The organism is Clostridium tepidiprofundi DSM 19306 (assembly GCF_001594005.1).
GTDB classification, from domain to species: Bacteria; Bacillota; Clostridia; order Clostridiales; family Clostridiaceae; genus Clostridium_AC; species Clostridium_AC tepidiprofundi.
Genome location: NZ_LTBA01000021.1, coordinates 1 through 45775 on the forward strand (window position 1 = coordinate 1; position 45775 = coordinate 45775).

Sequence of the window (45775 nt, forward strand, 5' to 3'; positions counted from 1 at the left end):
GCTTTAATTCCTTCTTTAAAATTATTAATTTTAGCCATAATAAAATTCCTCCGTCAATACTTAATGATGCAATATTGATTATAAAGGAATTTTATTTAAAATCTTATTTTCTGAATATTTATTATTTAATTTTCCATTTTATTCAATCTTAAGTTTATGACATTGGCTTGAGGGGATTTACATAAAAGGAGATCCAAAACTTAATAAAACCATTATTATTGTTCATGGAATAACGGTTGGAATACCTACATCTATTAAATATATGAGAATGTTTTTAGACAGAGGATGGAATGTTCTAATGTATAACCAAAGAAGACATGGGGCAAGTGAAGGTAAATATTCAACATATGGATATTATGAAAAATATGATTTGGATTTGTGGGTTAATTGGGTCGTTAATAGAAATGGAGAGGATGGCATTATTGGACTGCATGGGGAGTCAATGGGAGCAGCTACTGTACTTCAATATGCTGATATAAATAAATATGTGGATTTTATTATTGCAGATTGTGCATATTCAGATATGAATGAACTTATGAAATTTAGGATTAAGGAAGATATTAAATTACCAGCTTTTCCTATGTTAAAATTTGTAGAATTAAAATCAAAAAGAAGAGCAAGATTTAGCTTTAAAGATGTGAGTCCTATTAATTCAATAAAGTATAATGAAATACCTGTATTATTTATTCATGGTAAAAACGATAAATTTGTGCCTACTTACATGAGTGAAAAAATGTATGAAGTAAAAAAAGGAATGAAAAGAATTTATTTAGCAGATGGTGCTGCACATGCTTGTTCAATCGAAGTGGACAAGCAAAAATATGAAGAAGTTGTTTTTGAATTTATAAATGAGGTAGAAGCTAATTTGGGTAAATCTGTTTAGAGTTAGGTTATAATTAGTCAGTATGTTAGTATAATTTGAAGTATTATTTTCTTCAACTGTTTAACAAGTTTTTAAAATGTATGAGAAAGCTTAATATTGTGCAGAATAATCGTGTGTTGTATTTAATGTGAAGTTTCCAACCTTATATATGGAAAAATTTTATAATGGAGAATATAAAGTTCACAATTAGATGAGCATAGCTTATTATACATTGATAAAAATGGGGTAGATTGTATGAATAAATTAGTATTATTGAGGCATGGTGAAAGTGAATGGAATAAACAAAATAGATTTACAGGATGGACTGATGTCGATTTAACAGAGGAAGGTATAAGAGAAGCAAGACATGCAGGTGAAATATTGAATAAATATGGGTACACATTTGATGTGGCTTTTACTTCACTTTTAAAGAGAGCTATAAGAACATTGTGGATAACACTACATGAAATGAATTTAGATTGGATACCTGTTTATAAAACATGGAGATTAAATGAAAGGCATTATGGTGCACTTCAAGGGTTGAACAAGGAAAAGACTGCTGAAAAGTATGGAAAAGAACAGGTTTATAAGTGGAGAAGGTATGTAAAGGTAAGACCTCCAGCATTAAATAGAGATGATAAAAGGTATCCAGGATTTGAACCGAAATACAAAAATTTAGATGTATCAGATATTCCTCTTACAGAAAATCTCGATGATACTGAAAAAAGGGTTTTAGAATTTTGGTATAAATCTATTGCACCCACTATAAAATCAGGTAAGAAAGTTATTATATCTGCACACGGAAATACACTGAGGGCTCTTGTAAAATATCTAGATGATATTCCTGATAATGGAATTGTGAATCTGAATATTCCAACAGGGATACCCATAGTATATGAGCTAGATGATAATCTTAAGGCAATTAAGCATTATTTTTTAGGGGAAGAGGATATATTAACGCATAATGATATTCCACTAAACATCACTAAAGGCGAGCAAGTGAGATGAGTTTATAACTTGTAATCAGCTTTGTTATATGTAATAATTAATGTATAGTGATTAAAGAAAAATGTACAGTTATCGTCATAGTTTTTCTTGAACCGGTAATTGTTGGTTGTGGTGTGATTTAGCAGCTATAATGAAGATTGAGATAGCTTCATAATTGATAATTGGCGATTGAAGAGTAAATATTGGTAGGGTTGGGGGAATAGTATGAGGTATAACAGTAATAAATTAAATATAAATATGCTGGTATGTTCATTATTTACTGTATTGGCATTAATACTTATGCCAAAATGTGTTTTTGCTGATGGAACAGACTATAAATTGTTTTCTACCATCAAGAATGTGAATTACAATAAAGTTTGGACAATAAAAATGAGCAGTAAGCTGGATGGTTCTACTGTAAATAATGATAATGTTTTAGTTAGAGATTCTCTTAAACGTAAAATTAATGTTAATGTTCATTTAGGAAGCAAAGATAGTGAAATAATAGTGGAGCCACCTAAAGATGGATATGACATTGGAGGGACATATACTTTAGAAGTAACGAAAAATGTATTGTCTTCTAGAGGATATAGAATGCCAAATAATATTAGATTTGTTTTTACGATTGAAGATTTACCAGTAGTTGATTTTTGCAAAATAGATCATTTACCTATAATAGAAGGACATTCTTTTGGTGTATATATGAATGCCAAAACTAATAGGGATGTAAGATATAATGTATTTATTTATGATGTACAAAGGAACACATACAAAAGCATTACAGGGGGGTATTCGGTTCCTATAAATGGAAAGATGCCTTTTTATGTAAAATATAAAGATGGATTAAAACCAGGAGTATATAAATTAAAGGCATATATAAAGAGAGCTGATGTAAAAGGAAATAAGTATGATTCTAAAACAAAAGTTTATTATGATAATCTGTATGATTTAGAATTTAGATGCAATAAGGCTAGCAAGAATTTGATTTCTATTGATGGAGGAGTTAAGTTATTAGGGAATAATTACAAGAGTATAGAGGATGGATATTCCATTAGAATAGGGGATACGATTACTATTAGAGGTATGGACAATATTAGTGGAATGAGTGGTAATTATAAATACAAACTCCAAGCATATAACTTATCTAACATTAAAGATATAAGAGGTTTAACAAATTATATGGACAAACCTTCATGGACGCCACAGGAAGCTGGTGAATATATTCTTGAGGTTTGGATTAAATCATATAAAGAAACTGAAAATGATACAGATACAAAAGAAAATAAAACGTCTGAGGTTACGTCTGCACGTTATGATGCTAAGGTGTTTGTGCATATTAAAGTGCGTAATGAAGAAATTCGTTATGTTAAATATGATATGACATTAAATGAGTTCATTGAAAAGCAGGGACAAAGAGGCTGGGGTGAGCAATGGGTTAATGGAGGATTTAGAAAAGCTAATAGAACATTAGTTGAGTATTATATTAATCCTAAAAATTTTATAAATGATGAATATGGTAAATATCAATTTCTTAAATTGAATTATGTTGCAGGGCTTACAGTAGATGATTTGAATATGTTTTTAGAAGGACAAGGTGTACTTGAAGGAAAAGGAGCAGCGTTTTTAGAGGCAGCTAAAAAGAATAATGTTAATCCTGCATATTTAATAGCACATGCTATTTTGGAAACAGGTGGTGGAAAATCGAAATTAGCAAAAGGAGTTTTGGTATCATCTGTAGATGGCAAACCTGTAAAACCTAGAGTTACATACAATATGTATGGTATTAAGGCATATGATAGCAATCCAATAAAATATGCTTCAGAATATGCATACAAACAAGGTTGGTTTACTCCAGAAAAGGCAATCATAGGTGGACAAACCTATATTGCAAAGAATTATATTAATAATAAAAAATTAAAACAAGATACTTTATATAAAATAAGATGGAGTCCTAATGATATTACTCATGAGTATGCGACAGATGTTAGATGGGCTTATAAACAAATAAAGTATTTAAAGGAATTGTTGGATAAATCTAAAAGGGCATTTTTAATTTTTGAAATTCCAGTGTTTAAAAAAGATAATTGAATATTATATACAAATAATGGTAGTGGATAAATGATGGATTATATTTCACCACTACCATTATTATTTATTAAAACAGTATAGTTAAGCTTATTTGCATATTTTTTAAAAGCAGATAAATCTAAGTTATAATTATCGTAATTATTGCTTATATAAAGAATGATTTTCTTATTGCTTTTAATAAATTTATCATTCAGATAATTTAGTTTTATGCATTTATCAAAGAGGGATATCAATCCATCATTTATAAGCTTATGCTTTAGCTTTAAATCTGCAATAACTTTTTTACCCTTTGAATTAATGCCTTCAACACCAATGATTTTATTTTTATAATTTATTTTTAATGTGACAACCACATTCATTTTGCATACAACGGTAAGCTTTGGAGAATAATAGGTGTAGAGAGCATATGATGTTATAATAGATGCAATGCAGATAAGAACAAATAAGAATTTTACAATTCTATTGATGGTAGTTTTAGATTCTTGGTAAATTTCACTTGAATATATTTCATTTTTTTTAGGCGTGTTTTCATTGCGTTTTAAAATTATAAATTCATTATTTTCAGTTACAACGTATACCTTATTTTCATCAAAATTCAACACTTTTCCACGTACAATCATTTTAATCACCTAGCAAATTTGAATTTAGTTATTTTTTAAATACATAATTATATTATAGCATAGAAATTAATATTAAGGCATTTGAAAGAAAATATTTGAAGGAGAATAATAAATCAAATGCATGTTGCATATTTGACTTGTTATTTTTTCGAAGATGCCTAATTTCTTTTAAATGATTGCATTAATATATTTTTAGTCATTTCATGAATCTTACTATCTTCAAAAGCGAAACCAATTACAGGTTCTTTTAATTCAAAAATGTAATCATTGTATTGAAAAAAATACGAGTTATAGCTAAGAGATGATGCAGCATAAAAATAATTTTCTCCATATAAATTTTTGCTTCTTTTAAGTACAGTAAATTTATTGATTTTAAGATAACTCTTGAAATTGTCTTTTTTTAGTATGTTTATATAGCAACAGGTATATTTACTATTCAGTATTCCTGGAGAAGCAATAGGAATTATGAATTGTTTAATTATATAATTGTTGAATAATGAATTTTTGGCTATAGGATAACTTTTTTGGTGGATAATATTAAAATTGAATTCTTTATCGCAGTAGCATGTCCAGTTACTTTTATCGATTGCACATGCTGATTTGTACAATTTAAATAAAATTACACATGAAAAGGTTATAATAACGAATGTCAGTATTAGTAATATAAATTTACGAATAATAATCCTCATAATTTCACTCCATAATATTGTATTTATCATATATTTTAACCAATTTGTATTTTTATATAATATATATATAAATAATTTTAGATTTTTTCTTGAAAATGGTGTATAATCTATATGTCAGTCTATATGTCAGTTTATATATTAGTCTATATTTAAGTAATTTAATTTAAGTTTAAGCTTAATATATACTAATTTGATTATAAGTATAAGTGTAAGGTGGTAATTCCATGAAATTCAATATCAAGAAAATATTTATGTTTCTTGGTGTGCTTTTAGGATTGGTTATTTCCATGAATTTATATTCTGTGGAAACTGCAGAGTGTAACGTAAGAATTGTTATGGGTGGAGTCGATCATTATCCCTTACTTAAAGGAGATAAGAGGGTTTTTTATATAAGTTCTAAGGGAGCCGATAGAGTCCAATATAGAGTTTTTTTATTGAATAATTTAGATCAAAAAATTAAAGAATTGACTAATGGATATACCAAATTTATGAATTCTTATGAACCTTATAAGATTGTATTAGATGGAAATTTTGATGTAGGTATCTATAAACTTAAAATATGGATAAGAAAAGAACATTCTACATCTGAGTATGATTACGAGCATATTTCTAATTTGAATTGTATTGAAAAAAATAATGCATTACCAAGTTTAGATGGTAATATGAATATTCAAAGAGACTCTTTTCAAGTTGGAGATGGAATTAAAATATTTGGTATTGAAGGGAGCAAAAATAAAAAAATTCAGTATAAATATAAACTTCATGTATATGATATTAAGGAGGATAAATGGATTGTAGATAGTAAAGAATACAGAAATAATATTGTATGGGTTCCTAAACATGAAGGGAAGTATATATTGGATTTGTGGGTGATTTCAGATACTTCGAATAATTGGGAAAAAGTTAATAAAAATCCTAATGCTAAAGTATATGACGGATGGAAAGTAAAGGAAATAACAGTAAAAAGAAAACCCGAAATAAATTTTGTGGGGTTTGAACACTATCCTATTTTTACGAGTGGAAATAACAAATTTTATATAACATCAAAATATGCTGAGAAGGTTCAGTACAGGGCTTGGCTGAAAGATGATAATCATGCATTTGATATTACTAATGGATATAGCTACCTTGTTGATTCTGATGAACCATTTCAGGTTGATATGCCAAGAAACTTAAAAGAAGGAACATATAAGCTTTGGATTTTAGTCAGAAAAGAAAAATCATATAATGTATATGATAATTATTATGTGTGCAATGTTAATGTGGTGAAATCTACAAAACATAATAAATTAATAAATATTGAGAATGGTATGAACATTAAAAAGCATACCTATTCTGTTGGAGAAAAGATAATAATTAATGGTATAGAAGGATTATCGGATGATAAAGAAACAAATTATAAATACAAATTGCATATTTACGATATTAAATCAAGGAAGTGGTATGTAGATAAGGGAGAGTATAAGAATGAAGTAGAATGGATACCTAAAAAAGCTGGAAATTATATGCTTGATTTATGGGTTATATCTACAAATTCACAGCATTGGTATGAAGTGAAGAATGATTCTAGTAGATTGTTGTATGATGCGTGGAAGTTACAACCAATAAAAGTTATAAACAATGATGATGAACATAGTAACGAAGATAAAGATATACATAATTCGGATGATAATACTACAAGTAGTGATAAAGACAAATCAGATGATACTAGTAGTGAATCTAAAGAAAATGCCCAAAATAACAAAGATAACACAAACAACGCAGGAAACAAAGATGATACAGGGAGCAAGGATAGTACAGGAAACAAAGACAACAAAGGTAATACTGATAACACAGAAAATGAAGATGACACAGATACCAAAGACAATATAGATAATAAAAATAACGAAGATAATAAAGATTCCAAGAAAGATGATGAAAAAACAGAATATTATACTATAGTGAATAATATTCAAGAGCTGTATATAGCTGTGGAGAAGGGCTATGAGCTTATAATAAATGATTCAAAATCAAAGGTGTTGTATGAAAAAGCACAGAGCATTGTTTCAGAAATCATTACGCCTGATATGTCAGATTTGGAAAAGGAAATAGCTATTCACAATTATATTATCAGAAATGTAAAGTATGATTATGAGAATTATTTGAAAGGAACTGTTACCAAAGATTCATATAATGCGTATGGAGCGTTAGTTGATGGTACAGCAGTTTGTCAAGGATATGCTGAATCTATGAAGTTTCTTCTGAATATGGTGGATATAGAATGCAAACTAGTATTTGGTAAAACGTATGAAGAACATGCTTGGTGTCTTGTAAAGATTGATGGCAACTATTATCATGTTGATATTACATGGGATGACTCTATTAATGATGAAGATAGTGTAAGTTATTCGTATTTTAATATGTCTGATGATGAACTTGTGAAAAATCATAGCTGGGATAGGGGTAAATATCCGGAAGCAATAAGCGATAAATATCAATATATGCATCATATGCGTTTTGCTATTATTGACGATGGGTGGTTTTATTATAGTGATGAGTTAGATGGTAAGAAGTTGTATAAGATAAAAATTGACGGAACTAACAAGGTGAAACTGACTAATGCTACTTCTTTGTATATAGATACGGATAATGATTATGTATATTATAGCAATTATTCTCATGGAGGATATTTATTCAAAGTTAGAAAAGACGGAATAGGGAATATAATGTTAAACGAGGAATGGTCAAAAAATCTTCAAGTTAATGGTGACTGGATCTATTATGTAAGAGGCGATGGAAATGAATGCTACAAGATAAGGAAAAATGGTGCTGAGCGACAATTAGTTGAAAAAGAAAAGAATTCAAAATAATATTTAGCTTAAAATGAATTGTTCTAGAATAGCTTTTTAGAGCAATTCATTTTAGTATCAAAGAGGAATAAAATTATGAGAATTTTTGATGGTTTTAGTTCTATCATTCAAACATTAAAAGTATATATTTCAAAATTTAAGAAGTGCTTAAAGATTTCAAAAAAATCACTTCTTTACATGTCTGTTTTTATATTTATGAGTACATTTCTGATATCATTATTAATTTTTGAAAATGAAGACTATAAGAGTGACAATTATGTTGTGAAATGTAATGCAGTGAAAAAAGCGACATATATTCCAAAACAAAGCGAATATGAGGAATATTATGAAGGATATATATCTGTTAATGTTAATATGAGAAAACATCCCTGGTTTCCAGAAAATTTCAATTACCATTATGTAAATGAGGAGAAACTATTAAAGTTTTTAGAAAAGAGAGATTCAAAATTAGCAGAAGAACCTTACTTTTCAACTATAATTTGTGTTTCAAAACAATTTAACATTAATCCTTTGCTTTTATTTGCTATTGCAGGTCAGGAACAAGGATTTGTACCAAAAAGCAATAAATTTGCAAATAAAATTGCAAACAATCCTTTTAATGTATTCAGTAGTTGGCAAGAATATAATACAAATATATACGATTCAACTATAATTGCAGCTAAAACGATAATTAATTTGTCTAAGGATAAACCTGATGATGTGGAGCTTTTGGAGTGGATTAATAAAAAATATGCTGAAGATAAGAATTGGAGCAAGGGTGTTAAAATGATATTTGATGAATTGAATAAATATGTTTCTGTAAAACATTTTAGAGGGGGAAGTATATGAAAAGAAATTTTAGAGAATTGGTTCAAGACAGTAGAGTATTTTTACAAGCAAAACAAAGTAGATTTTTGCCGAATGTTTTTGTTGCTATAATACTTTTTTTGGGAATAATGTTTGTAGGAGAAGCACTTTCGGTTTTTCCAGGATTAGTTGTTAGAAAATTTTTTATGTTTAGAGGGGCGAATGGAAGGGCTTTGGATTTTACTATAAGAATGTTATTGATACCCTGTGGATTTAGTATTTTAGCTTTTTTCGGATGGGTTAAATTTGTTGAGAGAAGACCAATATGCACAATGGGTTTTGAAAAGGACAATTTCATTAGAAAATATATAAGAGGTTTTGTTATAGGATTTTTAATGTTGAGCATATGTGCAGGTATATTTGGAATATTTAATTTAGTAACTATAGATAATTCAAATTCATCAGTAAAAGGATTAAATGCGCTAAGTGGTATATTCATTGTACTTATTGGTTGGATAGTGCAAGGTGCATCAGAAGAAGTTATGGTTAGAGGATGGCTTATGCCTGTAATAGGTGCAAGACATAATGCTATTTTTGGAATATTTGTATCTTCAATTATTTTTGGAGCATTACATTTAGCTAATAGCAATATAGGTGTTTTGCCAATGATAAATTTGATTTTATTTGGTATATTTGCAGCGTTTTATGTAGTTTGGGAAGGGGGACTTTGGGGAATATGTGCTGTTCATAGTGCTTGGAATTGGGCACAGGGAAATATATTTGGTTTTGAAGTAAGTGGCATTATTCCGGCAGGAGGAATATTGATTGACTTAGATCCGATTAAAGGTAATGATATTATTACCGGAGGACCATTTGGTGTAGAAGGAGGACTTGTATGTAGTATAGTATTATTAACAGGTATAGTTATTTTGATAATGTTAATAAATAAACGTAATTTCAGAAATTTAATTAAATAGAAATTGATTATTGATAAAAAATCAATATGGTGTTATATTATGTTTAAGGTGTATGTACGGAAGTATGTACACGCCTTTTCTTTTATCATGATTTGATGAATAGGGCAATTTTGTTACTTTTAAATATATATTTTAGAAAGAAGTGAAAAAATGAGTATAAACATAAAAGATGAGATATTAAAGCTAAAAGAAGAAAGAAATGCTATAATTTTGGCTCATTATTATGTTAATGATGAACTTCAAGAGATTGCTGATTATGTTGGAGATTCATACTTTTTGAGTAAAGTTGGAAGAGAGAGCAATGCTGATATAATAGTTTTTTGCGGTGTTAAATTTATGGCAGAGAGTGCCAAAATTCTTTCGCCAAATAAGAGAGTTTTTCTCCCTTCTGAAAAGGCATTATGTGGTATGGCATTAATGGCCAAAAAAGACAGTATAGAAAAGATAAAAGAGGAACATCCAAAGGCTAAAGTAGTATGTTATGTAAATTCTTCAAGTGAAGTTAAGGCGGTTTCGGATGTTTGCTGTACATCATCTAGTGCGTTGAATATAGTTAAGAATATTGAGAGTGATGAGATTATTTTTGTACCTGATAGGAATTTGGGTTCTTATGTTCAGGAACAGTTGCCTTATAAAAAGGTTATACTTTGGGATGGATGTTGCCATATTCATGATAGGGTTACTAAAGAACAGGTTTTAGCTGCTAAAGAAAAATACGGAAATGATGTAAAAGTATTAGTTCACCCTGAGTGCAGAAAAGAAGTTAGGGATTTAGCAGATTTTATAGGTAGCACAGGTGGAATGATAAAGTATGTGTCATCTCAAAAAACTGATAAATTTTTAGTAGTGACAGATATAGGTATATTATATAAACTTAAAGAGGAGAATCCTAATAAGAAATTTTTTACTTTAGATATGGCTTGTCCTAGCATGAAGATTATGACACTAGAAGATGTTTACGTATGTCTCAGGGATTTAAAAAATGAAATATTTGTTGATGAAGAAGTTCAAAAAGAAGCATATAAAGCACTAAATAACATGCATAGATTAAACAAATAATGACTTAAGTGGAGTAATTATTAATGGAGGGAGTTAATAACTTTGGAAATGGAAGCAGATGTTCTAATAGTAGGTACAGGAATAGCTGGAATGTATAGTGCTTTAAATCTAAGAGAAGATTTAAAAATAGTGATGATAACTAAGTCAAATGTCGAAGAATGTAATACATATTTAGCTCAAGGTGGTATATCAACGGCTAGAAATGAAGATGACTATGATATTTACATTGAAGATACTTTAAAGGCTGGTACTTATAAGAATGATATTGAGGCGGTTAAGGTTTTGGTGGAAGAATCCATAGAAAACATTAACAAGCTTGTTTCCTTGGGTGTCAAGTTTGATATGGACGGAGAAAATTTTGATTATACAAGAGAAGGGGCACACAGGGTTAATAGGATAGTTCATTGTTCAGACAAAACTGGTCAAAAGGTTTTTGAGGTTTTACTTGATAATGTAAAATCTAAGAAAAATATAAATATAATTGAAAATGCATGTTTGCTGGATTTGATTACATCGGATAACAAGTGTTGCGGAGGAATTGTCAGAATAGATAATGAAATTGTACAGATAAATTCTAAAATAACTATACTTGCAAGTGGAGGAATAGGCGGATTATTTAAAAATTCTACTAATCAAAGAACTTTGACTGGTGATGGAATTTCTATAGCAATTAAAAATGATGTTGAAGTTGTACATATGGATTATATCCAATTTCATCCTACTGCTTTGTACGAAGGAAATTCAAAGGATAAGAGATTTTTGATTACTGAATCTTTAAGAGGTGAGGGTGCTTATCTCTTAAATAATGAAGGAGATAGATTTGTAGATGAACTTCTTCCTAGAGATGTTGTAGCAAAAGCAATTCTAGAGGAAGAAAGAAGAACAAATTCAGAATATGTTTTTCTTGATATAACTCATAAGCCAAAAGATTTTATTATAAATAGGTTTCCACTTATATATAATGAGTGTAAGAAGAGAGGAATAGATATTACGAAGGATAAAATTCCAGTAACACCGGCACAACATTATTTTATGGGTGGAATAAAGGTTGATACTGATTCAAAGACTTCGATGAACAATTTGTTTGCATGTGGAGAAGTTAGCTGCACTGGGGTTCATGGAAGTAATAGGCTTGCAAGTAATTCGTTGCTAGAAGGACTTGTATTTTCTAACAGAGCAGCTGAGTGCATTAATAGGAGTATAGATGATATTGATTGTGCTAAAGGGAAAATAAATATAAAAATGGTGCAAGATTGTGATAAGTATAATAAGCACATTATAGTAGAAGAAATTATTAAAGCTAGAGGAGATATGAAAAATGAATTGGTTGGTTGTTGATGATATTCTGTTAAGAGGCCTTAAAGAAGATAACTTATATGGAGATATTACAACAGATACTATTATTAGTGATGACAGTATATGTTCAGTAGATATAATAGTAAAGGAAAATGGAGTTATTGCAGGACTTGAAGTTTTCAGAAGAGTTTTTATTCTTCTCGGAAAAGTTGATGTTGAGTTTTACGTCAATGATGGTGATAAAGTGGAAAAATCACAAGTTATAGGTAAAATAAAGGGAAATACTCGTAATGTATTGACGGGAGAAAGATTAGCATTAAATTTACTTCAAAGAATGAGTGGAATTGCTACTGTAACAAGACAATACGTAAATGAGGTCAAAGGAACAAAAGCTAGAGTTTTGGATACAAGAAAGACAACACCAAATTTAAGAATATTCGAAAAATATGCAGTTAAAGTTGGTGGAGGATGTAATCATAGATTTAATTTATCAGATGGTGTTCTTATTAAAGATAACCATATTGCAGCTGCAGGAGGGATTAAACAGGCGATTGCTCTTGCAAGAAATAATGTTTCTTTTGTTAGAAAGATTGAAGTAGAGGTTGAAAGTATTGAACAAGTTATAGAAGCATTAGAAGCAGGTGCAGATATAATAATGCTGGATAATATGGACAATAATACTATGAAAGAAGCTGTAAGTATAATTAATGGAAGAGCGCTTGTTGAGGCTTCTGGAAATGTTAGCCTTGAAACTATAAAAGGTATAGCTGAAACAGGGGTTGATTTTATATCTGTTGGTAAGCTTACACATTCTTATAAATCATTAGACATAAGTATGAAAAATTTAAAGTTGTTATAAGTTAGACATTTGAAAGAAAATAACAAACTGGCTAGTGCAGACTTTCTAATCTTTTTGTTGATTATGTGATTAAGAAAGTCTGCACTAGAGTTTTCAAATATATTGTATTAGAGGTCCGAAAATTCAATTTGAATTTTTTCATCATAAGACTGTATTGTAAATTCGCTTGGTGATTTTGAGTTTTTTTCTTCTGGTATTAGAATAACAGGGAGTTTAACAATAAATTCTGAACCTTTACCGGGTTTGCTTTTAAGTGATATTGATCCCTTATGCATTTTTACCAATGATTTTACTATATACAATCCTATGCCACTTCCTTCATGATTCCTATTAAAAAGAGGATCTACTTGCGTAAATCTATTAAATATTTTGTCTTGCATATTCTCAGGAATACCTATACCGGTATCTAATACGGAAATTATAATGTCTTTTCCTTTGTCTTGAATAGATATCTTTATATTATCACCGGGTTTTGTGAATTTAACAGCATTAGAAATTAAGTTTAAAATAATTCTTTCGATTTTTTCAGAGTCAATTGCTATTATCTTTTCTTCAATATCTGTATCAAATATTATATTTCTATTTTTGCTCTTTACATATTCAACGGTCGATAGAGTTAAGTTTTCAACAATTTCAACAATATTTTCGTTTTTTAAGTGCAAATTTATAAATCCAGATTCTATTTGACTTATACCTATTAAGTTATTGGTTAATTTTAACAGTCTATAGCAGTTGTGTCTTATTGTTGATATATATTTATTTAATGTTGAATTATCAATATCTTTACAATCATCTTTCGTATACAGAGACAGTAATTGAGCTACTGAAGAAATAATGTTTATTGGTGTCTTAAATTCATGTGAAATATTTGAAATAAAATCAGTTTTTATTTTGTCACATTTAACTACTTCATCTAGTAATCTTTTATTTTTATCTATCATGCTGTTAAAACTGTCGGCTAACATACCTAATTCATCTTTTCTTCTCAAATCACATTGAACTGTTAAATCTCCATTGCGAGCGATTTTCATACAATCTTTTAATTTATCAATAGGAGCTACAAAAGAGTTTGTTAGTATAATTGATAAAATTATACATATTACAAATACAATTAAGCCTATTAGCAAAGCTATATTAAAAATAGCTCTTGAAGATGAATAAAGATCGTCATAATTTGCTGTTGATACGATATAGAAATCCCATGGTTTATAGTATTTATAAGCAGCTAATTTATGTATTCCATTATATTTGTAATCAATTAGTCCATTTTTATTTTTAAGTATTTCTTTACAGAAATCAAAATTTTTAAGATTTTCACCTTCAATATTTGGATGGAGTATTACATTTCCACTTGAATCTAATATATATACATATCCAGTTTTGCCTATTATAATATCCTTTAATGTTTTTTTTAATTGAGTATTAATTTGTTTATAACCTAGTGCTATTGCACCTATAACTTTGCCATCGCTATTTGTAATTGGTTCATAGCCTGTTATATAAGTATCATTAATGATATAAGATTTTCCAAAATAGGATTTGTTATGTATTATTTTTTTATAAATTTCGGAATCATTATTAATACAAGTGCCTAATATTCTTTTGTTATCTATGGATATACTTGTTGCAATCCTTAATAATTTATTATCATGTAACAAGAAAATAGATGATATTGCATCTATTGAGTTTTTTATATTGTCGACAAAAATATTATTAAGTGCAAGATTTGTGTTTCCTGCATATAAAGATGGAAAATGACAATTTTCTAATTCGATAGTATTATTATAATTAATTCGTACATTACCTAGATTGTTTAATTGTTGTTTTGCAAAAAATAGATCTGAGTGAATTTTTTTTAAGAGTAAATGATTTCTACTATTTATCATATTGACTATTAAATCGGATACTATTTCGCTTTTTTCTGTTACCTGTTCAAAGACAGCTTTTTGTGAACTTTTAGTAATAAAAATATCAAGTGAACAAACTGAAAAAATAATAATTGCTAGATAACTTAGTAGTAATTTAGTTCTAAAGCTCATTCGTATTACCTCTTTCTTGTGCTGTAAAAAATATATTATTTGCATATATCACACATCGAGAATAATTCTACAAATGATATCAAATTCCTGTAAAAAAATAAAAAAATTTAATATTGGGATAGATTACATAAAATTGCAGGCTGTTCCAAAGGAACAGCCTGCAACAATACCTGTAATAATAAATGTAAAATTTTCTTATGAACAACTTCCAGAGCAAGAACCACAGCTTGAATTTGATTGATTCTCTGCAAGTATTCTGAAACCTAGTTCAGAATATTGAATTTCAAAATTTCCTAACTCTTCTACTACATCTTTTTCAGCTATAAATGTTAATCTGTGAGAATCATCTATTTCATCGTTTTCATTTCGCTTATCCAAAGCTAATCCAAAAGATGGACCTGCTCATCCAAAACCAGCGATATATATTCTGAGGTCTTTTCCTTCAGCATTTTGCTGTGAAACTAATTCTTCTAATTTAGATAGTGCTTCTTCATTTATTGTTACCTTCACTCGGTATCCCTCCCTCACTAAAAATTATAAACCTTATTATAAACTATTATTAGCATAAAGTGAAGAGAATATTTTAAAACTTAATAATTTATTTTAATTTTGAGAGTTCGCATGCTAACATTGAAGCTACTTTAGCATTATTATACACTAATTGAATATTTGAATCCAAACTAGAACCTTGTGTAATTTCTTTTACTTTTGCAAGTAAGAAAGGAGTTGTTTCTTTACCTTGTATTCCTTTTAGTTCTGCTTCTTTAACTGCATCATTTATGGCTTTAGTGATTGTATCATAATCCATCTCATATTCTTTTGGTATTGGATTTGCTATAACTAAACCACCATTGAGTCCTAAATCCCATTTAGCTTTTATAGCAAGTGCTAATTCAGAAGGAGAGTCAACTCTGTAATCAACACCAAAACCACTTTTTCTTGTATAGAAAGCAGGAAGTTCATCAGTGCCATATCCTATAACAGGTACACCTTGTGTTTCAAGGTATTCAAGTGTTAAACCTATATCTAGTATTGATTTTGCTCCTGCACAAACGACAGCTACATTTGTATGTGCAAGTTCTTGAAGGTCGGCTGATATATCAAATGTTTGAGTAGCTCCTCTATGAACACCACCAATTCCACCTGTTGCGAATACTTTAATTCCTGCAAGTGCTGCAATAATCATTGTAGATGCAACAGTAGTTGCTCCATCGAGCTTTTTTGCAATAATAAAAGGAATATCTCGTCTACTTGTTTTTACAATATTATCACTTTTACCTAGATAATCTATTTCTTCTTCAGTTAGTCCAACTACTAATTGACCATTTAAAATAGCTATAGTAGCAGGTACAGCTCCATTATCTCTTACAATTTTTTCAACTTTAAGAGCTGTTTCTACATTTTGGGGATATGGCATACCATGTGAAATTATGGTTGATTCTAATGCTACAACAGGTTTCCCTTGATCAAGTGCTTTTTTTACTTCGGTATTGATTTTTAAATATTTTTTTAACATAAGTTAGTTTCCTCCATTTTGTATTTAATATTATTTACTGACATATTAGGATTTATTGTGTTTTTATGAGAAAGTGCAAGAATTGAAGCTGCCATTGCAAATCTTGCAGAATAATCTATATTAAGGTCATTAAAATAACAATAAGCCAATGCAGCAATAAAGGCATCACCAGCGCCTGTTGCATTTACGACTTTTATATCAGGTGATAGAATATGTTCTTCATTAAATCCATCATTATAATAAATTCCCTCTGAACCAAGGGTTATAAAAACTCTCTTAACACCTTTATTTAAGAAGTAATGAGCTGATTTTTGCAAATCGTATTTTGTATTAATATGTATTCCAGATAGAATTTCAGCTTCAATTTTATTAGGTTTTATAGTATGAAAATATCCTATTATATTTTTAACTTTTTCTGCTTTTTTACTCGATACGGTATCTAAAAAGAAATCGGGTTTACTGTTATTCATTACAATGTATTCAATAATATCTTTAGGAAGATTAGTATCTAAAATACATAATTTCGAATTATCAATAACATGCTTTTTTGATTTAGCAAAATCTAAAGTCAATGAATTAAATATATCCATATGAGCAATTGCAATTTGCATATCTCCTTTTTCATCTAATATTGATAAATATGTTGATGTATTATGCTCACTTGAAACAAAAGTATCATTCATGTTTATGCCTATTTTTCTCGACTCATCTAATATTTTTTTTCCATAAATGTCATCTCCAAGTGCTGTTATTAGCTTTACATTGATTCCTAATTTTACGAGATTTTCACCAATATTCCTTCCAACTCCACCTAGTGAAATAGAAACCTTACCAGGATTAGAGTCTTTCATTATCAATTTATTATTTGGGAATCCAGTAATATCTATGTTTGCACCACCTAAAATACATATATATGGATCTTCTTTGATTATATATCCCTTGCCTTCAATGTAGCCCTTTTTTATCAAGTTTGTTATATGTACTGCAACGGATGAACGTGTGATTCCAAGTAAGTTTGCAAGTTCATTTTGAGAAATCAATGGATTTTGCTTTATTAAATTTAATATTTCTTTTTCTCTATTAGTCATAAAAATATCTCCTTGCACATGCTTAGATTATAAACATAAGTTTATTTACATAATACAATATTTCATATCTTTTTGCAAGGAGGAATGGGTATAAATATAAATCATATAAAATATTATATTTATGTTAATTTTATGATATAATGGAAGTGGTTAATCACAAGTAAACATTAATACTGTTTTCACATATAGAAATTAAAGATATTGTAAATGTAGTATCTAAAAAAATAATAAAAATAGATATATGACTAGGGAGTATGGATGTTATGAAGAAAAAACAGTATCTTTGGTTAAAAACTTTAATTATTGCAGTGTTTAACTATGGTTTATTTACTGTAGTTGTTCCATTGATAGATAATGGCGGTAATGTATTAATGATACCTCATACAAAAAATTATAAAATAAAATTAATTATTTTTATACCATATGCTATATTAACAGGCTATATGTATCAGAAAAGTGTTAAACGGTGATTTTTTATAAGTAAGCTGTAGATAATTTATCACATTAGGGGAAGAGAAGTGAATTTCCTAAAATTTGTAATAATATTTATATCATTAATGGTGGTATTTAAAGTAATCATAAATACAATAAGAAGTCATAACAAATGATGGAATGCTTCTTAATTTGTAGAAGTATATCTTTTCACACCCAAATTCCATTGAAATCTAACTACTAATGAGAAAACTATTATAATAAAACAATAAAACGATATATTTTTGTAATATATTTTTCCAGTCAATAATTCAACTGGAACATTTGTTGTTGAAATTATTGGTATAATCCAAGCGAAAATTATTTGGAATATTTTAGGATATATTCTTCTTGGTTTTGCTGCAAATTCAAATAGTTCTTCAGGAATTCCAAGAAGTTTTCCAGGCCTTTCTATCCAGAAAGAAAAATTAACAAAAAATTGATTTAACAAATAATAAAAATAAGCACCAAGCATAACAAATATAATAAAAAATATACCACCCATTATTGAAATATAGTTTATTTTTCGTGCTGCATAGAAAAAAGTAATAATAGGTACTATAGAGCTTATTATGCTACTTATTTCAAACTCACTAAAATTGTTTATTATTTGTGAGTCCACAGGTCTTATAAGATCATAGTCAAGCTGTCCAGCTAGAATTTTATCAGATAAATTTTCATGAGAATTAATACATAAAATATTGTAAATAGTTCCTATGATATTAAATGTTGAAATCAATATAAGAAATTCATAAAAATTAAATCCTGCGATATTATCTGTGTAACTAAAATAAACTATTGTTGTTATAATTTCGATTACTGAAAATATAGTACTAAAAATTATAACAAAAAGAGAAGTAGCTCTATAAATAAGGAATTTTTCAATACTCTGTTTAATATATTTAACATTTTGTGTGGAAGTCTCCCATCTTCTATAAGTGGGAGATGGATAACACCATTTTTGAAAGGGTTCAATGCCCTTGAAAAAATGCACTCCACTTGATATAATGAAAATATAAAAGTTCTTATAAAACTGAATATATAAGGTTGTGGTAAGAAAAAGCTTTACCACGTAAAATATTCAAGCACACGCCCTGCACCAAAAGAGCGAAAACCAAGCCTTGACGTTGGTGCAGTCCGAACTATTACAATCGTCTAAGACGGTGGTTTCTTGCCAGGAAATAAAACTGGTATTATATCGAGGTCGGTGCGACCTTTTGAGCTTGGGTAAACTTGGCACGTTGGTGCTATTGACCAAGAAGCTCCCACTTCAACGAAGTAAGTGGCGAGTAGTTCACAATGCTTAAATTTAATAATAATATTAATTACTAATAATTATTATTTTTTAATGATCAATGCTGTTTTGGGTGGTATAGCTGAAGCTGTTGTATCAGGTTGTGGAGAAGCTTTAATATATGATTGTTTTTTGGAAAATAATGAGGAAGATTCATATAAACAATACTTAGCCAATATAAATATGTGGGCTTTAAGATTTTCGGCAAGTGCAACTTTATTATCTTCACTTTTATACAAAATTAATGTGGATTTACCTATGAGTTTGTCTATATTAATTCAAGTAATTTCAATATTAGCTGTATCTAGATTAGTTGATAACAAATTATTTATGGAAGGTACATTTAATATTAAAGATGAGTTTAGACAGCAATTAGATAATATAAAAGGTTTAGTTAATAATAAAATTATAATAAAATTGTTCTTTATGTATTTTGTAATGATGATTATAATATCTAATTTAAACTATACATCTCAAGCATTTTTGCCTTCAATAGGTATAGATACAGTATATTTAGGAGTTATATTTTTTATATTTAATATAATATCATCATATGGAGCAAAACATTCAACCAAAGTTAAATTAAAAAGCACGTATATTTTGCTTGTATATGGTGTTTTGCTTATTGGATTAAACTTTTCGGGAATATATTTGTCATTAATTATACTTTGTATATCTAGATATATAAATGGTATGATATGGCCAATTTTAAATGCAGATATAAATAGTAATATAAAAGATAATAGGGCAACTATACTGTCATATAAAAGTTTATTTATTCAAATATCTTTCATTGTATTCGATCCAGTGATTGGAGTATCATTAGATGCTTTGGGCATACGTCATACATATGCATTAATGGGTATAATTACACTTGTGAGTTTAATTATTGTATTGTTATTAAAAAAGCGAAAAGGGGCTGTCGCACTAGATAATTAGTGCGTAGCTCCTTTTTCATTCTTTGCTTTTTTGTTATTGTAAAGATAATTTCTGTTTCATTAAATTTTTTATAACATTATCTTGAGGTTTAAGTGCAGATAATTCCAATTTAACAGATCTTTCGTTTGAATGTCCTTTTTGGGATTTGTTTTGTGGTTGATTGCAAAAATTTCTTGTATGTACATTATTAGAAGGTGTTTTAATTGCACAAATTCTCATATAAAAATCAACTCCATTGATATATTTATGTTATCATTACATATATTCCATCATTTTTTATTGTACCAAATAGAACGAAAAATACAATAATATACCGGTATTTTACTTAATTTTACATTGGTTCGTGGTGTGCTAAATTTTGTATTAATGGCTAAAATGGAGTCTGATCATGGTAATTCATATGATTGACAAATTATCATGTTAATGGTATAATTTTTGCAATTAACAGTAATATAGAATTGCAGTTATTATAAGGTTTTGTTCGTTTTAGGACAAGTCGATGATGGAGGATTATATGAAAAAACAACTTTCTGAAATGTCGTTAGAGGAATTGTGGATGCTATTTCCAATAATACTGGAAGAACATAACAAAGATTATGAGAGGTGGTATACAGAAGAGAAGGATAAAATTGTTAAATGCATTGGCATTCAAAATATTAGAAGAATTAATCATATTGGTAGTAGTTCTGTAAAGGGATTAATTGCTAAGCCAATTATAGATATTTTGTTAGAGGTTAATGAAGAATTAGATTTACAATGGTTAAAAGATTTACTTAAAAGTAATGGATGGACATTAATGTCAGCTTCAGATGAGGGTAAGCCGCATATGAAAATTTTTTTTAATAAAGGATATACTCCTAAAGGTTTTGCAGACAAAGTGTATCACCTTCATGTACGGTACTTAGGTGACTGGAATGAACTTTATTTCAGGGATTATCTTATTAAACATAATGATGTTGCAGATGAATATGGCAAATTGAAATTGAGTTTACTTCCGAAATACAAGAATAATCGAGATGGTTATACAGAAGCAAAAACGGATTTTATATTGAAATATTCAAATTTAGCGAGAAAAGAATTTGGAGATAGATATCTTATTAGTGATTAAGAAGAATGTTAAGTACATACTAATATTTCTAGTGCAGACTTTCTTTCATGAGGTCATTTTTCCTTGTTGCTCTATTTGCTTGGTGCAAATTATTTTAGCATAGGATGACCTCATTTTTCATATCTTTTTTATTGCTTATTATGGATAATAAACATGCTTGATGCTATTTAATTAAGCTTTTTTATTCATTCTTACAGAATTTCTTTCAATATATTACATAATTCAAATATTTTTTTCAATAGTATGTACTGTTATCTTCTATTAATGTGATTTCCATAAAATATATATATTAACCAGTTAAAAAATAATTACAGAATGAAAATTATGGTTGATAATATAAATTTTATAAATTATAATAATTTTAAAACATATTATCTAAATTTAAGTATAAGATTAAAAATTGTTTGTCATTAGCATTAGTTTTATCAATGTTTTTCTAGTTAAAAGTGTGATAGCTGGTATAGCTGGCATTCATATATGTATCTACAAGATATTTAAAAAATCTGATCAAGAAATAGCATGTTAATGAACAATAACTCTAATATAAATGGTGGTGTTTTTATGATTAAAAAATTGAGTATTATAATAACAGTATTGATATTAGTAGCAATTATGTGTTTATCATTTTTCAATTTTAAAAATAATAATAAAGTTGTAATGAATCCTAATGAAAAATTAAATGAAAGCATTAAAACTTCTATAACCAAAAATGATATAATCGACTTCAATAAATTAACAAATTTTGAATGGGATAGAATGTACGTGATTACACCTTACGGTAATCCAGAAGAGTTTTTGAAAAAGAATGATGTTAAGTGGATTCAGATAGATACGTCTATAACTATGCTAGATGATATTAATTTGATTGTTTTTACTAATTCGGGTAGAATTATTAACTACGTTAATTTTAAGAGAAAATATGGTGACTTTTCTATTAGCAGAAGTAGAGCATTTGGCAAAAATGATGCCATTTTTGGAGTGGTAAAAAAGAACGGATGGGTATACTTAATACATAAGTGAATTGCTACCGAGGCAAGCAATTGTGTTTTTTTCAATCTGAATCTATAAAATTATAATAAAGGGATCACTCATTTTTATAAAATTACCTCCAATATATTACATAAAGTCCTATTTGAGTTGCTATTAAAAACAAGCTATTTAATCCAAATTAATATAATATTTTTTCTAAGTCCTATTTCACAATATATAAAGCATGCAATGGCATATAAAAACATAGTAACCATTATTAAAATTAGCATAATATTCCCAATTTTCTTTACTTTTTTGCCGTAGGTGTATTGTAACCACTAGTTGTACGCATTGTTCCTTTGCCGTAAACATCTGGTGGATATTCAGGAGGCTTATACTTTATAAAAAAACCTGCAATAATATATAAGATTGGATAAATAATTAATACTATTAAAACGTTAATTTTACTTGAAATTAATTTCATTTTAGTATCCTATCCATTGTAGGTATAATAAAAATTTTTTTGATTTAATATGATCGAATACATTATATGGTAATAATTTGAGATTGTCAATATTTTTATGTGATCAATTGTTGAGCGATTTTACAAGACTCCCAGTTCTATAAGTGGGAGATTGAAGCTTTTGCTTCAGATGGACTAGAGTTTCCACATGAAGTTCCGATGTTGTGCTTTAGCAAAACGAGTTTACACAAATTCATAACTGTATTGATATAAAATTAAAGTAATGGTAAAATTTGATGAATACTTCAAATATACAAAAATGGAAAATAAGATAGTGAATTTAGTGTGAATTTATTTAGAGAGTTATATAGAAAACAGGGGGGAGTATATGGATGCGATAACGATGGTAAATGTGTCAAAAGAATTTAGGAGATATAAAAAAAGGGAAGGTTTTTTAGGCACATTTCAAAATTTTTTTAATAGAGAATATGAAGCTATATCAGCTGTGACAGATATGAATATATCAATAAAACGAGGAGAGATAGTTGGTTTATTGGGACCTAATGGAGCTGGAAAAACTACTATTATTAAGATGCTCTCAGGATTGCTATATCCATCTTCGGGAGATATAAAAGTATTACAGTATAATCCTTTTAAAAAAGAAGAAGCATTTAAGAAAAAAATATCCATTGTTTTAGGACAAAAACAACAGTTGTGGTGGGACATACCTGCCATAGAAAGTTTTCGTTTAAATAAAGAGATATACGAAATTGAAGATGAAAAATATAAAGATATTTTAAATACTCTTGTTGACATGCTTAATATTAAAGATTTAATAAATGTTCCAGTACGCAATCTTTCATTAGGAGAGAGAATGAAGTGTGAACTAGTAGCAGCATTACTTCACACTCCGGAAGTTCTTTATCTTGATGAGCCTACTATTGGATTGGACATGATTGCACAGAAAAAAATAAGAGATTTTATAAAAGAATATAATAAAAGATTTAATGCAACTATTATACTTACAAGCCATTATATAGAGGATATTGAAAAGCTTTGTGAGAGAACTATATTTATTAATAATGGCAAAAAGTATTATGATGGCAGTTTAGATGATTTTTTAAATCTATATGCAAAAGATTGTATTTTAAATATTGAATACTTAAGCAAAGATAATGATTTTAAATTTGATGTGTATGGTGATATTGTAAAAGAAAAAGAAAATTTATGCCGATTAAAAGTTCCTAAGGATCAGGTAGATAATATTAAACAGGAGCTAATAAGACACCAATTTATAAATAGCATAACAGTAAATCAATTGGATTCAGCTGATATTATACGTAATTCTTTTGAGAAGGAGAGAAAAGAAATTTGATAAATAAATTTAATGCTTATAAGAGAACTTTTAAATTAACTTGGTCTATGGCTATGGATTATCGCTTAAATTTTATATTTAATTTTGTATGTAGTTTTGTTCCTATAATAGCTATGATTTTTCTTTGGACGGCGATTTTTAGAGATAATACTACAGTAGGCGGTTATACTCTAAATATGATGCTTACATATTTAATAACTGCAAGATTCCTTCATCAAGTTATTGTACCAGATTTTTTTTGGGATGTATCTGAGGAAATCAAAAATGGAAGTTTATCTATGTATTTGATTAAACCTATAAGTTACATAAAATACTGGTTTTTCAAAGCTCTTGGTAATAAAAGTCAAAATTTAGTTATGACAATTATTCCTATATTATTGATAGCTCTGATATTTAGAAATAATATCGTACTAAATTCATCTATTGAAAAAATTGTATATTTTATAGTTGCTTGTAGTATTGCATATGTTTTATACTTCTTAATATTCATGCTGTTTAGTTTATTAAGTTTTTGGTTCCTTGAGATATCTAGCTTTTTTTACACACTATATATGTTTATAGAATTTTTCTCAGGCTCATTAATTCCTATAAATTTGTTACCAGCTACAATTAAAAATATACTGAAATATTTACCGTTTCAATATTTGGTATATTTTCCTATAAAAATATATTTAGCAGAAATAACTATAAATGAAATCTATACAGGATTATTTGTACAAGTTATTTGGATAGCAGTAATAGCAATAGGAATAAAATTTCTATGGAAACTTGGCATTAAGAAATTCGAAGCGTATGGAGGATAAACATGAAGAAAATATTTCGTTATCTAAAGTTGTATGTTTATTTTGTTAGAAATTGTTTAGCTAGAGAACTAGATTACAGATTAAATTTTATTACCAATTTAATTGATAGCTTTTTATGGTTTTTTATAAGTTTAGTATTTTTTGAGAGCATATATTCTCAGGTTACAACAATAAGCGGATGGACATTATATGAAACTCTTTTCTTGCTTGGGACTGCCCAAATAATTACTTCTTTATACTTTATTCTCTTTATAAATAATCTACCTAGATTACAAACTTATGTATCATCTGGAAGTTTGGATTTTATACTAATAAAACCTTGTGATCATCAATTCTTTGTTTCGCTTAGATACTTTTATTTAGGAGGTATTACTAATATAATACCAGCAGTATTTTTATTAATTTATTCTCTGCATCACATGAATCTAGTAATTACATTTTCTCAAGTTATAACTTATATATTGTTAGTTATTAATGGAGTTTTAATAGGATATGCAATATGGTTTATAATAATGACACTTTCTATATATGTTATAAAAGTTAGTGAACTTCATGAATTGTTTTTAAGCACATTAAAATTTGTTGAATATCCAGCATCTATTTACAAAGGAATTGTAAGAGTAATACTTATGTATATAGTTCCACTATTAACTATAGCTAATATTCCAGCTCAATATGTGTTAGGTGGTATTTCAACAAGAGATATATTATTTTCATTTTTGATAATGATAGTTTTAATGATAATTTGCAGAACATTTTGGAAAATATCGCTAAAAAGATATCAAAGTGCAAGCAGTTAATGTGAAATTATATTATCATTTAATATAAAAATTGAATTTTTATCAATTCGACAATACTCCCACTTCTGAAAGTGGGAGTATTAAAACTTTTTGATTCTTGCATTAGAAGGAGTAGAGTCTTCACTTGAAGTTATTACGTTTTGTTTTAGGAAGATGAGTTTGCATAACTACAAGAAGTTTTCCATGAGCTAATTTTTTATAAGAGTTTTATCATGAGATATTAAAATAATAGTGCCTTCATATTCGTTTAATAGATCCTCTGTTCAAGCTTTAATAGGGTTATTTCAAGTTTATTTTCTCTTTTTTGTTTTAAATAGAAAAAAGAAAAAATTTAATAATAATAATAACAATAACAATAAGCTTATTACTGCTAAAATAACATTACCATTCCAATTAATTTTAAATATATTAATTTTAAATAGAAAAATTATTATCGTTATGAAAATAGCAAAAAATAAGTTAGAATAATCTTTATTTTTCATAAATAAACGAAATTCATAAATCACTGGTATAAATAAAATTATGATAAAAGGATCACTCATTAATAGCCACTTCCTGTGAAGTCTTTATAAAAGCCATGTGCTACATGATATGCATCTGGAATTAGACCTATACCTATTCCTTTTGCAGCTGTTTTAGCAGCTGCTTTTGCACCACCTCTTATAACTTTAGTTGTAGCATATTTACCAACACAAACTATTTCCTCAACTAATGTTTCTGTTTTCCTTGCTGCGTGTATTGTTGCACCTACTGAGGCGGCTTTATATCCAGTATTAAATAGTTTAGTTGAATTATCACATCCTATGTAAAAATCTACTTCTTCCTTAACAGCACCTTTAACACCAGCCTTTACTTTTTCAAAGAATCCTCTACTATGAGTACTAATTCCACCAGCTGGTATAGACATACTTGATGACATAATAATCCCTCCAATTTTAAAGATTTATAGCTTATTGTTAATATATAAATTTGTTTCTCCTGTATAGTGTTTATTGGCATAAAGATTATAGTGAGAATTTTGTTTGTGAACTATATTTACAGTTTTATCATAGATAATTTGTCCATTTAAAAAAGAGATTTCAATATTAAGCATTTTTATATTAGGATCTAGATCTTTATTCATTCTAATTTCATATATATAAGTACAGTGAAAATTAGAAGCAGAATTTTTAGAATGTGCTATGATTTCAAAATCAGAATATATTTTCTGCTTTTGATTATCTGAAATAACTATATTTATAGGACAGTCATGTATCATTTGTTCAAATTCTAAATACAATAATATATGTTTATCATTAGTACTAAAAGTTTTTTTTACATTGATGGGTTTCAATTCTCCTAAATTATTTTTTTTAAAGTCTAGACATGTAGTAGCATTTAAAACTTTTGCTTTACTAAATAATTCATTTAGAAGCAACAAGTTTAACTCTAGTATTTTTTGATTATTTTCTGTTATAATTAAATATTCTTCTTTTAAAAGAAATTCAGGTAAATCGAAAAAGCCATCTTGTGATATTATATTAGAACTAGAATCTTTGGATTTTAATGTTAGTTCTCTATTTGATAATATCGGAATATATAAGTTTGAAAAAATAAAAACACCTCCTTAGAAACACTGAAAATAATAAACTTGGTGATTTAGAGTTTAATTCTCAAGGTATTCCTCTCTGCCCTTTAACAAAAGAATCTTTTAAACCAGAAGGTTCTTGTAAAGGTAAAAATAGAAGCTTAAGATTTAAATATACTTGTCCAAAATATTGTAAGGATAAACATGGAAAACGATATCATACTTGCAAAAATCCTTGTACTGATAAAAAAAGTGAACGTATGCCTTATGTTTATCCAGATAAAGATTTTAGACTTTACCCTGGTATACAACGAAATTCCAAAGAATGGGATAAGCAATATAAAAATCGCTGTTGTATTGAGAGAGAGTTATTTTGTATCAAATCAAACCCTTGTATATTGTCACCGTTAACTGTGAGTATAAAAACAATGCGAGCAGATGTATATCTAGCCAGTATAACAAAGCAAATCAATGTTATACTGACTTATTATATAAGAACTATTAAACCATTACTTAAAATTGCGGTGTAATCCACATATTGATTAAACTCACCGTGCTACGCACTTCATTTTTTAAAAGCTTTTTTCAGCATACTCTTTTTTGCACATTTTTAATAAATTTTTAAAAGTTATCCACAGATTTTAATCTTCATATTCTGCATTCACCTAAAGAATGAATAAATTTTACCTAATTATTGTAACATATTACAATTGTATTTTGCAAGTTAAAACTACAGCAATCTGCAATTCGTAAATTCGTAATATGCAATACAAATATTTAATATCATATATTTCTTATTAATATTCACTATAAAAATCTCTGCATACTGTATTTTTTCGTTGTAATATATATGATAAAAATCTAAATTACGAATTGAAGATAATAGAAAGCTTTAATTCACAGTGGTGAGCAGTAAATATCAAATTCAATTATTGATAGAAAACGTATACATTGAAGAATTAATGAATATGTTATCATTTTAGTTATTTTATGGTATAATGATACTATGCATCGAGCAAATATGAAGATGTTTTTTTAATGACACAAGAAAATTATGGGGTGCAAAGAGCATGGGCAAATGCTAAAGAGTATTTTATTTTAAATGACATTCTTAGGGATAAACCAAAGATATTTGTTTATAAGAATAATAAATTGTTATACTCGATAGATAATGATATAAATAATGATGGTTTATATGAAAATATATTTTTCAACTCTTCAGGAGATAAATTTGTTTGTCAAAAGTTAGATAAATCAAAAAAACAATGGCAATTAGATATATTTAATGCAGAGGATGGAGTAAAGGAAGAAACTTATTTCAAACAAAAAAATGAGCATTTTGTTTTACTGCAATGGACTGAAAAAGGAATGATTTTCGGAAAATATGACGGTTGGGAAGAAAGGAGTAAACTCATACCAAAGCTCTTTATGTTAAATCAACAAAAAGAGTTTCAAGAGATATGGGATTATTCACATACTCCTTATGAAGTGTGTGATATTAATGGTGAGTGGGCGTTATTAAAAAGATAAAAAAAGAGAAAAAATATAAGGCATTGATAGCCTGTAATAAAAGTCATGTGATTTGGGCAAAAAGCTTGAATTTATATGGCTTTTGTATTAGTTAGAAGGTTTATTTATGGTATAGTGATAAATGTATTTTGGTAAGATTATGAAGTTATTAGGAACAAATCAGATATTAAAGGAAAATAAGTTAAATATGAGAATACTTAAATGATTAAATATTGAAAGGAATATAGTTATGATTAAAATTAATGAAATATTAAATGTAATCATATCCAATTATCATGAAATTTTAAAGACTGATCTTGTTGGAATTTATCTTCATGGGTCATTAGCCATGAATTGTTTTAATCCTGATTCAAGTGATATTGATTTTTTAGTTATTGTGAAAAAAGATATTAGTTTTAAAGCTAAGAAAAAACTAATAGATGTGTTGTTGAAATTATCAAAAGATGGACCTAGAAAAGGATTTGAAATGAGCATTATTCTTGAGAAGGATGCACAAAATTTTACATATCCTACACCATTTATTTTGCATTATTCAGATTATTATAAAGAAAAATATATAAGTAATCCTCAATACATATGTGGAAATTCTACAGATCCTGATTTAGCAGCACATATAGTTATTACAATAGAAAGAGGACGTTGTTTGTTTGGAAAGCCAATAAAGGAGGTATTTCAAACTGTTCCTAAGAAATATTATATTGAATCTATTATAAGTGATATTCAAGATGCAAAAGAAGAAATTACTAATAATCCTATTTATTCCATACTTAATCTTTGTAGAGTATTGTATTATTTAAAAGAACGCGCTGTATGTTCTAAAAAGGAAGGTGGAGAATGGGCTATTGAGAATCTTACATATCAATATATAGATACTGTAAAATTAGCCTTATTAGGATATATAAATTCTGATAATACAATTGAGTGGAATCAAGATCAGTTGATTTGTTTTGCTGACTTTATGCTAGAAGAAATAAATAATGAATATGTTGTATTTAGAAAAAATAATTGAAGAGGTAAATAAAGAATGAGACTTGAATTAACTCTAAATTCCTTATATATTTGTGTGAAAGATATGAATAGAGCAATAAATTTTTATGAGCAGTTTTTTGAACAAAAAGTTGATAAGAAAGATGATATATTTAGTGTTTTTATAAATGAAAATCAAGTATTAGAATTTAAAGATAGCGAAGGTAATGATATAGAGGTTTATTGTAGAATTTTATAAGGGAGAGTTAAATATGGATGAGTGGTTTACAATTGAGAATATTGATGATGAGACTTATGCAATAAGTGAATATGGGCATTGGGAAAAAGTACACTCCTATTTATTGATAGGCAAAACATCTGCTATTTTAATTGATACTGGTTTAGGGATAGGAAATATTAAAAATGAAGTAGAAAAGTTGACAGAATTACCTATTACAGTAGTTACAACACATGTACATTGGGATCATATAGGTGGACATGAATTGTTTAATGACATTTGTGTTCACAAAGATGATGCAGAATGGTTAATAAATGGCATTCCTGTTCCACTTAATGTAACTAAGAATAATGTTATGGCAGAGCCTTTTAGTAAAAAGCCACCAATTGAATTTAATATAAATAATTATAAAGTTTATACTGGAGAGCTAAATAGAATATTAAGTGATAATGATATTATAGATATCGGTTCAAGAAAATTAAGAGTTATTCATACTCCAGGACATTCACCAGGTCATATTTGTCTTTTTGAAGAAAAAAGGGGGTATCTATATACAGGGGATTTAGTTTATAAAGGAACTTTGTATGCATTTTATCCTAGTACAGATCCTATATTGTTTAAGCAATCAATAGATAAAATCAGTAAGTTAGAAGGAACAATAAAAATATTACCAGCACATAATGAGTTGAATGTACAAGTAAATTTAATAAGTAGTATTAAGAATGCATTTAAGAAGATAGAAGATAAAAATATGTTAAAGCAGGGCAGTGGAATATTTATTTCGGTGAATTCAAAATACATATATAGGAGGAATTATATGAAAACTAAAGTATATGATTTAGGCACAGAGGAGTACAAAGAATTGAGAAAAATGAATATAAAAGAGATTATCTTTGATCTAGATGGAACTCTTTGGGATTCAACTGATGTGGTTTTGAAAGCATGGAATGATATGCTGTCAGGTATAAAAGAAGTACAAAACCCACTTACAAAAGAAGAACTTCAAAGTATAATGGGATTACAATTAGAAGAGATAGGACCTGTATTATTTCCGTATTTAGATGATGAATTCAGAATAGGACTTATGAAAAAATGTTGTGTTATGGAACAGCAGTGGATTAGAAAACAAGGCGGCAATCTTTTTAATGACTTAGAAGAAATATTAAAAATGCTTTCACAAAAATACAAATTATTTATTGTAAGTAATTGTGACTGTGGCTATATAGAATCCTTTTTAGAATATCATCATGAACTAAAATCATATTTTATTGACTTTGAATGTGCAGGCAATACTGGTCTATCAAAGGGAGAAAATATTGATAGAATAATACAAAAACATAAACTTAAAAATCCTATATATGTAGGAGATACTCAAGGAGATTGCGATGCAGCAAAGATAGCTAATATACCATTTGTATTTGCTAGCTATGGTTTTGGAAAAGTAAGTAGTTATGATTATAAGCTTGAACAAATATCAGATTTAGTGAACTACTCGCCACTTACTTCGTTGAAGTGGGAGCTTCTTGGTCAATAGCACCAACGTGCCAAGTTTACCCAAGCTCAAAAGGTCGCACCGACCTCGATATAATACCAGTTTTATTTCTTGGCAAGAAACCACCGTCTTAGACGATTGTAATCGTTCGGACTGCACCAACGTCAAGGCTTGGTTTTCGCTCTTTTGGTGCAGGACGTGTGCTTGAATATTTTACGTGGTAAAGCTTTTTCTTACCACAACCTTATATATTCAGTTTTATAAGAACTTTTATATTTTCATTATATCAAGTGGAGTGCATTTTTTCAAGGGCATTGAACCCTTTCAAAAATGGTGTTATCCATCTCCCACTTATAGAAGATGGGAAATAGCCCAAACTTACATGGCTTTTATTTATACTAAAATATAGATATGCTGCTTTCCAAATTAAGATATTACTCATTCTCTGGATCACCTATAACTCTTCACTCTTAATTCTTCATTTTTAACTATATAAATTATTTATGTTTTTTAAATAATTTATATATATGTTGACCTTCGCCTTAGACTAAGGTTTATACTTGAAGCAGATACTAGGTTAGGGAGGAATAATATGTCTAAAAGATATTCAATTAATGAAGTAGCAAAAATTTTCAATATAACTACTAACAAATTAAGATTCTATGAGAAAAAAGGTTTAATAAAATCTTTAAGGGATAATACAAACAACTACCGATACTATAGCAAGGAACATTTAGTTAGAATACAGACTATACTTATGTATAGGGTTTTAGATTTTTCAATAGAGGATATTCAACAGGTTATAGATGAAAATTACAAGGATAATATATTGAATCATTTTTACAAGCAGTGGGAAGTAGTAAATGATGAAATGCATAGATTAAGATTATTGAAAGACTCTATTGAAGAATTGATGGATGCAATGTATGAATCTGATGATGAAAAGTATGTAGATAAAATTATAGAATCTGCACAAAGAATTAATAAAGTAAACAATATTAAAGATAATTGGAAAGATAAGTGGGACTTTGATAATTGGGCTAAAACATATGATATATCGATTAGAAAAGATATAGGAAGTCTCAAAATATATAAGAATTATGATGAAATATTACAAACTGTATATAAAAAGTCAACTGAGAATATTCAAAAGGATGTAAGTAGCATTAAGGTTATGGATATAGGAGTTGGAACAGGAAATCTTTCAGAAAAGTATTTGAACAAAGGATACAATATTGTAGGTATAGATCAATCAAGAGAAATGCTGAATACAGCAAAACATAAATTTCCTAATTTAAAAGTAAGGCTAGGAGAATTTTTAAAAATACCTTTTGATAATAGTGAATTTGATATTATTGTTTCTACCTATGCTTTTCATCATTTAAATGATACTGAGAAAAATCTAGCTATTAAAGAAATGATGAGGGTATTAAAATATGATGGGAGGATTGTTATTGGAGATTTGATGTTTGAAAATAATGTAAAAAGGGAAGAGTTAATGAGAGAATTTACAAAGGATCAAATAGAAGAAATAGAAGATGAATATTACTCTAATATTGAGAAATTAGAAACAGAATTCAATAAATATGGTAAGCGATTGGTTAAATATAAAATTGATAAGTTGAATTTTGTTATATGTGTTCAATAGTTATTTGTTTTGTATATTTAGTAGTTTCTTTCCGTGTGTTTAGGGTATAATTAGCATAAGAGGAACATATGGAGGGATTGTATGAAAACACGATTGCCAATAGGAATAAGTGATTTTAAGAGAATAATAGATGATAATTATTACTTCGTAGATAAAAGCTTATTTATAAAAGAGATAATTGAGGACGGCTCACAGGTTATACTTCTTCCAAGACCAAGGAGATTTGGTAAAACTCTTAATATGAGTATGCTTAAATATTTTTATGAAAAATGTGAGCATGACCATTCCTACCTTTTTAAGGATTTGATGATAAATAAACATGAAGAAATAATGAATATGCAGGGAAAGTATCCTGTGATTTATATTACATTCAAAGATGTAAAAAATAAAGATTGTGATAAATGCTTTGGAAAATTAAAGGAATTAATATCAAAAGAATACTATAAATACAAATTATTATTAGATGACTATTTGGATGAATTTCAAAAAGCATATTATGACAAAATTCTGTATATGGAAGCAACTGAAGCACAATATGAAACTAGTTTGATGAATTTAAGTGAATTTTTAAGCAGGTATTATGGAGAAAAAGTAGTTATACTTTTGGATGAATATGATGTACCAATACAAAGTGGATATATGAATGGGTACTATGATGAAATAATAGAATTTATGAGGAACTTTCTGGGTGGTGTGCTTAAGGATAATATTTACTTAGAAAAAGCTGTATTAACAGGAATACTTAGAGTGGCAAAGGAAAGTATATTTTCAGGTCTGAATAATTTATCAGTATATACCGTAGTTAATTATCATTATAGTGATAGTTTTGGATTTTTAGATAAAGAAGTAGAAGAATTATTAAAATATTATAATAAAAATTATGAAATAGAAGAAATAAGAAAGTGGTACAATGGATACAATTTTGGAAATAATGTTATATATAATCCTTGGTCCATATTAAATTTTATTAAAAATGATAAGGAAGGTTTTAAACCTTATTGGGTAAATACCAGCAGTAATGATTTAATAAAAAGGGTACTTGCAAGAGGAGGAAGTGAGTTAAAAACAGAACTTGAAGATTTAATAAAAGGAAAAGAAATTGAAAAAGTGGTGAATGAAAATATAGTAATGCATGAAATAGAAACAGATGCTGATAATGCATGGAGTTTCTTGTTATTTAGTGGATATCTGAAAGTAGTTAATAAAAGAGTAGAAAAAGGAAGAACATATTGTAGCATGCAAATACCTAATTTAGAAGTAAAATATTTATACGAAGATATTATATTAGCTTGGTTTAAAGAAAATATAAATATTGAAAAATTCAATGTTATGCTAAAGAGTTTAATAAGTGGGGATATAAAAATTTTTACCAAGATATTTAAAGAGTTTGTATTAAATTCAGTAAGTTATTTTGATGTTTCAGGAAAAGAAAGCGAAAAGGTGTATCATTCTTTTGTGTTAGGCATACTTATAGCACTTTCAGATGATTATGAAGTTAAATCTAATAGGGAAAGTGGATATGGTAGATACGATATAATGATTATACCGAGGGATACAAATAAAAAAGGAATAATAATGGAATTTAAAAAGGCTGATGAATATGATAATGAAACTTTAGAAAAAGCTACTGAAAATGCTTTGAAACAAATAAGGGATAGAAATTATAAACAAGAACTTATAGATAGAGGTATTGAGGATATTATTGAGCTTGGTATAGCTTTTGAAGGTAAGAAGGTTTTAGTTAAAGAGTATAGCAAATAAATATAGTGTGGATATATGAGGATAAGCTCCATCTTGTTTAGGCATTTGAAAGAAAATAACAAGTCAAAGATGCGACGTATATTTTGTGAAATACAAAGAGTTGGGTTCCGCTGATAGTAGGTTCTATCAACGGGTTCCAACGATGAAGTAGTTCGCAAAATAGACTAGCATACTGATTAGTTATTTTTTTGAAAATGCCTTAAGTTGGAGCTTTAAAAATTTAACTTTTAAAATTATATATGACATATCATTATTGCTGCACAAAATATTTTACTGGAATTGGTAATGAATATTTGATAAAATGTATGTAAATACATAAGAAAACAGAGGGGCATAACATGGAAAAAGTTGATTTGAGTAGATATCATAAAGTTGGAATAGTTACAGAAGAATTAGCTAAGAAAGCTGATTTTGATTTTACAGGTGTTGTGTATGCTGCCCCAGGATTAATTAAGCACATTAAAAGAAGGCATGAGAGGGGAAAAGATGCATTAGACCATGACATAATAAATAATATACTTTCTGTTATTGAAAATATTATATCTTCTCCAGATTATATTGGGAAACATCCTAAGAAAGTTGGGACAAGCATTGAATTTGTGAAAAAGATGGGAGAAAATCTGTTAGTTGCAGTTGATGTTGATTTGAGCAATAAATATATTTATGTTTCCTCTTTGTATCCAATATCTGAAGGAAAAATAAAAAATAGAGTTAATAGTGGAAGATTTGTTAAATGTACAGACAGAGGAATGGAAGAAGTAGCTGTTACGGATAAAGAGTATATGTAAGAAATTTTTTGAAATTTGATTGAAATATATATATCTTTGTGGTATAATACAAATAGTGTGTGGATAAGATTAATAATGTAAACGTTTCGATTGAGCTGTGAGGATCGGAAATGGCACCCGACACGCTGTCTAGTTTTAGGCAGTAAACAGGTATGCAGGATACGCCGCCCTGCCAGAGTTCGGTCGATTAATATATGAGAGAAAACGTACCTCGAGAGGTGCGTTTTTTGGTTTTTAGTGAAAACTTTTCTAGATAAATAAACTAGTTAGAATAGTTTATTTACAAAAACATTTTTGCTGATTTATGTGATTAAGAAAGTTTGTGATAGAAATTTAGTGTGTAAATGTGCAAAATATTCTGTGGATAACTTTGAGTTATCCACAGAATATTTTTATTCCACCATATATCCACACAAAGTTATACACAATTTGTGGATAAGCTGTGACTAAACTGCTGTAATATTGTGAAGATTTTTAATTAAGAAGTTCCCACTTCAGCGTGAGCAAGTTGAGGGAGAGGTCACTTTCAGCTTTCTACTATTTGGTAGAATATTCACTTGATATTATGTTCATATAAAAAGTTATCATCATTTAAAACATTTTTATAAACATCATCTCTTACTATGGTATGTTCATTGGAAAAGACAATTGCTCTTTTGAAAATACCATCTACATACTCAAAATCATGAGTAGAGCATATTATGGTTTTACCTGATTCATTTAATTTTATTATTAGATTCTTTAAAAATCTCTTTGTTTTTGGATCCAAACTGTTCATGGGTTCATCAAGAGTAATAACATCTGGATTTAGAGATAAAACGCAAGCGATAGCAACTTTTTTCTTTTCTCCACCACTTAAGTTGTAAGGTTGTCTATATTTAAGTTCGTTAATTTCTAGTAGATCTAAGCAATCATTTACTCTTTTTTCTACTTGAGTTTCATTCATTCCCATTTGCCTAGGTCCAAAAGCGATTTCGTCATATACATTTGCACAGAAAAGCTGAGTTTCTGAGTTTTGGAAAATAAAGCCTATTTTTTTATGAAAGAGTTTTGAAAATTTAATATTGCTCAATTGCTTTTTTGTTATATTAGTGCCTTCAAACTTATATTCACCTTTGTTTGGAAATAAAATACCATTTATAAGTTTTAACAGGGTTGATTTACCACTTCCATTAGGACCTAACAGTGCAATAGATTCGCCTTTATCAATATGTAAATTAATATTTGTTAAGGCTATATTGTTGTTATACGAATATTCAACATTAGTAATATCAATCATATTATCACATCCTCGCTATATAAAAGAATAGTAATATTAGTATAGCATGAATGATCAAATATGATATATCGAAAAAATTTATTTTAAAATTTGAGTTAATATAATATTCGCCAGTAAATCCTCTGCATTCCATAGCAGAATACATTTCCTCAGCCATATCTTTTGATATTAAAAACATGTTTCCTATGATTCCAGACATAGAAGAGCTTTTATTTTGATTTCTCCCTACTGAACGAAGTTTGAGAGCATAAAACATATTTAATGAAAAATTTCCAAGAATAATTATATACTTAATAGTTATGTCTAATATTAAAATGAACATATCAGGAATATGAAATATTTTAAAAGCTTGTGTTATTTTATTCCAAGGTATTGTGTAGGATAAAATATTTACCATTCCAATTGTTGCGAAAACTTTTAATATAAGCATAATGCTATTTAAAGTATTTCCTAGCAAAATAGAAGGTATTAATGCAACAGATGTAAAAACTCCTCCTAAAAAACTTGCAAATAAAATAGGCTTTATTGTTTGCCCGTCAAGAAGACTGAGTAAAAATAGCATATATACATTTAATATCAATACATACATAAAGCTTTTTGAAAGAGACATAAATAACACCAGCAAAAATGTACATAATATTTTTATAGATGGATTTATATTGAATCTGTTATTTATTGATTTTTTACTTAACCTTATTTTTGATAATATTTTCAATAAAGTCGATATGCTTTTATCAACAAATGCATTTTTATCATTACTAGGGTTGTATTCTTCATTGTTTAAAAGCCATTCAGGAATCATAGTATTCTCCTTGCTTCTAGTTTTGGACTTTTTTCTTACTATTTATTATTTTAAATATTATTGTTATAATTGCAACACCAGCGATAGCGGAAATAATATATCCAATGAAATCAGGAAGTCCAGATATTGAGTAGTCAGGCATGATAGCATTAAAGCTAAAACCATTTTTCATTCCTAAAGGTGTAAATCCTAAAATATTACCATTTAGAGTTAGATTTTTGATTTCTTCAGTACCCCATTCTCCCCATGCAGTTCCAGAGGCTAATAATCCAAGAGGAGATAATAATATTGCACCTAATATTAAACCATAAATAGGCTTAAAATTAATTTTTTTGCCTTTATATATTATTCCTGGAGAGGTCTTTTTAATAAAAGTAAAAACTCCAATGGAAACAATAGTTTCAACAATACCAGCAACAAGCATGTGAGGTATAACCATTGCAGGAATAGATACTGAAAGAGGATAAGGACAATACAAAGGCATTCCTGAAGCATCTTTAAATAATAATGGTTGAATACCAAATTCTACTGCGGCAAAAAAGGAAGCAATACATATAGAAGTATATGAGCCTATTAATATACCTAAATATTCACCTTTAGTGCTTTTCAAATTATCTTTAATTATTTTGTAGATAAAATATGCTGTGAAGGGCATTATGAATGCCATATTAAAACTATTAGCACCTATAGCTAGTATACCTCCATCTCCAAAAAACAATGCTTGTATTATAAGAGCAGTAGTTATTGAAAGAGTTGCAGCATATGGTCCTAACAGTATAGCTATTAATGATGCACCTACAGCATGACCGGTCGTTCCACCTGGGAGAGGTACATTGAACATCATAATTAAAAATGAGAATGCAGCACCTATACCAATTAAAGGCATTTTGCTTTTTTCTAGTTCGTGTTTTACCTTACTAATAGATTTTTTCCATACAGGTATCATTATACCTGCCATAACTGCACATGTAGATGGACTTAAATAATTATCTGGAATATGCATAATTGAATTCTCCTTTCTTTTTATGTTATTATTATCTATTAATCAATATGAGCAACTCTTATGCCAATTAGCCTATATGCTATAAACCCTTTGAAATGCCTAACTATGTATTATAGTCAAACATAAAAATCTCATAATGATACAGTACTGTGTATCATTATGAGATTTTTACCCCAGGGGTAAGCAGATCTGAATTTTGAAATTTTCCATTCATTATTAATGTTAGTTAAAAATATTATATCATTTAGTGTTACAGTTTTATTATCATTGCTTTTTTTGTGGTGCATAGTTAATTGTATTTCAAATGAATACTTGACTGTATTTTTATCAGAAAAGGTATTATCTCTTTTAAGTTTAATTGAATCTACACTTGTTGTATATTGGTTTTCATAGCAATTTTTCCACTGCTCTAATAGTAATCTGTCTCCTATAATATACATATATACATCATCTGATACGTATTTTTTAATGTGTTTATGAAGTTTATCGAAAGTTTCTTTTTTTATACCATTTTTCAGTTCTTTACCAATATATTTGTGGATGTTTTTAACGTACTTATCTATTTCATCATTATTAATTGTATAATAGTTTATCAAAAAATTTTTAGCTATTAACTTTGGTTTTTTATTTTTGGAGTTAGTATATCCCAAAAACATTAATGCAATTATAGACAGAATTATTGCTGAAATTAATACTTTTTTCATAGAAAATAATTTCATCTCCTTTTATAATATCTAATTTTCTTTAATATACTCACTAATTCTTAATAATATTTTACTTATGGGTTACTATTATATTAATATTGTCAGAATACTTCTAGCATAATGCAACAATATAATTATACCATAAATAGTTTTAATTGTTATATTTTTCACCCCTGGGGTAAAATTTTTTTGCAAAATAATATACAAAGTCATATATATTTAATGCAACGGTAATTACCGATTATATAGATAAAAGTTATAAAAAAGGGGAGTGATTTTTATGGCAGTGAATTCAACAAAGGTTGGTAGTGAATTGAAAGTAACAATGGTGGTAGGAGTAGATTCAAAGGGCAATGACAAATTAGCGACTAAAACTATAGGGAGTATAAAATTAGATGCTAATGATGATAATGTTTTTGCAGTTGCGAATGCAATAGCAAATGTTAAAGCTTATCCAATTGTTAGTGTTCATAAGGAAGATAGTTTTGTATTGGCTAATCAACAGGCTTAATGTGATTTGAATTTTGTTAATAAAAAGGGGGTAGAATAGTATGAGTAATAAATTATTATTAAAATTTTTGACTTCAACAGAAGGAAAGTATTTTTCTCTTACTATAAACGATATAAAGGCAGATGAAAATGGCAATCCATTAGTTACTGATGAAGAAGTGAATTCATTAATGGATACAATAATTGAAAAAAATATTTTCCTAACAAAGTATGGAGATTTGACAGGAAAGAAGAGTGCAAAAATTGTAAGCACAAATTCAACTTCAGTTGCTCTTAATTAGTACAAAAGCTGCAGCAGATTAGCTGCAGCTTTTGTTTAAATGTGAAGGGGGTTAATATATGGGAAATGAAATAATAAAATTAGCAGCTACACAAGGAGTTTGGGCAGCTTTGAGTGTTGCACTGATATTTTATATTTTAAATGCTCAGGAAAAAAGGGATTTAAGGCAAGAGAAAAGGGAAAAAAATTATCAGAATATAATATTTCAACTCACAGACAAATTTAATATTTTAGAAGATGTAAAAGATAATATTGAGGAACTTAAGGTGCATATATTAAAGAGAGAGAAATAATATTCTGAATGGGGGAGGAAATGAATACTATTAATGATATAGTAGAAAACAGAAACAAGAATTTGGACATAGACATTTATACAGTTAAGGAAGGAGATACGCTTTTGAGTATATCTCAAAAATATGGAATAACAGTTGATGAACTTAAAAGATTAAACAATCTGTCTTCCGATATCATTTATTTAAATCAAATATTGAGAGTGATTTAAGCTAAGCAAATGCCCTCTAATAATAGAGGGCATTTGCTTAGTATTAATTATAGTCTAAACAAAGTTATTAGTAGATGTTTTGGGGTGGTCAGGTTTGTGCTTTGTTTGTATAATTATAGATATAAATAGATAGGTAGTGAGTTTTTAGAATTATTGGAGTTGAATTGTAAAATAGGGCTTTATGGTGGATTTAGCGAGGAGGACTATTATGGAAAACAAAAATAAAATTTTAGTTATCGATGATAATAGAGATATTTGTACAACAATAAAAGATTATTTGCAGAATTATAATTACAATGTTGCTACTGTTCAAAACTGTAGAGATGCACTGAATATTATAAATCAAAAATTTGATTTGATTATATTAGATATAATGATGCCAGATATGGATGGGATAGAATTCTGTAAAATTATTAGAGATAAAATATCTTGTCCTATAATTTTTGTGAGTGCTAAACTTTTAGAGGAAGATAAGATTGAGGCTCTTTCTATAGGAGGAGATGATTACATAACCAAGCCATTTAGTTTTAGAGAATTAAAAGCAAGAATAGAAAGTCATCTAAGAAGGGAACACAGGTTGCAGAATAAGGAAATTTATATATTAAGCTCTGGGAATATAGTGATTGATATTTTGGCTAATGAAATAATTTGTAATGGTGAAAAACTTAAGCTAACTAAGAAAGAATTTGAACTTATAAAATTTTTAATTATAAATAAAAATATAGTACTTTCAAAAGAAAAGATTTTTGATAATGTATGGGGAATAGATTCTGAAAGCTACTTAGAAACTGTTACGGAGAGTATAAAAAATATTAGAAAGAAAATTAGGAGCTTAGATAAAGAAAAATCCTATATAACTACTGTTTATGGTCGAGGATACAAGTGGGAAGTGAAAGATGAAATATGAAGAATAAAACTATAAAAAGAGACTTTTATAATTTAGTATTAAAAATAGTGATATATACGATTATTTCAACTATAATTACGTATTCACTTATGGTAATCATTATGATATTAACTAATGATAAACCAACAGATTATTATTTAAAGTATATTGATAAAATAGAAAAAGAAATTAATGAAAAAGGAGACAGTATTTTAGAAGGAAATCTAATAGATATAAAAAAATATAGCCCAAGAATTCATGGTGAAGTTATAGATATAAACGGTAACCACTTATATGGTGAAAAAGAAGTAAAAAACCCTAAATTTAATGTAATTACTTCTATGAACAGGGATAGATACTATAATAACTATATTTATAGATACATAAGTATAATTTCTGATAATAACATAAAAGCTATTTATGTTATTAAAGCTCCTTTTTCTTTTGTGAAAAATAATTTTCAGCATAATAAAATAAAAATGATTATGTATTTAATAATTTTAATGTCTCCTGTATTGTATTTTGTGATATATTTATTTTTATTTACTTCAAAACTATATAAATCTATATCCAAAAATATAGATATTCTTTTGGAGGGTTCTCAAAAAATTTGCGATGGAAACCTTGATTTTTATATTACTGGAGTACGAGGAGTAGAATTTTGTAAAATTGAAGAAGCATTTAACACTATGGTGAAAGTGCTTAGAAATAATATTAAAGAATTATCTAAATTGGATGAAGAACGAAAAATGATGGTTTCATCTATTGCGCATGATATACGAACACCAATAACTGTAATTAAAGGTCAACTTGAAATAATATATGATTTAAAGAACTCTCCAAACTATGAAATATATGATAACATGAATATAATAAATAAAAATTGTGATAAGATGATTAATTTGACTGATAATTTGTCTTTGCTTTATAAAGTAGATGGGAAATGTTTTTTGTTGAGAAATGAAAAAATAGATTTAAAGAGGTTTCTAAAAGATAAAGAATTAGAAATGAAGAAATTATCTGAAAGAGAAAATATAACAATTGAATTTAAAATTAATTTAAATAAAGATAAATATATGTTAGATAGTACCATGCTAACTAGAGTGTTAGACAATATACTCTTTAACAGCTTGAGGTTCACACACAAAGGTAAAATAATTCTTGAGATATATGATGAACACTATATTGGAAATATCAAAAAAATTAATTTCAAATGCGTTGATACAGGGATTGGATTTAAAGAAAAAGATACATCAAAACTATTTGAACCTTTTTACCAAAATGAAAACTATAAAAATCATTTTGGCTTAGGTCTTTATATATCAAAAAAGATTATCAAAAATTTTAATGGAGAAATAAAAGCATATAACAATAATTTTGGTGGAGCTACTGTCGAATTTTACATACTAGAATTAAAGGAGTATATTAATTATTCTTAATTTTACTGATTGATAATTGGTTGAATTTTGTAAATGAGCTGAATAATCTTCTATGATTTTTCAGTTTTTTTATTTTCCTTATAAAATCCTTATATTTCTTTGCTAACATAATCATACAAAGATAACTACAATATAACATACTTTGAATGTTAGATATGGAGAGGAGTAAAGAAATGAGAGAATATTTTTTAGAAACAAGGAATTTAACAAAAAAATTTAGGAGTCAAATAGCTGTAAATTCAATAAATCTAAAAATAGAAAAGGCTAGTATATATGGGTTTTTAGGTCCAAATGGAGCTGGCAAATCTACTACGCTAAAGATGATCACAGGCCTTTTATACCCTAGTAGTGGAGAGATAATTATCGATGGTCATGAATGGAGCAGAAAAGATCTTAAATATATAGGTGCTCTTATAGAATCGCCTGCTTTTTATGGAAACTTAACAGCTGTAGAAAATTTGAAAGTTCATGCAAAACTTTTAAATATTCCAGATAGTAGAATCGATGAAGTTTTATACATTGTGGACTTAAAAGATACAGGAAATAAAAAAGCAGGACAATTTTCATTGGGAATGAAACAAAGACTTGGAATTGCAATAGCACTTTTAAATAATCCTAAACTACTCATACTAGATGAACCAACAAATGGGTTGGATCCATTAGGAATAGAAGAGTTAAGAAGATTGATTAAATCATTAAAAAATATAGGAATAACAATTATTTTTTCAAGTCATATATTATCAGAAGTTCAGCAAGTTGCCGAATATATAGGCATCATATATAAAGGGGAATTAAGATATCAAAATAAGATCGATAAAAATGAAGATTTAGAAAAACTATTTATGGATATTGTAACCAAATAATAAACAGGAGGTTTTCACAATGATCAATATGCTTCAATCTGAGAATCTAAAGTATAAGAGAACTTTTTCTAAAAAACTTTTTTTCATTGCTCCAATGTATATATTGATTCAAATTATTGCTTTTAGCAAATATGTTTTTTTAAATTCAATGAATTGGTGGAGCATTTGTTTTATGCCTTTTACTATAAGTATAATTTGTACTCTTTCAACACGCAGAGAAAGAAAGTCAGGAAATTATAGAACATTAAAATCTAAATATATAGATTTAAGAAAAATGTGGATTAGTAAAATTTTGGTTATAGCTTATTACACATTTTTAGCTTCATTAATGCTTATACTATACTTTTTAGTGGTTAAATTAATTTATAGTACTTCATTTATACCTTTAGATAAATTGTTTTTTGGAACTTTTGTAATTTGGCTTACAACACTTATATTGATTCCAATATGCTTATTTTTATCAGAAGCTGTAGGAGCTTTTTCATCAATATTAGTAACGTGTGCAGGTATTGTTGTTGCAATACTAATGGCAACAAAAGTGGGGTGGTATCTGTGTCCATGGAGCCTCAATATTAGACTTATGTGTCCTATTTTAAAATTACATCCTAATGGAACTCAATTGAATCCAGGTAATTTTCTATTAGATTCTTCAGTAATACCTATAGGAATTATTATTGGAATCACAGGTTTTGCCGTATTATCCATACTAACAAGTTTATGGTTTGCTAAAAAGGAGGATACAACTGTTGTTTAAAAAATGCTCAAACTTAGACAAAATTAACTAAAATTATTTGATATGTATATAAACTTTTTGCAAGTGGTTTAAATGATAAGCGTAGACAATTAATTAAAATGTTTAGAAGATTAAATGAAGTAGATACTATAATAGTTGAATATCCTGATAGGTTAGCTAGATTTGGATATAATTATCTTAAAGAGTTTGCAAAATCATTAAATGTAAGTATTGAAGCAGTTGAACAAAACAAAAAGTTAGGACCAAATGAAGAAATGGTTAATGATTTAATAAGTATAGTTAGTTGTTTCAGTGCTAGATTGTATGGAGCAAGAGGTGAAAGAAAAAAAAAGAAAACTAACAATGAATTAGAGAAAGAAAGGCAGGTGCAAAATATTAATGAAAACAACAATGAGAGCAATATTGATAAATCTAAACGACAAACAGAAATCAATAATTGATAATATGATGTTAGTATTTTGCACTGCAATAAGGTTTTCTTTCAAAAGACTTCTTGAAGGTGAAATAAAAAAAGGTGAATTAGAAAAAATAGTAGCTCATAAATATAATTTAAATATACGTCAAGCTAAAGATGCCGTTGAGAGTGCAAGACAGACAATAGTTTCTCAAAGAGAATTGCTCAAAGAAAATAGAGATAATTATAAAAAGAAAGTTAAGGCTGTTGAAAAACAGTTAAAAAATGATAAATTATCTCAAAAGAAAAGGAATGCTTTAAAAAGTAAGCTCGATAAAAGAAAAAGAAGATTAGCCTATTTTCAAAAACATATTGATAATAAAACTATTCCCCCTGTTACATTTGGTACTAAAAAAATGTTCATCAAAAGAT

The 45775-nt window shown here is 27.8% G+C and carries 45 protein-coding genes and 2 pseudogenes; 33 read left to right on the top strand and 14 right to left on the bottom strand.

The genetic code is table 11. From position 1 onward, the window contains the following. The first annotated feature begins 214 nt into the window (after positions 1-214). The 3 genes from CLTEP_RS08820 (at position 215) to CLTEP_RS08830 (ending at position 3937) form a co-directional block, all read left to right on the top strand. Positions 215-883 (top strand): alpha/beta hydrolase, encoded by a 669-nt coding sequence (locus CLTEP_RS08820; RefSeq protein WP_278319541.1) that lies wholly within the window; start codon positions 215-217, stop codon positions 881-883. Between the two features lie 234 nt (positions 884-1117). After that, positions 1118-1870 (top strand): 2,3-diphosphoglycerate-dependent phosphoglycerate mutase, encoded by a 753-nt coding sequence (gene gpmA, locus CLTEP_RS08825; protein WP_066825617.1) that lies wholly within the window; start codon positions 1118-1120, stop codon positions 1868-1870. Between the two features lie 204 nt (positions 1871-2074). Beyond that, positions 2075-3937 (top strand): N-acetylglucosaminidase, encoded by a 1863-nt coding sequence (locus CLTEP_RS08830; protein WP_066825620.1) that lies wholly within the window; start codon positions 2075-2077, stop codon positions 3935-3937. Positions 3938-3975: 38 nt separating this feature from the next. Here the strand turns inward: CLTEP_RS08830 and CLTEP_RS08835 are convergent, their stop codons facing one another. Both CLTEP_RS08835 and CLTEP_RS08840 read right to left on the bottom strand, forming a co-directional pair. Then, positions 3976-4557: an anti-sigma-I factor RsgI family protein gene (locus CLTEP_RS08835; RefSeq protein ID WP_066825623.1), complete on the bottom strand. Its 582-nt coding sequence runs from the start codon at positions 4555-4557 to the stop codon at positions 3976-3978. 158 nt (positions 4558-4715) lie between these two features. Continuing rightward, the gene (locus tag CLTEP_RS08840) at positions 4716-5246 is read right to left on the bottom strand and encodes a hypothetical protein (RefSeq protein ID WP_066825626.1); all 531 of its coding nucleotides are present in this window, start codon (positions 5244-5246) and stop codon (positions 4716-4718) included. A gap of 224 nt (positions 5247-5470) precedes the next feature. Here CLTEP_RS08840 and CLTEP_RS08845 point away from each other — a divergent pair, with 224 nt between their 5' ends. From CLTEP_RS08845 to nadC, 6 genes are all read left to right on the top strand, one after another. Further along, entirely contained in the window at positions 5471-8095 is a 2625-nt protein-coding gene (locus CLTEP_RS08845) for a DUF5050 domain-containing protein (protein WP_066825628.1), read from the top strand. Positions 8096-8170: 75 nt separating this feature from the next. Further along, positions 8171-8923 (top strand): glucosaminidase domain-containing protein, encoded by a 753-nt coding sequence (locus tag CLTEP_RS08850; protein ID WP_066825631.1) that lies wholly within the window; start codon positions 8171-8173, stop codon positions 8921-8923. After that, complete coding sequence (locus CLTEP_RS08855) at positions 8920-9858, top strand: CPBP family intramembrane glutamic endopeptidase (protein WP_066825634.1); 939 nt, start codon at positions 8920-8922, stop codon at positions 9856-9858. Before CLTEP_RS08850 ends, CLTEP_RS08855 begins: the two co-directional genes overlap by 4 nt. A 150-nt stretch (positions 9859-10008) precedes the next feature. Then, positions 10009-10917, top strand: coding sequence for a quinolinate synthase NadA (gene nadA, locus CLTEP_RS08860; RefSeq protein ID WP_066825637.1), 909 nt, complete (start codon positions 10009-10011; stop codon positions 10915-10917). A gap of 42 nt (positions 10918-10959) precedes the next feature. Continuing rightward, a complete protein-coding gene (locus tag CLTEP_RS08865) occupies positions 10960-12255 on the top strand; it encodes an L-aspartate oxidase (RefSeq protein ID WP_066825640.1) in 1296 nt (431 codons plus the stop codon). Continuing rightward, positions 12236-13072, top strand: a complete 837-nt coding sequence (nadC, locus tag CLTEP_RS08870) for a carboxylating nicotinate-nucleotide diphosphorylase (RefSeq protein WP_066825642.1) — start codon at positions 12236-12238, stop codon at positions 13070-13072. Before CLTEP_RS08865 ends, nadC begins: the two co-directional genes overlap by 20 nt. Before the next feature lie 107 nt (positions 13073-13179). Here the strand turns inward: nadC and CLTEP_RS08875 are convergent, their stop codons facing one another. The 4 genes from CLTEP_RS08875 to CLTEP_RS08890 all read right to left on the bottom strand — a co-directional run bounded on the left by CLTEP_RS08875 (position 13180) and on the right by CLTEP_RS08890 (position 17715). Next, entirely contained in the window at positions 13180-15111 is a 1932-nt protein-coding gene (locus CLTEP_RS08875) for a Cache 3/Cache 2 fusion domain-containing protein (RefSeq protein WP_066825645.1), read from the bottom strand. A gap of 195 nt (positions 15112-15306) precedes the next feature. After that, a complete protein-coding gene (locus CLTEP_RS08880) occupies positions 15307-15489 on the bottom strand; it encodes a hypothetical protein (RefSeq protein ID WP_066825649.1) in 183 nt (60 codons plus the stop codon). 220 nt (positions 15490-15709) lie between these two features. Continuing rightward, on the bottom strand, positions 15710-16627 hold the full coding sequence (locus CLTEP_RS08885) for a pseudouridine-5'-phosphate glycosidase (protein WP_066825651.1): 918 nt from the start codon (positions 16625-16627) through the stop codon (positions 15710-15712). Further along, a complete protein-coding gene (locus tag CLTEP_RS08890; RefSeq protein WP_066825654.1) occupies positions 16621-17715 on the bottom strand; it encodes a PfkB family carbohydrate kinase in 1095 nt (364 codons plus the stop codon). Before CLTEP_RS08890 ends, CLTEP_RS08885 begins: the two co-directional genes overlap by 7 nt. Before the next feature lie 263 nt (positions 17716-17978). Between CLTEP_RS08890 and CLTEP_RS08895 the strand changes: the two genes are divergently transcribed. Then, positions 17979-18185 carry a hypothetical protein gene (locus CLTEP_RS08895; protein WP_066825656.1) on the top strand — a complete coding sequence of 69 codons (207 nt, stop codon included), beginning with the start codon at positions 17979-17981 and terminating at the stop codon, positions 18183-18185. 149 nt (positions 18186-18334) lie between these two features. On the opposite strand, the gene CLTEP_RS08900 is transcribed toward CLTEP_RS08895, so the two are convergent. Continuing rightward, the gene (locus tag CLTEP_RS08900; protein WP_341372117.1) at positions 18335-19258 is read right to left on the bottom strand and encodes an ABC-2 family transporter protein; all 924 of its coding nucleotides are present in this window, start codon (positions 19256-19258) and stop codon (positions 18335-18337) included. Between the two features lie 210 nt (positions 19259-19468). Between CLTEP_RS08900 and CLTEP_RS08905 the strand changes: the two genes are divergently transcribed. Next, positions 19469-20419, top strand: a complete 951-nt coding sequence (locus tag CLTEP_RS08905) for an MFS transporter (protein ID WP_066825662.1) — start codon at positions 19469-19471, stop codon at positions 20417-20419. 33 nt (positions 20420-20452) lie between these two features. Here the strand turns inward: CLTEP_RS08905 and CLTEP_RS08910 are convergent, their stop codons facing one another. Next, positions 20453-20638 carry a hypothetical protein gene (locus CLTEP_RS08910; protein ID WP_066825665.1) on the bottom strand — a complete coding sequence of 62 codons (186 nt, stop codon included), beginning with the start codon at positions 20636-20638 and terminating at the stop codon, positions 20453-20455. 295 nt (positions 20639-20933) lie between these two features. Between CLTEP_RS08910 and CLTEP_RS08915 the strand changes: the two genes are divergently transcribed. The 5 genes from CLTEP_RS08915 (at position 20934) to CLTEP_RS08935 (ending at position 25937) form a co-directional block, all read left to right on the top strand. Beyond that, positions 20934-21527 carry a GrpB family protein gene (locus CLTEP_RS08915; protein ID WP_066825668.1) on the top strand — a complete coding sequence of 198 codons (594 nt, stop codon included), beginning with the start codon at positions 20934-20936 and terminating at the stop codon, positions 21525-21527. Between the two features lie 561 nt (positions 21528-22088). Then, a complete protein-coding gene (locus CLTEP_RS08920) occupies positions 22089-22547 on the top strand; it encodes a hypothetical protein (RefSeq protein WP_066825671.1) in 459 nt (152 codons plus the stop codon). Between the two features lie 800 nt (positions 22548-23347). After that, positions 23348-24334, top strand: coding sequence for an ABC transporter ATP-binding protein (locus CLTEP_RS08925; protein WP_066825674.1), 987 nt, complete (start codon positions 23348-23350; stop codon positions 24332-24334). Further along, entirely contained in the window at positions 24331-25137 is an 807-nt protein-coding gene (locus CLTEP_RS08930) for an ABC transporter permease (protein WP_084364814.1), read from the top strand. Before CLTEP_RS08925 ends, CLTEP_RS08930 begins: the two co-directional genes overlap by 4 nt. Before the next feature lie 2 nt (positions 25138-25139). After that, a complete protein-coding gene (locus tag CLTEP_RS08935) occupies positions 25140-25937 on the top strand; it encodes an ABC transporter permease (RefSeq protein WP_084364816.1) in 798 nt (265 codons plus the stop codon). Positions 25938-26478: 541 nt separating this feature from the next. Here CLTEP_RS08935 and CLTEP_RS08945 read toward each other — a convergent pair. Together CLTEP_RS08945 and CLTEP_RS08950 are read right to left on the bottom strand one after the other, a co-directional pair. Continuing rightward, positions 26479-26856, bottom strand: a complete 378-nt coding sequence (locus CLTEP_RS08945; protein WP_066825681.1) for a hypothetical protein — start codon at positions 26854-26856, stop codon at positions 26479-26481. 24 nt (positions 26857-26880) lie between these two features. Next, positions 26881-27354 (bottom strand): hypothetical protein, encoded by a 474-nt coding sequence (locus tag CLTEP_RS08950; protein WP_066825684.1) that lies wholly within the window; start codon positions 27352-27354, stop codon positions 26881-26883. 1188 nt (positions 27355-28542) lie between these two features. Here CLTEP_RS08950 and CLTEP_RS08955 point away from each other — a divergent pair. The 7 genes from CLTEP_RS08955 (at position 28543) to CLTEP_RS08990 (ending at position 35927) form a co-directional block, all read left to right on the top strand. After that, positions 28543-29034 (top strand): hypothetical protein, encoded by a 492-nt coding sequence (locus tag CLTEP_RS08955; protein WP_066825686.1) that lies wholly within the window; start codon positions 28543-28545, stop codon positions 29032-29034. Positions 29035-29263: 229 nt separating this feature from the next. Next, positions 29264-30043, top strand: a complete 780-nt coding sequence (locus CLTEP_RS08960; RefSeq protein ID WP_066825690.1) for an aminoglycoside adenylyltransferase domain-containing protein — start codon at positions 29264-29266, stop codon at positions 30041-30043. Positions 30044-30058: 15 nt separating this feature from the next. Beyond that, positions 30059-30259 carry a VOC family protein gene (locus tag CLTEP_RS14400; protein WP_084364818.1) on the top strand — a complete coding sequence of 67 codons (201 nt, stop codon included), beginning with the start codon at positions 30059-30061 and terminating at the stop codon, positions 30257-30259. Between the two features lie 13 nt (positions 30260-30272). Continuing rightward, positions 30273-31772 (top strand): HAD-IA family hydrolase, encoded by a 1500-nt coding sequence (locus CLTEP_RS15650; protein ID WP_341372118.1) that lies wholly within the window; start codon positions 30273-30275, stop codon positions 31770-31772. A 550-nt stretch (positions 31773-32322) separates the two neighbouring features. Next, entirely contained in the window at positions 32323-33378 is a 1056-nt protein-coding gene (locus CLTEP_RS08980) for a MerR family transcriptional regulator (protein ID WP_066825696.1), read from the top strand. A gap of 81 nt (positions 33379-33459) precedes the next feature. After that, positions 33460-35139 (top strand): AAA family ATPase, encoded by a 1680-nt coding sequence (locus CLTEP_RS08985; protein ID WP_066825700.1) that lies wholly within the window; start codon positions 33460-33462, stop codon positions 35137-35139. A gap of 338 nt (positions 35140-35477) precedes the next feature. Further along, positions 35478-35927, top strand: a complete 450-nt coding sequence (locus CLTEP_RS08990; RefSeq protein ID WP_066825702.1) for a PBECR3 domain-containing polyvalent protein — start codon at positions 35478-35480, stop codon at positions 35925-35927. Between the two features lie 553 nt (positions 35928-36480). On the opposite strand, the gene CLTEP_RS08995 is transcribed toward CLTEP_RS08990, so the two are convergent. The 4 genes from CLTEP_RS08995 to CLTEP_RS09010 form a co-directional block, all read right to left on the bottom strand. After that, the gene (locus tag CLTEP_RS08995; RefSeq protein ID WP_066825704.1) at positions 36481-37206 is read right to left on the bottom strand and encodes an energy-coupling factor ABC transporter ATP-binding protein; all 726 of its coding nucleotides are present in this window, start codon (positions 37204-37206) and stop codon (positions 36481-36483) included. A gap of 4 nt (positions 37207-37210) precedes the next feature. Next, entirely contained in the window at positions 37211-38008 is a 798-nt protein-coding gene (locus CLTEP_RS09000) for an energy-coupling factor transporter transmembrane component T (RefSeq protein WP_341372119.1), read from the bottom strand. A gap of 16 nt (positions 38009-38024) precedes the next feature. Continuing rightward, complete coding sequence (gene cbiM, locus CLTEP_RS09005) at positions 38025-39011, bottom strand: cobalt transporter CbiM (RefSeq protein ID WP_066825707.1); 987 nt, start codon at positions 39009-39011, stop codon at positions 38025-38027. 131 nt (positions 39012-39142) lie between these two features. Beyond that, positions 39143-39715 (bottom strand): hypothetical protein, encoded by a 573-nt coding sequence (locus CLTEP_RS09010; protein ID WP_066825709.1) that lies wholly within the window; start codon positions 39713-39715, stop codon positions 39143-39145. A 280-nt stretch (positions 39716-39995) separates the two neighbouring features. Here CLTEP_RS09010 and CLTEP_RS09015 point away from each other — a divergent pair, with 280 nt between their 5' ends. The 10 genes and pseudogenes from CLTEP_RS09015 to CLTEP_RS09060 form a co-directional block, all read left to right on the top strand. Then, on the top strand, positions 39996-40226 hold the full coding sequence (locus CLTEP_RS09015; RefSeq protein WP_066825711.1) for a DUF1659 domain-containing protein: 231 nt from the start codon (positions 39996-39998) through the stop codon (positions 40224-40226). Positions 40227-40266: 40 nt separating this feature from the next. Further along, complete coding sequence (locus tag CLTEP_RS09020) at positions 40267-40506, top strand: DUF2922 domain-containing protein (protein WP_066825713.1); 240 nt, start codon at positions 40267-40269, stop codon at positions 40504-40506. Between the two features lie 58 nt (positions 40507-40564). Next, positions 40565-40798, top strand: a complete 234-nt coding sequence (locus tag CLTEP_RS09025) for a BhlA/UviB family holin-like peptide (RefSeq protein ID WP_066825716.1) — start codon at positions 40565-40567, stop codon at positions 40796-40798. A 20-nt stretch (positions 40799-40818) separates the two neighbouring features. Next, positions 40819-41007, top strand: a complete 189-nt coding sequence (locus CLTEP_RS09030; RefSeq protein WP_066825720.1) for a LysM peptidoglycan-binding domain-containing protein — start codon at positions 40819-40821, stop codon at positions 41005-41007. Positions 41008-41215: 208 nt separating this feature from the next. Beyond that, positions 41216-41914, top strand: coding sequence for a response regulator transcription factor (locus tag CLTEP_RS09035; protein ID WP_066825724.1), 699 nt, complete (start codon positions 41216-41218; stop codon positions 41912-41914). Continuing rightward, the gene (locus CLTEP_RS09040; protein ID WP_066825726.1) at positions 41911-43332 is read left to right on the top strand and encodes a HAMP domain-containing sensor histidine kinase; all 1422 of its coding nucleotides are present in this window, start codon (positions 41911-41913) and stop codon (positions 43330-43332) included. The genes CLTEP_RS09035 and CLTEP_RS09040 overlap by 4 nt, the downstream gene beginning before the upstream one ends. Positions 43333-43505: 173 nt before the next feature. Further along, on the top strand, positions 43506-44195 hold the full coding sequence (locus CLTEP_RS09045; protein ID WP_084364822.1) for a lantibiotic protection ABC transporter ATP-binding protein: 690 nt from the start codon (positions 43506-43508) through the stop codon (positions 44193-44195). Between the two features lie 19 nt (positions 44196-44214). After that, on the top strand, positions 44215-44949 hold the full coding sequence (locus CLTEP_RS09050) for a lantibiotic immunity ABC transporter MutE/EpiE family permease subunit (protein ID WP_066825733.1): 735 nt from the start codon (positions 44215-44217) through the stop codon (positions 44947-44949). Between the two features lie 71 nt (positions 44950-45020). Beyond that, positions 45021-45389 (top strand): annotated as a pseudogene (locus tag CLTEP_RS09055) (IS607 family transposase); the annotation flags it as partial. Further along, positions 45328-45775 (top strand): annotated as a pseudogene (locus tag CLTEP_RS09060) (IS200/IS605 family accessory protein TnpB-related protein); the annotation flags it as partial. The pseudogenes CLTEP_RS09055 and CLTEP_RS09060, both read left to right, overlap by 62 nt.

Coding starts and splice junctions, on each gene's coding strand:
- CLTEP_RS08830 (WP_066825620.1), top strand. CDS start 2,075: ATGAGGTATAACAGTAATAAATTAAATATAAATATGCTGGTATGTTCA.
- CLTEP_RS08995 (WP_066825704.1), bottom strand. CDS start 37,206: ATGATTGATATTACTAATGTTGAATATTCGTATAACAACAATATAGCC.
- CLTEP_RS08985 (WP_066825700.1), top strand. CDS start 33,460: ATGAAAACACGATTGCCAATAGGAATAAGTGATTTTAAGAGAATAATA.
- CLTEP_RS09010 (WP_066825709.1), bottom strand. CDS start 39,715: ATGAAAAAAGTATTAATTTCAGCAATAATTCTGTCTATAATTGCATTA.
- CLTEP_RS09000 (WP_341372119.1), bottom strand. CDS start 38,008: ATGATTCCTGAATGGCTTTTAAACAATGAAGAATACAACCCTAGTAAT.
- CLTEP_RS08955 (WP_066825686.1), top strand. CDS start 28,543: ATGACACAAGAAAATTATGGGGTGCAAAGAGCATGGGCAAATGCTAAA.
- CLTEP_RS09050 (WP_066825733.1), top strand. CDS start 44,215: ATGATCAATATGCTTCAATCTGAGAATCTAAAGTATAAGAGAACTTTT.
- CLTEP_RS08845 (WP_066825628.1), top strand. CDS start 5,471: ATGAAATTCAATATCAAGAAAATATTTATGTTTCTTGGTGTGCTTTTA.
- CLTEP_RS09020 (WP_066825713.1), top strand. CDS start 40,267: ATGAGTAATAAATTATTATTAAAATTTTTGACTTCAACAGAAGGAAAG.
- CLTEP_RS09045 (WP_084364822.1), top strand. CDS start 43,506: ATGAGAGAATATTTTTTAGAAACAAGGAATTTAACAAAAAAATTTAGG.
- CLTEP_RS08895 (WP_066825656.1), top strand. CDS start 17,979: ATGAAGAAAAAACAGTATCTTTGGTTAAAAACTTTAATTATTGCAGTG.
- CLTEP_RS08890 (WP_066825654.1), bottom strand. CDS start 17,715: ATGACTAATAGAGAAAAAGAAATATTAAATTTAATAAAGCAAAATCCA.
- cbiM (WP_066825707.1), bottom strand. CDS start 39,011: ATGCATATTCCAGATAATTATTTAAGTCCATCTACATGTGCAGTTATG.
- CLTEP_RS08850 (WP_066825631.1), top strand. CDS start 8,171: ATGAGAATTTTTGATGGTTTTAGTTCTATCATTCAAACATTAAAAGTA.
- CLTEP_RS09040 (WP_066825726.1), top strand. CDS start 41,911: ATGAAGAATAAAACTATAAAAAGAGACTTTTATAATTTAGTATTAAAA.
- CLTEP_RS15650 (WP_341372118.1), top strand. CDS start 30,273: ATGGATGAGTGGTTTACAATTGAGAATATTGATGATGAGACTTATGCA.
- CLTEP_RS08935 (WP_084364816.1), top strand. CDS start 25,140: ATGAAGAAAATATTTCGTTATCTAAAGTTGTATGTTTATTTTGTTAGA.
- CLTEP_RS09030 (WP_066825720.1), top strand. CDS start 40,819: ATGAATACTATTAATGATATAGTAGAAAACAGAAACAAGAATTTGGAC.
- CLTEP_RS09025 (WP_066825716.1), top strand. CDS start 40,565: ATGGGAAATGAAATAATAAAATTAGCAGCTACACAAGGAGTTTGGGCA.
- CLTEP_RS09015 (WP_066825711.1), top strand. CDS start 39,996: ATGGCAGTGAATTCAACAAAGGTTGGTAGTGAATTGAAAGTAACAATG.
- gpmA (WP_066825617.1), top strand. CDS start 1,118: ATGAATAAATTAGTATTATTGAGGCATGGTGAAAGTGAATGGAATAAA.
- nadA (WP_066825637.1), top strand. CDS start 10,009: ATGAGTATAAACATAAAAGATGAGATATTAAAGCTAAAAGAAGAAAGA.
- CLTEP_RS08910 (WP_066825665.1), bottom strand. CDS start 20,638: ATGAGAATTTGTGCAATTAAAACACCTTCTAATAATGTACATACAAGA.
- CLTEP_RS08960 (WP_066825690.1), top strand. CDS start 29,264: ATGATTAAAATTAATGAAATATTAAATGTAATCATATCCAATTATCAT.
- CLTEP_RS08855 (WP_066825634.1), top strand. CDS start 8,920: ATGAAAAGAAATTTTAGAGAATTGGTTCAAGACAGTAGAGTATTTTTA.
- CLTEP_RS08915 (WP_066825668.1), top strand. CDS start 20,934: ATGAAAAAACAACTTTCTGAAATGTCGTTAGAGGAATTGTGGATGCTA.
- CLTEP_RS08945 (WP_066825681.1), bottom strand. CDS start 26,856: ATGTCATCAAGTATGTCTATACCAGCTGGTGGAATTAGTACTCATAGT.
- CLTEP_RS08835 (WP_066825623.1), bottom strand. CDS start 4,557: ATGATTGTACGTGGAAAAGTGTTGAATTTTGATGAAAATAAGGTATAC.
- CLTEP_RS08885 (WP_066825651.1), bottom strand. CDS start 16,627: ATGTTAAAAAAATATTTAAAAATCAATACCGAAGTAAAAAAAGCACTT.
- CLTEP_RS08920 (WP_066825671.1), top strand. CDS start 22,089: ATGATTAAAAAATTGAGTATTATAATAACAGTATTGATATTAGTAGCA.
- CLTEP_RS08875 (WP_066825645.1), bottom strand. CDS start 15,111: ATGAGCTTTAGAACTAAATTACTACTAAGTTATCTAGCAATTATTATT.
- CLTEP_RS09035 (WP_066825724.1), top strand. CDS start 41,216: ATGGAAAACAAAAATAAAATTTTAGTTATCGATGATAATAGAGATATT.
- CLTEP_RS08980 (WP_066825696.1), top strand. CDS start 32,323: ATGTCTAAAAGATATTCAATTAATGAAGTAGCAAAAATTTTCAATATA.
- CLTEP_RS14400 (WP_084364818.1), top strand. CDS start 30,059: ATGAGACTTGAATTAACTCTAAATTCCTTATATATTTGTGTGAAAGAT.
- nadC (WP_066825642.1), top strand. CDS start 12,236: ATGAATTGGTTGGTTGTTGATGATATTCTGTTAAGAGGCCTTAAAGAA.
- CLTEP_RS08990 (WP_066825702.1), top strand. CDS start 35,478: ATGGAAAAAGTTGATTTGAGTAGATATCATAAAGTTGGAATAGTTACA.
- CLTEP_RS08840 (WP_066825626.1), bottom strand. CDS start 5,246: ATGAGGATTATTATTCGTAAATTTATATTACTAATACTGACATTCGTT.
- CLTEP_RS08925 (WP_066825674.1), top strand. CDS start 23,348: ATGGATGCGATAACGATGGTAAATGTGTCAAAAGAATTTAGGAGATAT.